Origin of the sequence: Sphingomonas jeddahensis (assembly GCF_001981525.1) — a bacterium.
GTDB lineage: Bacteria > Pseudomonadota > Alphaproteobacteria > Sphingomonadales > Sphingomonadaceae > Sphingomonas > Sphingomonas jeddahensis.
Genome location: NZ_MPSB01000005.1, coordinates 1 through 57671, shown reverse-complemented (window position 1 = coordinate 57671; position 57671 = coordinate 1). Strand labels below are relative to the sequence as shown.

The window sequence follows — 57671 nt, the reverse complement described above, 5'->3', positions numbered from 1 at the left end:
CGGCATAATCGTGTTCAAGCCGGTCGAGCGCAGCGCGCAGGTCACCAGCACCGACATGCGCGCGGATCGCGTCGAGCGTCAGCGGTGCCTCCGCGGCGAACAGAACGGCCTCCACCGCGCGCGCGTAATCATCAGGCGGATTCATGCCGGGGCGCGCAGGTAGAGCGGCGCAAACGGGGACTGCTGGCGCAGCTCCACCCTGCCCTGCCGCGCCAGCTCAAGCGCGGCAAGAAAGCTCGACGCCAGGGCCGAGCGGCGGAATGCACCGTCCGCCCCCTCAGGCAAAAACGTGTGGATCCTGGTCCAGTCGATCGCCGTGCCGAGCAGCGCCGAGATCCGGGCGATCGCCGCTTCCAATGTCATCACCTCACGATCATGAACCACGTGCATCACCGGCCGGTTACGCGCGCTGATCTGGCCGTAAGCCGCGATGAGGTCGTAGATCTCTGCCGACCAGCGCGCCTTGCGGGTGGTGCGAAGCCCTTCCGGCGAATCGCGCACGAAAACGTCACGGCCGAGCCGATCGCGCGCCATCAGCCGCGCACCCGCCTCACGCATCGCCGCCAGCCGCTCGAGCCGCAGCTGAAGGCGTAGTGCGAGTTCCTCGGGATCAGGCTCCACGTCCGGACCGCGCGGCAGCAGCAGCGCCGATTTGAGGTACGCCAGCCACGCCGCCATCACGAGGTAATCGGCGGCAAGCTCTAGCTGGAGCGTCCGCATTCGCTCGACATAGGCGAGATATTGCTCAACCAGCGCAAGGATCGAGATCTGTCGCAGATCGACCTTTTGCGAGCGCGCGAGGCTGAGCAACAGGTCGAGCGGCCCCTCCCACCCGTCGAGATCAAGCGTCAGCTGCTCGCCCGTCACGCCGCCCCGTCAGCCCTCTAGCGCGAGCAAGGCGTCGCGCTTGGCGATCAGCGCCGCAAAGTCGCCTTCCGCCGGTCCTGCGCTAGCCATGGCCCGGTCGAGCCGCTCGCGCGCACGCGGCGCGATCTCTGGAAGACGATCGGCGATGGCGACCATCTCGTCCATTCGCGCCCAGCAATCCAGCACCACGTCGCATCCCGCCGCGACTGCGTCCGCAGCCTTGTCCGCCGGCGTGCCCGACAGCGCCTTCATGTCGATGTCATCGGTCATCAGCAGCCCGTCGAAGCCGATCCGACGGCGGATCACCTCCTCGATCACAATTGGCGACATGGTCGCGGGGCGCTCACGATCCCACGCCTCGAACACGATATGGCTGGTCATGCCCATCGGCGCGTGGGCAAGCGCGCGGAACGGGGCGAGATCGTCCTCAAGCTCGGAGTCGCTGGCGGTCACCGTCGGCAGCAGATGATGCGAATCGACCAGGGCCCGCCCGTGGCCGGGCATGTGTTTGACGACGCCGACCACACCGCCTGTTGCCAAACCCTCCAGCGTCGCGCGTCCCATGGCAGCGACGCGCATCGGCTCGCTGCCAAAGGCGCGGATCGCGATCGCCTCGGTTGTCTCGGGGCGGATCACATCAAGGATCGGGTGGCAATCGACAGTGATGCCCACCTCGTTCAGCATGAGGCCGAGCGCCACGGCATTGGCCCGCGCCGCCTCGATCGCCGACATCGGCGCAATCTCGTAAAGACGATTGAAGTCGGGGCCCGCCGGAAAAGCCGGCCATTCCGGCGGCCCGAGCCGGGCGACACGTCCACCCTCCTGATCGACCAGGATCGCAAGGTCGCCGCGGCCTTCAAGGTCGCGCAATTCGTCGGTCAGCGCGCGGAGTTGCTGACGATCCACGCAGTTGCGCTTGAACAGAATGTAGCCAGCCGGCCGCGCCTCGGCGAAGAACGCACGCTCGTCGACTGTGAGGCTCGGGCCGGACAGGCCGAAGATCACGGGTTTCATGATGGCGTGTTAGCGGGTTTGGCGGGTGGTTTCATCCGGGAAGGTGGGGTTGGGCTACAACCTCACCCAACCCGCGCTGTGATCCCGGACTTGGTCCGGGATCCAACGATTCGTTGGCGCTGCCGCCAGTCAATAGAGCGAAGTGCTTGCGGAGCTATGGATCCCGGATCAAGTCCGGGATGACGAGCGCGTGGGGCTAGGTGGCGTCAGACGCCGCCTAACTCAGCTCGTCACGAAACACTTTTCGCCCGCCACCGTCAGCCGCCCGCACAGATCGCCCGCCGCGTCGGCGCTGCCGGCGTTCACCTTCAGCCGATACACCGTCCGCCCGTTCACCTCTGCGGACTGCACCGTCTTGCCCAGCGTCGCGACATAGCCGAAGCGCTTGGCGATGGCGCTCCAGGCCGCGTTCGCGCCGCTTTCGCTCGGAAACGCGCCAAGCTGCACCAGTGAACCGCCCGTGCCGGCACCCGGCACGGCCTTCTTCGGCACCGCCATCGGCGCCTTGGCAACGAGGCGCCCGCCCGATCCCGGCACTTCCGCCGAGGTGCGTGCGCTGCCGCTCGTCGGCCCTGCCGGCGCGGCGTCAGCACGACGCCCGCTGATCGGCGCCTCTGGCACTGCCTTCAGGTCGATCGCCGCGGTCGAGCTGGCGCCGGCGCTGGCGGCGATCGCCGAATCGCCTTCGCCTTCCACCTTCAGCCCGCCGGGATCGTCAGGCTTGATCTTGTAATCGCCTTCCTGCGCCGCGATCAGTTCGCCCTCGCCATCAGACGTGCGCTGCTGGAAGCTGAAGATCGCGAAGACCAGGCCGGCAAGCACCGCCAACCCGACGAGCACGAGCAGCAGCACGCGCAGCACGCCGGGGCCCTCGGGCTCGTCCGGCTCGACCGTTTCGAGCCAGGGAAGCCGGTCTTCGTCCCTGAGTTCGATTTCGTCGCTCGCCATGCCTTACATCTCCGAGACCGCCTCCACGCCCATGATGGAGAGTCCATTGCGGATAATTTGCCCGACGCCTTCCGCCAAGAAAAGACGCGCGGCGGTGAGGCCATGATCGTCCTGCAGCAGAAAACGCCGGTCGGGCCGATCGTTGCCGACATTCCATAGCGCGTGAAAAGCTGCCGCCAAGTCATAGAGATAAAAGGCGATCCGGTGCGGCTCGCGCGCTGCGGCGGCGGTCTCCACCACGCGCGGGAATTGTGCGGCGAGCTGCACCAGGGCGAGCTCCTCCGTATCAAGCCGGGACAGATCGGGCGCTCCCGTCTCAACACCCGCTTCCGCGGCGCGGCGCCGCAGCGAGGCAACGCGCGCATGCGCATATTGCACGTAGAAGACCGGATTGTCCTTCGAAGCCTCCACCACCTTGGCGAAGTCAAAATCCATCTGCGCGTCCGAGCGGCGGGTAAGCATGGTGAAGCGCACCACGTCCTTGCCGACCTCGCGCACCACATCGGCGAGCGTGACGAAGTTGCCGGCACGCTTGGACATCTTCACCGGCTCGCCGCCGCGCAGCAGGCGCACCATCTGGACGAGCTTCACGTCAAAGCGCGTCTTGCCTTCAGTCAGCGCGGCGACGGCGGCCTGGATGCGCTTCACCGTGCCGGCGTGGTCGGCGCCCCAGATGTCGATCAGTTCGTCGGCCGACTGCGCCTTCTGGAAGTGATAGGCGAGGTCGGCACCGAAATAGGTCCAGCTGCCGTTCGACTTCTTGATCGGGCGATCCTGATCGTCGCCGAACTTGCTGGAGCGGAACAGCGGCAGCTCGACCGGCTCCCAATCCTCGGGCGTCTCGCCCTTGGGCGCTTCGAGCGTGCCGTCATAGACGAGGTCGCGCGCGCGCAGCCACGCCTCGGCCGCCTCGGGCTTGCCCGCCGCCTGAAGCTCCGCCTCGGAGGCGAACAGGTCATGGTGGATGCCGAGCAGCCCGAGATCGTCCTTGATCAGCACCAGCATCGCCGCGACCGCGCGGGTCCGGAAGGTCGCCAGCCACTCGCTCTCCGGCGCGTCAACGTATCGGTTGCTGAATTCTGCAGCGAGCATGGCGCCAACCGGCACCAGATAGTCGCCGGGATACAGCCCTTCCGGGATCGCGCCGACATCCTCACCCAGCGCCTCGCGGTAGCGCAGGTGGACCGAGCGGGCGAGCACGTCGACCTGCCCGCCGGCGTCGTTGACATAATATTCGCGGATCACCTTGTTGCCGGCGAACTCAAGTAGGGCGGCAAGCGCGTCGCCCACCACTGCACCGCGGCAATGCCCCATGTGCATCGGTCCGGTCGGGTTGGCCGAGACATATTCGATGTTGACCGTTATCCCCTGCCCCCGCGCGGAACGGCCGTAATCCGCGCCACCGGCGCTGATCGCCGCCAGCTCGCCGCGCCAGCTGTCGTCGGTCAGCCGCAGGTTGATGAACCCTGGCCCGGCGACGTCCACCGCCGACACTTCGTCCAGCTGCTGCAGCTCGGCAGCGATCTTCTCGGCCAGCGCGCGCGGATTGGTCTTCGCGGCCTTGGCGAGCACCATTGCGGCATTGGTCGCCAAGTCGCCGTGCGACGTGTCGCGAGGGGGCTCCACCGTCACGGCGCGGCGATCGATGCCGGGCGTCAGCACCCCGGCGGTTTCGAGCGCATCGAGCGCCGCGTCCACATGCGCGGCAAAGCGGGAATAGAGCGTCATGACAACCAATCGTGTTCGTGAAGCCGCGCGCGATAGACGAATGCGCCGCGCGCGACAAATCGCCGTCTCCCGCTCCACGATTGCACGGCTTGCAATCGTGTTGCACGTTTTTGCGCTCGTTATGACGCGGCGCAGCATTTAATTGTGCATCTGCGAACAGATTAGGTTTTCAACCGAGGATTTCTCCGATGCGCACGCTGATCACCACCGCCGCCCTCCTCGCCTTCGTGGCGCCGCTCGCTGCACAGGCCGAAGGTGAGAAGACCTTCGAGCACGACAAGCAGACCTACGTGTACAAGACCAGCGAAGGCCGTGACGGCGCAACCGTGATCACCGGCCGCCGCGTCGGTGGCGACCGTTTCCGCCTGGTGCTGGACGGTGAGCGCGTTCGCGGCAACGTCGGCGGCACGCCGGTCGCTTTCCGCGCGCCGCAGGACGGTTCGGTCTCGGTGCTGACCGCCAACTGAGTTTCAGACGGGGTTCCCTCCCACTGAAAAGCGCAAGGCCGCTCGCATCGCCAGATGCGGGCGGCTTTTGTTTGTCAGGCCGGCTCACTGCGGCGATGAGCGAAGGTCGGCAAGCGCTGCGCCGAGATCGCCATCATGCTTTGCCAGCAACGCATTCGCCTGCGCCAGCGTCGCCCCTCGTGCGATCAGCGCTGCCTGGCGAATCTCGCCATTCGCAACGTCGAGCGCGGCTGCGCCGTTGCCCGCCACACCCGCGATCTCCTCCACCATTGCCTCAGCGCGAGCGCGCAGCTTCTGGTTGGAGACGCGCATGTTGACCATGCGCCCGCGATGCACCAACCCGCGCCGCAGCATGATGGTGGTGGACAGCAGGTTGAGCACCGCCTTCTGCGCGGTGCCCGCCTTCATCCGGGTCGACCCGGCGACAAGTTCGCTCCCCGTATCCGCGAGCAGCCCGTGCTCGGCCAAAGACAGCAGCGGCGCGCCGGGATTGTTCGCCACCCCGATCGTCAGCGCCCCCGCCGCGCGAGCCGCTTCAATCACCGCCAGCGTGTAAGGAGTCCGGCCACTCGCCGCCACACCGATCACCACGTCGCCCTGCGTGATTTCCGCAGCGGCGATAGACGCGCGGGCGGCATCGGGATCGTCCTCCGCCCCTTCCACGCTCTCGATCAGGGCGCCGTTGCCGCCTGCCATCAGGAACAGCAGGCGCTCGCGCGGCCAGTTATAGGTCGGGAATAGCTCCACCCCATCCTGCACCGCCACCCGGCCGGATGTCCCCGCCCCAGCATAGACCAGCCGCCCGGCCGTACCGAGCCGCCGCGCGGCCATGTCAGCGGCGGCGGCAATTGCGCCGACTTGGCTCTTGATCGCGGCGACCGCGGCAAGCTGTCCTTCCAGCATCGCCTCCACCGCTGCCGTTGATGGCCACCGATCGATATCGACGAAGCGCGGATCGACGGTTTCGGTGCTCATGGCCTCGGCTCCGTCAGTCGGCTGCCGGTGGCACGAAGCCGGCGAGGAACAAGGCGCCGTCCAGCGCATCGCCAAGCGACTCGCTCAGCTGCGCCACGGTGCGCGCGCGCAGCCACGGCCTGAGATGCGGCGCAAGCCCGCCGAGCAGCGCACAGGCCGGTGCGCCTCGCTCGAATATCGTCTCGATGAACCGCTCGACATGCCCCGCGGCATCCTCGACGATCGATCGCGCAATCGGATCATCGGCCTGCGCATATTGGATCACGATCGGCGCCAGCGCGGCATAATCGCCGGGCGCGGCGCGGTCCATCCAGGCAATCGCCTGCGGAATGGCGTGGCCGAACCGCGCCGCGATGGCGAGCGCCAGCGGCGTGCGTGTCGTCCGCCCGTCGAGCGCGCGCAGCGCGTGCCGCATGGCCGAAAGCCCCAGCGCGGCGCCGCTCCCCTCGTCCGAGATGGGGAAGCCATAACCGCCGATCGCAAAGTCCGTCCCGCCGACGCGCAGTTGGGCGATGCTGCCAGTGCCAAGGATCAGCGTCGCTCCGTCGCCGCCGCGATGCGCGCCGAGGTTGGCGATCGCGGCGTCAGTGGCGAAGTTCGCGGATGCGAGGCCAAGGTCCAGCCCGCGCAGCGCCTCTGCGCTGCCCGGCCGCGATAGGCCCGCGATTCCCATGCCCGCCACGATCTGTCCGCGCGCGTCCGGCGCAAGTCCGGCTTCCTCCAGCGCCTTACCGATCACATCGTCCAGCACCGAGCGCAGCCTGTCCATGCCAATGCGCGTATTGGCGGGCCCGGCATGGCCGGTGCCGATCACCAGCCCGGTGTCATCCACCAGCCGGGCGCGGCAATGGCTGCCGCCCGCGTCCACGCCGAGATACCAGGTCATCGTGCTGCCCAGTCTGGCTGCCTTCGCGCGACCATGCCCATATCCTTTCGCCGCGGCAGTATAACCCATAGTGATGACGAACGCGCATCATCGTTCCTCGGGATTGACGGCGCGCCAGCGGCGTTGAACCATCGCCGCCATGACCGATCACGCCGCGCCGGCGGCAATTGCCGAGCCACCCGCCTCCCCGAGCCGCGTCGATCGTCGCGGCATGGCGCTTTACGGCCTGCTCGGCTTCGCGGCCGGTCTGCCCTTCTATATGTTCTCCACCGTGCTCGCGCTTCGGCTCCAGGCCCATGGCGTGGCGCTGGCGGTGATCGGCTTTTTTGCCTGGGTGCAGCTGCTGCCGACGTTGAAGTTCGTCTGGGCACCGCTGCTCGATCGTTATGCCGTGCCGGGGTTCGCGCGCTTCTACGGCAAGCGGCGCGGGTGGATGATGCTGGCGCAGCTTGGCATCTTCGCCTCCATGGTCGCAATGGCGCTTACCGCCGAGGATGCGAGCCTGCCCGTCACCGCATTGTTCGCCGTCCTGCTCGCCTTCTGGACGACCACGCTGGAGGTCGCCGCCGACGCGTGGCGTATCGAGCTTTACCCGACGCAGGACGAACAAGGGCCGATCGTCGCCGCCAATCTGTGGGGCTATCGCAGCGCGATGGTCGCGGCGGGCAGCGGCGCGCTGCTGCTGGCCGATTGGAGCGGCTGGAGCATCGCCTATCTCGCGATCGCGGCGGCGGCGTTCCTCCCTTTCCCCATCCTTGCCGCGATGCGCGGGCATGAGGATCGCGATGCGCAGCGCCTGCCCGCGCTCGCTACCGGCACCGTCGCCAGCGTGTTCATTCTCCTCGTCGGCGCCGCCGCGACGGCCGCGATCGGCTGGCTCGTCCTGACGCTCGCCGCGGGCGCCGGGATCGATGCCGGTGCCAATGTCACCCCCTGGGTGCTCGGCATCTGCATGCTGCCGTTCCTCGCCATGGCGGCCGCCTTGCCGCGCATCCGCCGCGCCCCCGCCGACGCGCCGATCCGCCGATCCGCCGCGATCGGGCCTTATGTCGACTTCTTCTGGCGCTACGGCTTCGCGGCGCTGGTGCTGATGGCGTTCGTCTCGCTGTACCGGATGGGCGACGTGCTCGCGCTCAACCTGTCCAAGCCGATGATCAAGGATCTCGGCTATTCGCTGTCGCAGATCGGCCGCGCCGACAGTGTCGTCGCGCTGGTGGCGAGCATGGTAGGGGTCGGTCTTGCCGGCTGGCTGGTCACGCGCTGGGCGATGACATGGGCGCTGGCGCTCGGCGCGCTGGTCGCCGCAATCGGCAATTTCGGCTTCGTCTGGCTTGCCGGCCAACCGGTGGACGAGGGGCTGCTTTACGTCGCCACCGGCGCCGATCAGTTCGGCAATGGCTTCGCGGGCGCGGTGTTCGTCGTCTATCTCTCGCTGCTGGTGAACCCGCGCTATCCCGGCGCGCAATATGCCTTTCTCACCGGGTTCGCCTTTCTGCTGCCGCGCCTGTTGTCGGGCGCGGGCGGGACGATCGTCCGCGCGATCGGCTACGACGATTTCTTCCTTCTCTCGGGCGTGCTGAGCCTGGTGGCGATCGTCTTCCTCCCCGCGCTCGCCCGCATTCGTCCCCGAACGGAGGAACTCGAATGATCGATCATATCGTCGAGCGTGCCTTCGCCCCGGCCGCGGCCGCTGTCGCCACCGGCTGCATCCCCGCCGCGGCTCTGGGCATCATCACCGCGGCAGGCGCGCGCGCCATACGCCTCACCGGCCTCGCGCAGAAAGTACCGGTCGAGGAGCCGCTCACCCGCAACCACTGGTTCGATCTCGCGTCGGTCAGCAAGGTGATCGCCACCACCAGCTTCATCCTGCGCCTCGCCGACGAGGGCCGGCTCGATCTCGATCGCCCGCTCACCGACGCCATCCCGGACCTGCGGCAGTACGATGTCGCGAACGCCCCCGAGCGTCGCCTCACCTTCCGCGACTGCCTGGTCCACCGCACCTTCCTCCCCGCGGTGGAGCCGATCTACACCTATGGCGACGACCCCGCCCGTCTGCGCGCCTTCGTCCTTCAGCGCGAATGGCGCCACGGCCCATCCGTCTATTCGGACATCAACTTCATCCTCCTCGGCATCGCGATCGAGCGCCTGACCGGCGCGGGCCTCGATGCACAGTCGCTCGGCGAGGGGCTGAGCTGGGGCCCGCCCCCGGGCCCTGCCGTCGCCACCGAACACTGCCAATGGCGCGGCCGCGTGCTGAAGGGCGAGGTCCATGACGAGAATTGCTCCGCCATGGGTGGCCGCACGGGCCACGCCGGCCTGTTCGGCACGATCGACGGCGTGCTCGATTTCGCCCGCGGCCTGCTCGACGGCACCGGCGCCTCGCCTGCAATGCTCGATGCGATCCGCACGCCGGTGGAGGGCCACCGCACCGCCGGCTGGGAAATCCGCTATCCCGACTGGTCGGGCGGGCAGGCTTGTTCGCCCGGCACGATCGGCCACACCGGCTTCACCGGCACCGGCCTGTGGGTCGATTTCGAGCGCGGCCTCGCCTGGACATTGCTCACCAACCGCGTTCACCCGACCCGCCATTTCGACAGCGGCATCTTCACGCTGCGGCCGGAGACTGGGGACGCGGTGATCGCCGCATTCGACGCCAGCTGAACCGGCACCGGAACGTTTTCCCCCGCCAGCCTTTTGCCCGTGAAGCATCAGGAGGCGGCATGAACAGGGTCACGCAACTCGAAACGTTCGCGCGGATCGGCTATCTCGCGCGCGGCATCGTGTACATCATGCTCGGCTATCTCACGCTCGCGACCGGGCGGTCGGAGGGCACCTCCACCGTTCTCGACGATCTGCGCGGCCTGCCCGGCGGCGACGTGATCCTCGGCGTCACCGCGCTCGGCCTGTTCGGCTATGCGGTGTTCAAGCTCTACAGCGCCGCGCTCGATCTCGAAAGCGACGGCACCGATGCCAAGGGCGCTGGCAAGCGTATCGGCCATGCCGCCAGCGGCATCGTCCATCTTGTGCTTTGCTATCTTGCGGTGCGGATCATCATGGGTGACGGCAGCGGCGGCGGTAGCGGCGGCCCGGGCGAGACGGCGCGTTCGCTGCCCGGCGGCGCGGTGCTGCTCGTCATCGTCGGCATCGGCCTCGCGCTCGCCGCGATCGAACAAGCGATCCAGGCCGCCACCGCGAAGTTCATGGCGCTGCTCGCCGCCGGCACCCCGCCCTTCGCTGAAGCGGTCGGCCGGATCGGCTATGCTGCGCGTGCAGTGGTGTTCGCGATCCTCGCCTGGCAGGTGCTGCGCGCCGGCCTTGGCGACAATCAGGGCGAATTGAGCTTCGAAGCCGCGCTCGGCACGCTGCGCGACACTGGGTGGGGCTTCACCGCCGTCGCTGCGGGCCTGCTGGTCTTCGGCATCTTCAGCCTCATCATGGCTCGTTACCGCACGATCCGGAACGAGGACATGCTCCAGCGCGCCAAGGCCGGTGCGATGCGGCTGCGTTGAGCACGACCGGCCTCTCGTCCGCTTGCCACAGTCCAATCCGTTCGTGCTGAGCCTGTCGAAGCACGTGACCAAACCGCCCAGCGATGGAGCACGCCCTTCGACAAACTCGGGGCGAACGGAGGAGAGCGTGGCTAGTTCGCCGCCGCGACCGCCACCAGCGCCGCATCGATCGCCGCTGTCGCGCTGACGTCTCCGGGCATATCGTTGGCATAAGCCGCGAAGGTGAACGTCCGCCCGCTCGCCGCGGTGAAATATCCCGCCAGCGCATTGGCCGCATTGAGGCTCCCCGTCTTGGCAAACAGCCGACCCTGCAGCGCCGTGCCCTTGAAGCGGTTGCGCAACGTCCCGTCCGTGCCCGCCACCGGGAAGGTTTCCCGCCACGCCGTACCCCAGGGCTGTCCCGCACCCCAGCGCAGCAGCCTCACCGTCCCGCGCGGCGTCACGCGATTGTAGTTCGACATCCCTGATCCGTCGGCAAAATCATAATGCCACCGCGCCAGCCCCGCGCGATCGAGCACGCCCGCGACTGCCGCCTGCCCGTCCGCCACCGACCCGCTGCCCTCAACAAGCCCGACGCGCCGCAGAAGCAGCTCGGTATGCAGATTCTGGCTCACCTTGTTGGTATGCACCAGATCCTCAGCCAGCGCCGGCGGGGTCAGCCGCGCGAGCATCGGCACCGCCGGCGGGCGCGCGGCCGGCGCCGCCCCCCGCGCTTCCGGATCATCGCCCGGCATCAGCGCGCGGTGCCGTACGCCGACCTCGCCCGTCACCCGAACCCCCGCCGCGCGCAGCATCTCTGCCAGCCGCCACGCCGCGCGGTGCGCCGGATCGTCGATCCCGACCCGCAGTTCATAAGGCGCCGCATCCGCCGGGATCGTGCCGGTGAGCCGCAACACCTCGCTCCCCGGCGTGCGCGCATAGCCGATCGAGCGCTTGCCCCCAGCCGGGACCGTCACCACGCGATTGTCCACCCGGAAGTACCCGTCGCCCGCCACCGCAGGCGCCTCACCGACTCCGCCGGGCCGCACCGTCAGCGCCACCTCATTGTCGTCGATCGTCAGCGCCGAGATCGCCGTCCCGTATTTGCCGACCATGTTGTTCCAGCTCATGCCCGCCGGCCAGCGCTCGTCGGGAAACAGGGTGTCATCGCCGATCACGTCGCCCACCACGCGGGTCTCGCGCGCCACCGCCGCGGCCAGTTCAGCGAGGCAATCGCTGGCACAATCCGCCGCGCTCGACAGCCTTGCGTCACCCCCGCCGACCAGCACCACGTTGCGCCCTTCCAGCCGCACGCCTGCCCCGCCGGCGGCATCCGGCGCTGCCGTCTCAAGCAGCGCAAACGCTGCGGCCGTCGTATAGAGCTTGGTGTTCGACGCCGGGACGAATCGCTCGTCGGGGCGGATCGCCACCACCTCGCGGCCGGCATCGTCCACCACCACCAGCCCGATACGCGTCCCCTCCGCCGCGCGCGCGACCGCTTCGGCAACGGGCGCAGGCACCGCCGGTACATCGGCGGCGGCGGCAAGCAACGGCAGCAGGACCATTATCATTCCGCTTCGATCTCCTCGCGCAACACGGTCAGGAATTCGCTCGCCAGCGCCGAGGGCGGCCGGTCAAGCAGATGGATCGCATGCAGGTCGAACGCCAGTGAGGGCTTCAGCGGCCGCATGGCCAGCCCCGGTGCCAGCCACGCCTCGGCGGTGAAACTGTCCACCACGGCAATCCCCACACCGGCGCGCACCAAGGCCGCACCGATATAGAAGGTCCGCGCCGCCGCCACTTCGTCGAGCTCGATGCCGAGCCGGTCGAGCTCCTCCGACAAGAGCGTCCCCATCGGGCCGCTCCCGGCGAGCGAGATGAACGGCCGCCCCGCCAGGTCCGCCAGCTCCAGCCGCGCCGGCGCATCGGGCATCTCCGCCTCACGATATAGCGCCACCAGCTCGCCCTCGCCCAGCCAGGTCGAGCTCAGCGCCGCGCCGCGCGGCGGCTCGCTGGCGATGGCGATGTCCGCCTCGCGCTCATACAGCTTGCGCAGCAGATCGTCGTGGTGAACGGTCTGAAGATCGAAGTGCACGCCCGGACGCTTCTGCAGAAAGCGCGACACCGCCGCCGGCAGCACCCCCAGCGCCAGGCTCGGCAGCGCCGAGATACGCAGCTGCCCGCCTGAGCCCGAGCGCATGTTGCGCCCCGCCTCACGCAGCGCGCGCACCCGCTCCTGGATTTCGGCGACGTCGGCGAACAGGTTGTGCGCATCTTCGGTCGGGACCAGCCGCCCGCCAATGCGCTGGAACAGGTCGAAGCCGAGCAGCGTCTCGGCATGGCGCAACGTCTTCGACACCGATGGCTGCGACACGTTGAGCGCCCGCGCCGCGGCGGAGACAGAGCCGTTGACGTATACGGCGTGGAAGATCTCGATATGGCGCAGGTTCACGCGGCTGGTCCTAGCGCTTCCACCCAAGCCTCGTCACCCCGGCCTTGAGCCGAGGTCCCGCTGCCTGGCCCCGCCGCCGGAAGACGAAGCGGTAACCCGGATCAAGTCCGGGGTGACGGTAAGCAGGCATCATTCCACCGCGCGCCCACGAAATCGCGCCACATCCAGCGCCCCCTCCCCGCGCGCCACCAGCGTCGCCACCGTCAAATTCGCCGACGCCGACGGCACCGTGCGCGTCATGTCCAGCAACCGGTCGAACGGCAGCACCAGCCCGACCACCAGCGCGGTCTGCTCTGGCCCGACCCCCACCGCCGACAGCATCGCCGCCAGCATGAACAGCGACGCCGACGGCACCGGCGCCGTCCCGAATGCCGCCAGCGCGCCGGTAGCGAGCATCACCACCAGCATCTGCGCATCAGGCACGATCCCCAGCGCCTGCAACGCAAACTGCCCAAGCAGCCCCACGTACATCGCCGTCCCATCCTTGCCGATCGCCGCCCCCAGCGGCAGCACGGTCGAGGCGACCGGCCGCGCGACGCCCAGATTGTCCTGCGCCACCCGCAACGCCACCGGCAACGTCGCCGACGAAGAAGCGGTGGAGAAAGCGATCGCCAGCGCATCCACGATCCCGCGGAAGAACCGCATCACCGGCAGCCGTGCGACGAACCCGATCAGCCCGGCATGCACCAGCATCTGCGCCAGCGACGCTCCGATCACGCAGAGCGCCAGCCAGCCGACATGGACGAACACCGCCGCGCCATTCGCCGCCACCGCATTGGCGATCAGCGCGAACACGCCGAATGGCGTCACCTCCATCACCAGCCGCACGATATGCAGCAGCACCGCCGCCAGCCCCTGAAGCAGTGCGACCACAGGCTTGCCCGCTTCCCCCGCCAGCACGCTGCCGATCCCCAGCAGCAATGCGACAAAGATGATCGCCAGCATGTCACCCTTGCCCAGCGCCTCGACGATATTGGCCGGCACGATCGACAAGAGCTGATCCGCCGGGGACACGGCGGGCCCCAGCACATGCGGGGCCACCCCGGCGAGCGCGATGCCCGCCCCCGGCCGTACCAGCAATCCCACCACCATTCCGATGGACACCGCGATCAGCGTGGTCAGCGCGAACAGCCCGATCGTCCGCCCGCCGATCGGCCCCAGCCGCCGCGGATCGCCAAGCCCGGCGATCCCCGCGGCAATGGTGATCAACACTACCGGCACGACCAGCATCTTGATCAGCCGCACGAACAGGTCGCCGACGATCTTCACCGCGGGCGCCGCCTCCGGTGCGACAAGGCCGAGCAACGCGCCGAGCACCAGCCCGGCCACCACCCGCTTCCACAAGGCAATCGCAAACCACCCGCGCAGGATGGTCACGCCAGCGTTCCCCAAAACCCCGGCGCCGGCGGATGCATCCAGCCGCCCTCGTCACGCACGCCGCCAGCGCGATCTTCGGCCAGCCACAGCGGCCCGTCGAGATCGACGAACGACGCGCGCTCCGCCACCAGCATCGCCGGCGCGATCCCCAGCGACGAACTCACCATGCACCCCACCATCAGCCCAAACCCCATCCCCACGGCTGCATCCGCGAGCGCCAGGGCTTCGGTCAGCCCGCCGGTCTTGTCGAGCTTGATGTTGACGTAATCATATCGGCCGCGCAGCCGCGGCAGGTCCGCGCGCGTGTGCAACGCCTCGTCCGCGCAGATCGGGACGCGGCTAGCCAGCCCCTCCAGCCCCGCATCGTCTTCCGCCGGCACCGGCTGTTCGAGAAGGTCGACGCGGTAGGAAAGGAGCATGTCCTGCCACCGCGCCACGTCCTCGACCCGCCAGCTCTCATTGGCATCGACGATCATCCGCGGCCCCGGCGCGGCGGCGCGCACGGCGGCAAGCTGCGCGTCGCCTTCCTCACGGTTCACCTTCACCTTGAGCAGCGGCACGGCCGCATGGCGCGCTGCCACCGCCGCCATTGCGTCCGGCGTGTCGATGCCGATCGTGATCGCCGAGGCGAGCCGCTCGGGCACCGCGCGCATCGCCAGCGCCGCCACGCTGGTGTGAGCGATCCGCGCCTCCAGGTCCCACAATGCACAGTCGAGCGCATTGCGCGCCGCCCCCGCGGGCATCACAGCGGCAAGCTCCGCGCGGGATGCGCCGCCCTCGATCAGCGCACGCATCGCTTCGATCGCGGCGAGGGAGCCTTCCACCGTCTCGCCATAGCGCGGGTACGGCACGCCCTCACCGCGCCCGACGTGATCGCCCTGCCGCACCGTGACGGTGACGACATCGGCGATCGTCTTCACCCCCCGCGAGATGCGGAAGGGCGTGCTTAGCGGGAAGCCGTCATGGCGGGCGTCGAGGCTGCGGCGCATTCACCCTCCAGAAGGTTGTCGATGATGGGGTCGGCGCCGAAGCGGAACGGATCGGTGCACGGCAGGCCATGTTCCGCCGCGGTTACCTCGAGCAGCCGGCGCGCCTCATCCTCGCCAAGCTTGGCGGTGTTGAGCGCGATGCCGACGAAGCGCACCTCGGGGCTGGTCAGCCGCGCGACCCGCAGATTCGCCTCGATACACTCCGCCAGGCCCACCAGCGGATAATGCGGCAGGCCGCGCATGTGCGGGCGCGCGGGATCGTGGCACATCACCAGCGCCTTTGCCTGCGCGCCGTGCAGCAGCCCGGTGGAGACACCCGCGAATGCCGGGTGGAACAGCGATCCCTGCCCCTCGATCAGATCCCAGCCGTCATCGTCGCGCGCCGGCGTCAGCGCCTCGATCGCCCCCGCGATGAAGTCGGCCACCACTGCGTCGAGCGGCACGCCCTCCCCGGCGATCAGGATGCCGGTCTGCCCGGTGGCGCGGAAATCGGCCGCGACGCCGCGCGCCCGCAAGGCATCACGGAGTCCCAGCGTCGCGTACATCTTGCCGACCGAGCAATCGGTACCGACCGTCAGCAGCCGGTTGCCCGCGCGCTTCTTGCCATTGCCCACCGGTAGCCCCGGCGCGGGATCGCGCACATCGAACAATTGCACGCCGGCCGCCTTCGCGGCCTCCACCAGCCGCGGCTCGTCCTTCAGCCGTTGGTGCAGCCCGCAAGCGAGGTTCATGCCGCTCGCGATCGCCGCCAGCGCATCGTCCAGCATCCACTCGGGAAAGCGCCCGCCGGCATTGGCGATGCCAAGCACCAAAGTCTTCGCGCCAGCCGCGGCACCCGCAGCGGCATCCATCCGCGGCAGGTCGAAGCTGAACGCGCAATCGTCGTGCCGCCACTCGCCGACGCAATCCTCGCGCCGAAAGGTGGCGAGCCCGCGTGAGGTCTTGAGGCCGAACTCGTCGTCCGAATGACCGAGGTACAGCAAATAAGGGGCCGGTATCGTCATGATCACCATCGATAAGGGGGAGCCGCGCCGCGCCGCCAATCGTGCTCGCGCCGCTGCCTATAACGCCCGTCTATTGGCACCCAGCTGGCTTAGGCCGCAGCAAGGCGCGCCCCGCGGCCACGCCCGTTGTCGCTCCGTCCTTCAGCGCCAGGTTGCCGTTGACGAACAACGCGGTGACGCCCACGCTAGGCTCGCGCGGGCGAATATAGTCGGCGTGGGGCGCATAACCTTCGGGATCGAACACCACGACATCGGCGAAGGCCCCCGCCTTGAGATATCCGCGATCCTTGATCCGGTACATGTCCGCGGTCCGGCCGGTCGAGCGGCGGATGAACTCGCCCATCGTGATCACTGGCCGCTTGCGGACATAATCCTGATAAAGCTTCGGAAATGTCGCATATTGCCGCGGATGGCCGTTCGATCCGTCGGATGACGTGACGACCCACGGCTGCTTCATGATCAGGTCGACGTCGCCTCCCGCCATGTTGAAGCTGGCGACCGCCGCCCCGGCCGGATCGGTCCCTGCCTTGTTGGGCACGCGCAGGATGCGGATCGCCGCGTCGATCGGATCGAGCTTCCATGTCGCCGCCATCTGCGTCAGCGTCCTGCCGGTCCAAGGCTGCCCTTGCGCAATCAGCAGCAGCGATTCCGCCCCGCCGCGTCGCCGTAAATTCTCGCGCATCTCGCCCCGGATCTTCGCCATGGCCGCGGGATCGTCAAACCGCGCGATCATCGCCTTATAGCCGCCGTCCACAGCCCAGCCCGGCACCAGCGAAGCATCGACGCTCGAACCCGAGGCAAGCCACGGATATTGATCCGCCGTCACGTCCACACCCGACGCCCGAGCGTCCGCAATCGTTCGGATCAGGTCCGGCGCCTTGCCGTGCAGGTCCACGCCCAGCGCTTTCAGGTGCGCAAAGTGCACGGGAGCGCCCGCTTTTCGGCCGATCTCGATCGCCTCCTTGGTCGATGCAATCAGCCCGATGCTGTAGTTGGATTCGTCGCGCTGGTGGCTGTCGTACATGCCCCCGCGCTTCCCCGCCTCGGCAGCAACGGCGGCAACCTCATCGGTCTTGGCGAAGCTCTGCGGCGGATAGAACAGTCCCGCGGAAAGCCCGTAAGCCCCCTCGCACATCCCCTTGGCAACAAGGCGTTTTTCCTCCCCCAGCTCGGCCGCAGTTGGCGCTCTATCCGCCTTCCCCAGCACCCGCTGCCGCACCGCGCCGAAGCCGACGAACGGCACCACATTGGTCCCGATCCCACTCGCCTCCAGCTTGCGCGCGTCCGCGCCCACGTCGGGCGTGCCATAGCCGTCCACCCCGATAACGATGGTCGACACCCCCTGCGCCAGCCAAGGCAGGTTGAGTCGCACCCCGGCATCGTCCGACCGGATGTAGCTGTCAGGATGCGTATGCGCGTCGATGAACCCCGGCGCGACGATCTTGCCCTTGGCATCAACCACTTGCCGCGCCATGGTCCCGCGGGTCGGCCCGACATAGACGATCCGGTCGCCTGCGATCTCCACGTCGCCAACCACCGCCGATGCATCGGCGCCGGAGTAGATCGTTCCGCCGCGGATGATGACATCAGCCGCTGGCGGGCTGGCCGCACCGACCGCTAGCAGCGCAAGGACTGAAAACCGCCTCATCGCCGCAATCCTTTTGGCGTCAGCGTGACGCGCGACAGCGCCGCCGCATCCACGGCGGCCCGGCTGAATGTCATCGGCAACATGTCACCGTTGATCCACGGCGCATATTGGTCGCGGTAATGTGGGGAGCTCGGCTCGTTCGACTGCCCCGGCAAGTTGAGCATCACCGATCGATCCCAATCCCCAACATCGATCACCTGAAGGTAGCTCGCGCCGCCGCCGGTTCGCCAGCTCGGTCCATTGCCCAGCCAGCGCGCGTTGACGGTATAGCTGTCGCCACCCGAGCCTTCGCCCTCGATCGGCGGAAAAGCGGCGGCGATCGCCGGGATGCTCGATAGCGGATGCGCGATCCTCACCTGGTGCAGCGTGCCCCAGCGCCACGCCGCCGGATCGGGGCCCATCAGCCGCTGCGCTTCCGACCAGCCGCTGGCGAGCGCCGCGTCCACCATCGCCGGTCGGCTCGCCGCGCGCCGCAGCAGTTCGGAGGGCGCGATCTCATCGACCAGATCGCGCGCCTGCTCGGGCACGATCGCCTCCAGCATCCGCTTGCCGAGATCGCGCCACACGATCTCGTACAAGGCGGCCGCCCCGCTGCCGGCATCGAGCCGCGCGTTCCAGCCGCCCAGCATCCGCGCCGCCGCCGTCGCACCCGCCGACGGCTGCTTGGGCAACAGCGCCAGGAATTGCTTCGCCGGCGTCGACAGAACATCGTGCTGCAAGGCCACGCTGTCCGCGACGGTGTGCTTGGGCTGAGACGCCAGCACTTCTGCCACCCGCTCGTAGCGATAGGGATCACGGAAGGAGAAGGCCGGGATGCGATCGCGCGGCCAGCCCTCGGGCAGGTTGTTCTGGTTGGCGGAGGCGAACCAGCCCTTCTTGGGATTATACTCGCTCGGCAGCGCGCGGAAATCGCGATAGCCGTTCCAGTCGTACCGCCCGTCGCCCGGCACCGGCATCAGCCCGTCGCCCTTCTTCCGCTGCGGCACGAAGCCGATCACCTGCCAACCGTGATTGCCGTCGACGTCGGCGTAGTGGAAGTTGGTTGGCGAGGGGTGCAGCTTGAACGCTTCCTTCAGCCCGTTCCAGTCGCGCGCCAGGTTGATCGCGACCATCGAGAAGGATCCGAACCCGCCCGGCTGCATCCCGATCGAGCCGAGCACCGTCGCCCGCCGCTTGGCCGGATCGTGCGAAATCACCGGCCCCTGCACGGCATAGCGCAGCACCGCGCGGTGCGGCGCCCCATCCTTGACCGGGATCGACACCTCGTGCCGTTCGAACCGCTTCCATCCGCCGCCATGGCGATAGCGCTCGGGATCCGCCGGATCGAGTTCCAGTACGAACAAATCCTGCTGATCAATGTGGAAGTTCGTGCGGCCGAAGGCGAAGCGGTCGGTATGCCCCTGCATGATCCCGGCCAGGCCGGGCGCGCCGCCGCCGATCACGTCGAGCCCCGGCGCGGTCAGGTGCGCCACGTGCCGTGGGCCGAAGCCGCCGATCCCCAGGTGCGGATCGTTGGCCAGGATCGGCCGTCCCGTCGCGGTGCGGCTGCCCGCCACGGTCCAGGCGTTGGAGCCGGCCTGGGTGCGATCGAGCCGTTCGTCGGGTTCAAGCGTCGGCGTCCCCGGCCCGAACGGCAACCGTCCGATGTTCAACACACCAAGATCCGCCACCGATACCGCAGCGGCATCCAGCCCCTCTGGCACCGCAAGCCTCCAGGCCGGTCGCAACGGTGCCACCACCGCATCGAGCTCCAACAGCCCCAGCCCGGCCAACCGCGCCCGCCGAATCTCATCATCGACATTGCCGATGCCGCCGCCGCGCGCGAGCACCAGTTCGCGCACGTCCCAACGTAGCGGCATCACGCCCAGGATGCGGTATTCGAGCGGCAGCAACGACGGGTCACGCTCCACTTCGGCGATCCGCGCATTGATCCCGGCAACATAGGCCTCGACACACGCGCGCACCTCGCGCGGCACCCGCGCCAGCTCCGCCTCCAGATCACCACGATAGTGGAACAGCCGCGCCGTGGCGTCATGCTTCGCGAAGTCGGCGCCGAACACCTCCGCCATCCGGCCGAGTTCGCGACGGTGCGCAAGATCGATCTGGAACAGCCGGTCGCGAGCCACGACATAGCCCTGTCCGAAGAACGCATCTGCCTTCGTCTGCGCGCGGATGTGCGGCACGCCCCAGCGATCGTCGATGATTTCGATCGACGCGGATAAACCAGACACGCTGGCCATACGCGGGGCGGGTGCGGACTGACCGTCGCATGCGACCGAGAACAGCGATGTCGCCGCCGAGCCGAGGAGGAACAGGCGCCGGTTGAGCATCGCTTTCCTTTCGTGATCAAGCGGCACGAAGCTAACGCGGCGATCACTGCCGCGTCCATGGCAAGCAGGGCCCGCTGTATAGAATGCGGTTATGCCGCCGCGCGCTGGCCGCCCCATATGCGCGGTCTATGGATCAACAAACAAAGGTACGTCGATCGGCCCTTGACGCCTTAGCCGAGGTGCCGGAACCTCCACCACTGACAGCGATCTGCGACAACAGCATGACGCCTGCAGGTAGGTTCAGAAATTCCAGGTTTCGGGGGACGGCACATGCGTAGGGTTTTCTTGTCTCGGGCGATGATCGGCGGAACAGGTCTCGCCGCGCTCGCGGCCGGGCTGGCGGCACCCGCGATGGCTCAAACGCAGCCGTCCAGCACGGCAACGGCGCAGATCGGTGATCCGGCGCCCGGCACCGGTAACGAAACCGATGGTGCAGACGTGATCGTCACCGGCACCCGCATCGTGCGCGACGGCTTCCAGGCGCCGACGCCAATCACCGTGCTGACGCAGGAGGAAATCCAGAATTCCTCGCCGTCGAACAACATCGCGGACTTTGTTAACCAGATGCCCGCACTCGCCGGCTCGACGCGCCCGGGCAACTCACGCCTCAACCTGTCGAGCGGACAGGCCGGGATCAACGCGCTGAACCTGCGCAACCTGGGTGAAACGCGCACGCTGGTGCTGCTCGACGGCCGTCGCTCGGTCGCCTCCACCGTTACCGGCCTGGTTGACGTCAACACCATCCCGCAGGCGCTGGTGAAGAGCGTCGAGGTGGTCACCGGCGGCGCCTCGTCCGCCTATGGCTCCGACGCTGTCGCCGGTGTGGTCAACTTCGTGCTCGATAAAAAGTACACCGGGCTCAAGGTCGCGATCGACAGCGGCATCACCGACAAGGGCGACGGCGCCAATTACTCGTTCAGCGTTACGGGCGGTCTCGAATGGGGCAGCGAGGGCCGCGGCCACCTGTTGCTCAATGCCGAACTGGCGCATCGTGACGGCATTTTCCGGGTCGACCGCGACTGGAATGCGACCGGCTATGTCCGCATCCAGAATCCGAACTGGTCGGCGAACAGCACCGAGCCGCAGTATCTGATCCGGCGCCAGGTTGGTGCTGCAAACTCCACGCCGGGGGGCCTTATCACTGCGTCGGCCGGCACAAGGACGAACCAGCTGCGCGGCACCTATTTCGGATACCTCGGCGCGGTGAACCAATATCAGTACGGCCAGCTCACCTTCCCTTCGCCGACCGGCTCCGCAGCGCCCACGCTGACGCAGGGCGGCGACTGGCGGATCAACGATTCCGGCCGTCGCATCGGCCTGGATCCCGAGGACGATCGCCGCGGCGTCTTTGCGCGCGCCAGCTACGAGATCGCCGACGACATCGAAGTGTTCGCCGAAGGATCGTACAACTGGCAGGAAGTGCTCTTCAACGCCGGACCGAACCTCGCAACTGGTATCGGGTTCAACGCGAACGGATGCACCACCGTGCCGGTGCCCGTTAGCTGCAACGCCTTCCTCTACAACACGTTAGGCCCCGCCGCGCTCACCGGCGTTACCGGCGTCACCGTTGCGACGACGGCAGCAGACCTGCCGTTCCGTGCCGCCAACAACAAACGCGAGGTGCAGCGCTACGCGATCGGTGCAGAGGGCAGCGCCGAAGTGTTCGGCAAGGACGCCACCTGGAATATCTACGGCCAATATGGCCGCGCGGACCTGCGCGAGCAGTTGCGCGACATCATGAACATCACCCGCATGAACAATGCCACCGCTGCGGCCTTTGCCCCGGCTGGCAGCGGCTACGCGGCGGGGTCGATCCAGTGCCTCATCAACGTTGATGCCAGTCCGAACAACAATGATCCCAATTGCGTGCCGCTCAACCGTCTTGGCGTAGGCGTCGCCAACTCGGCGGCGATCAACTATGTCCTCGGTGATCCGTATCGCGACGAGGTAGTCGAACAATATAACGCCGGGCTCAACGTGTCGGTGACGCCGTTCCGTACCTGGGCGGGCGACGTCAGCGTTGCCGTCGGCGCAGAATATCGCGAGGAGAAAATTCGCGGCTTCGTGCCCGGCGAGTTCCAGCCGACGCCAACGACCAATGCGGCCGGCCTGCCAACCACGTCCAATGCCTGGTCGGTCGGCAATTACTTGCCCACCAACGGCAGCTACAATGTAAAGGAAGCCTATCTCGAGACGGTCGTCCCGCTCGGCTTCGGGCTGGAATTCAACGGCGCGGTTCGCGCGACGGATTATTCCACGGCGGGCTATGTCACCACGTGGAAGGCCGGCGCCACCTGGCAGCCGATCGACGACATCCGTTTCCGCGTGACTCGATCGCGCGACGTTCGCGCGCCGAACCTCAACGAACTGTATCAGGGTGGCTCGGCGAATAGTGATTCGGTCCGCAATCCCGCCTATACCGCGAACGGGGCCAACGGCCCCGCCACCTTCGGCTATTCGGGCTTTGTCACTGGCAACCCCAACCTCAGGGTGGAAAAATCAGACTCGTGGAACGCGGGCGTCGTACTGACTCCCCGCTTCGTGCCGGGCTTCGCGCTCTCGGTCGATTATTTCAACATCGACATCGAGGACGGGATCACGACGTTCAGTGCCCAGAACATCATGGATCTCTGCTTCCTGAACAACACGCAATTCTGCAACGCGATCTCGGACGATCCGAACCGCTCGGTGCCCGGCCAGCCGTACAAGCTGATCAGCAGCAAGCCGTTCAACGCGGCGGGGCAGAAGGTGAGCGGTGTGGACATCGACGCTTCCTACCGACTGCCGCTGGACCGTTTCTTCACGGACGCCTCCGGCGATTTCACCCTGCGCGGCGTTGCAACCCGCTACATCGAGAACGTGCTCGACAATGGCGTACCGCAAGCGGTGATCGCGGACTCGGTCGGCGTCAATGGCGGCCAGTACAGCACGCCGAAGTGGATCTACCGCTTCAGCGCCACGTACGACACGCCCGATTTTGCGATCACCGCCACCGGTCGCGGCATCAGTTCGGGCAAGTACGTCGCGACAGGTGTGGAATGCACCAGCGGTTGCCCGATCTCGACCGTCAACGCGCCGACCTATGACAACAATCGGGTCTCCGGCCTGTTCTATGCCGATCTCAACCTCACCCAGAAGGTCTCGTTCGGCGACGCGGACGCGCAGTTCTTCGTCAACGTAACGAACCTGTTCGATCGCTGGCCGCTGCTGCTGCCGGAGACCGGACTCGCCGCGAACAGCACCTATTCGGATCTGCTCGGCCGGCAGTTCCGCATTGGGCTTCGCATGCAGACGCGCTGAACCCGAACGTCCGCTGCCTTACTCCTCGTCGTCCCGAATTTGATCCGGGGTCCTGCTGTCTGTCCACCGTGGAGAAGGCAGCGGACCCCGGCTCAAGTCGGGGTGATGTTCATTTCCGGAGCGCCTCGCACCGCCCCACCAGCGCCGCCGCGCGCTCCTCCGTCATCGCCTCGAACGGCACCGCGCCCCACCCCGCCACCGCCTCCACGTCGAAGTCCCACCATCGCGATTGCGCCACCAGCGCCGCCACCGCCGGCGAGAACCGCATCCGCAACACCTTGGCCGGCACCCCGCCGACGATCGCAAAGGCTGGAACGTCGCGCGTCACCACCGCCCCCGCCGCAATCACCGCCCCATCGCCGATCGATTGGCAACCGCTGACGATTGTCACTCGATCGCCGATCCATACGTCGTTGCCGATCACCAGCGGATTGTCCTCGTCAAGCGCGATCGTATCGCGTTCGACCAGCCCCAGTCTGGCGTTGTAGAAGAACGGGTGCTGCGTCATTCGCTCGATCGGATGATCGCGCCGCCGCACGATCAATCCTTGGCCCACCGAGCACCAGCGTCCGACCCGCGTGCCAGGCGGCAACGCACCACGGCGCAGGATCGGGCCATAGGAATAGTCGCCGATCGTGACGCCGTGGCGCAATCGCAGCAACTCGCGCAATTGGCGCGAGCGCATGTCCCCGCCATCCCACCGACGCATCAAGCGCAGGAACCACTTGTGCGACCAGCCCCCGGGGTAGAGTCGCCGCAATACCTCCGCGCGCAGCGTTGCGAACACCGCCTCCCCCTTTTCGCTCATCAACCAGATGCTGACAGCCGTATCGTGCCGCCGCCCCGACGCCGCTCAAGGTTGATCCATTCCTGTGCCAACTCATGCCGATCCGGGGACATGACGGGGTAGAAAGGAGCAAACAACGGCTGGGGGCCATGCCGATCGTGTCGATCCCTTCCCTATCGTTTCTGGTAGCCGGGCTTGCCGCCGTGTTCTTCGGCGCGGGCTCCGCCGTGTCCCCACCTCCACTGGGGGCTGCGCGAGACATCTCAGTGGGCTCGACGCCGCAACTCATCGCTGCCCTGAAGCAGGCGCGCGGCGGGCAGCGCATCCTGCTCGCGCCCGGCATCTATCCGCCCTTCAGCGTGCGCGGCATCGCCCCCGCGGGGCGAGTGGAAATCGTCTCGCGCGATCCTAAACGCCGGGCGGTGATGACGGGCATGAACATGCGCGGCGGCGGAAATCTCGTATTCCGCAACCTCGTGTTCCAATCGGCGGGAACCGCGGTGCAGGAGGACTTCCTGTTCCAGGGCGTGCGCAACTTGGCATTCGTCGGGCTGATCGCCTCCGGCCGGCCGGGCAGGATCGGGTTGCAGACGGATAAGATTCTGCTGCTGCGCGAATGCACCGATGTTTCAGTGACGCGGTCCGACTTCACCAACGCGTTGATCGCCCTTTCGCTGCTCGACAGCCAAGGCGTGACCGTTACGTCCAATCATTTCCACGACTTGCGGATGGACGGCATCCGCGGTGGCGGCAATTCTTCGGTGCTGATCGCTTATAATTACATCACCGGCTTCAGCCCCCAGGGCGCCGATCATCCGGACGCGATCCAGTTCTGGACCAGCCGGCAAAAGAACGCCGCTCACGACATCACCATTCTGGGCAATGTCATCCTGCGCGGGCGAGGCAAAGCGATGCAGGGCATCTTCATCCGCGACGAGAATGGCTCGCTGCCGTATCGCAACGTGCGCATCGAGGATAATTTGGTCGCCGGCACGATGTTCAACGGCATCGCGGTGCTTTCGGAGTCGGAATCGCTGACGCTGAAGGGGAATGTCGTCTCCGCCTTTCCCGATCAGAAGAGCTGGATTCGCGTGGGCAGCAAGGCGGTGCTGGAGGGCAATAGCGCGCCAATCTATCTCGTCGGCAAGCAACGGGTACGCGCCTTGCCGAACAACCAAATCATGCCGGCGCGCGACGACGGGGGCGCCGCCGCTTTGAAACGCTGGGCGCGCGGGCGGGCGCTCGATCGCTACGCCCCCAGCCTGCGTCGCCATGTCGAGGGCGTTTGACATGGCCGGCGCTGCCGCAACGCTGCGGTCGAAGGCGGACGGGCCTGCTGTCTCGTCGGCGAAGTCGCTAGACGAGCCGCGCGTGCTGCTCATCAAGGCCAAGGGCGGCCTGGGCAATCGCATGCTTTCCGCCGTCACTGGTGTGATCCTGGCGCAGCTTGGCAATCGCACGCCCGTCATCGACTGGCGCGACGGAATGTACGTGCCGGAGGGGGTCAATCTTTATCCGCGGTTGTTTGCTGATCCCATCGGGCTGGATGCCGGATGCTTCGACCGGCATGAAGCGGTAACGCCGGCGATCTGGGCCGGGCGGCTGAATGAACAGCCTGTCAACATCATCGCACGGCATTTCCCGAAGCAGCATTCCAGCCCCTTCGTCTATCGACGCCTGTCGGTCCCGCTCTCCGGCTCGGATCCCGCGGCACCGGTGGGCGTTTTCTGGTCCTACCTGCCCAAATTGGCGCGGCTGCGCGGGCGGATGCGGGCAGATCGGCAGTTCGCAGGGCGCGATCTGGACTCGATTACGCGCGACACGCTGGACGAGTTTTTTACCCCGAACGATCGCATCCGCCGAGCGGTGGACGCACTGTTCGTCGGACGGCGACGGCCGGTGATCGGCGTCCATATCCGCTTCACCGATCGCAAGGTGCCGCTGCCGCGGATCGCGCGCGCGCTTGGCCGGCTGCGCGCGCGCCTGCCGGATAGCGATATCTTCCTGGCAACCGACAGTGCAACGGCGCAGGACCACATCACCAGCCGCTTCGATCGCGTGTTCACGATCGACAAGCATCTCGTCGCCGATGGGCAGGCGCTCCACTATGCCGGCACCACCATGGCCGATCCGCTACGAGAGGCGGAAAACGCGATGATCGACATGGTCGCGCTGGCGCGATGCGACTGGTTGATCCATTCGCGCCATTCCACCTTTTCGGTCGCCGCCAGCCTGATCGGCGGCATTCCCGCGAGGCGGCAGATCGACGTCGAGCGCTTCAACGCCAAGGTGGTCGTGAAGCGCTGGTTCCAGGCCTATGCCTGAGCGCGATCACCGCGCGATGCGCGGTCTCGTCCGTGGTGACTGACCGCATTGCCCTTGCCGGTGCCGGGCGGGGCGCGGTCGCCTCGCGGAGCGGCCGCTCCGTGCGACAGGCTCCGGTAGAGGCGCTGGCGGCGCTTCCCAAGGCTTCCGTAGCGCGCACGCCGGCGGCGGTAAAAGCAGCGATCGCAGCCTTTGTCGCGTCCCTGTTCCTGCCAACGATCTATACGCTCGGTTCGATCAACCTCTCGCCGACGTTGCTGTTGCTGATCCTAGGTTTTCCGCCGCTGCTCGGCATGTGGGCGGCCGGACGCGCCGGGCCGCGGATGGCGATCGATATGCTCGTCCTCGCCTTCGCCTTCTGGGCTGCGGGCACGCGCCTCACCCTGCTCGACTTCAATGAGGCGCTTGAGCCCGGCGGCGTGGTGCTGCTGCAAAGCGCCGGCGGCTATCTCGCCGGGCGGGTGCTGGTGCGCGATGCGGCCACGACCCGGCTTGCGTTCGGAGCGGCGATCGCCGGGATCGCGCTGATGATCCCGTTCCTGTTGTGGGAGTCGGTGACTGGCACCAAACCGCTGCTCGAGCTCGCCGGGCTGTTCGGCAAAACGCTGGCGCCAACGCAGATGGACCCGCGCTGGGGCTTTCGCCGCGCGCAGGGCATGTTCGAGCACCCCATCCTGCTCGGCATCTTCTGCGCGACTTTGGTGTCGGCAACGTTGTTCATGTTTCCCGGTGGGCGGATGCGGGCGATGCGCTGGCTCGGCGCGCCGCTCGTCGTGTTGGCGGCGATGACATCGTTCTCAACCGGCGCCTTGCTCAGCATGAACACGCAATTCGGACTGATCGCCTGGAATGCTGCGCTGCGCCGGGTGGCGAGCCGCTGGACGATCCTGATCTGGCTGGTGGTGGCGCTCTACGTCACGGCGGATCTGCTTTCCAATCGCACCCCGTTCCACCTGTTCGTGGACTATGCGACGTTCAATTCGCAAAGTTCTTACAACCGCATCCTGATCTGGCAATTCGGATCGGCTGCGGTGATGGAAAGCCCGCTGCTCGGCCACGGCACCGACGATTGGGAGCGGCCATCGTATATGAGCTCGAGCATGGACAATTTCTGGCTGGTGATCGCCTATCGTTATGGCTTGATCGGGTTCGGGCTGCTCGCGGCGGCCTTCGTGCTGACGATCATCCGGATCGGGCGGCATCATGGCGCGGATGCGGACATCAACGCGATGCGCCGCGGCGCAATCTTCGCGCTGGTCGCGACGATGATCGCGATCGTCAGCGTGCACCTTTGGAATAACAGCTACATTTGGCTGATGTTCATGCTGGGCGCGGTTGCCTGGATGACGGTGCCCGATCGCATGGCGCCGCCCGGCGGGGACAGCACCCACCCTTCCGAGGTCGCGCCGGAGAACAAAGGGCCGCGCCACGTCCGTCTGCGCCGGCTCGGCTTCTGATCGCTGCGGCATGACAGCAGGAGGCGGCGACGCATGGCGATGATCCGATCGGGCATGAGCGTCCTGATGGCCAATTGCGTCGACGTCGGCGCGGTGCTGGTGCGCAACGTCATTCTGGCGCGACTGCTGCCTGTGGAGCAATTCGGCCTGGCAGCGACGTTCGCGATCCTGATGACGATGATCGAGACGTTCCAGAACGTCGGCCTGAACCGGCTGGTGGTGCAAAACGCACGAGCGGACGACCCGCACTTCATCGCCGGGCTGCACGGGGCGCAAATCGCCGTCAGCCTGGGCGCAGCACTTCTGCTCGCGGCGCTGGCCTGTCCTTTCGCGAGCCTGATGAACACGCCTGCGCTTGCTCCCGCCTATCTGCTGATGGCGGCGATCCCGATCGTCAATGCGTTCAACAATCTGGAGACATTTCGCGTGCAGCGCGACGGGCACTTCGGGCCACAGGTCGTGCGGTCTTTGCTGTCGCAGCCGATCGGCGTCATCGCGATCCTGCCGGGCTTTTGGTGCTTCGGCGATCACCGCGCGGCGCTGGTCGCGATCGTCGCGCAGCAAGCAGCGGCAGCGGTGCTGACACATGTCGGGGCGGGCAGGCCGTATCACATTGCTTTCGACCGCGTGGTTTGGAGCCGAGTCATCCAATTCGGTTGGCCGCTGGTCGCCAACGGCCTGCTGATGTTCCTGATCTTCAACGCCGATCGGATGGTGGTGCTCAATCAATTCGGTCCGGCTGCGCTTGGCTGGTTCAGCGCGGCCGTCATGCTGACGTTGATGCCAGCCAACCTGGTCGCCAAGTCGCTCCAGACCGTCACCCTGCCCGCTCTTGCCCGCGCCCATGACGATCCGCGCGCTTTTCAAAGGATCTACCAGGCTGCCGTCAGTGCCGCGGCGTTGATCGGCGCCGCTATGGCAATGGGCATGCTGATGCTGGGGCCCCTCGTCCTTGCCGCCTTGTTCGGGGCAAAATTCGTTCCGGCGAGCGCCTTCCTTACCGCTTTGGCGTGCATGAACGCCCTTCGCCTGTTTCGCGCTGTTCCGGCGATCGCTGCCATGGCACGCGGCGACACGCGCAACCCGTTACACGCCAACATTGTCCGTGTGCTCGGTGTGCCGGCGGCGCTGGCCGCCGCTCTGGTCACCGATGCGATCGCGCCGATGATCCTCGCCGGCATCCTTGCGGAACTCGCCAGCGCCGCTCTGGCCGGCGCGCTGGCTCGTACACAGGCCAGTGGCAGCGGCGGTTACGAGCGTCGGATTCTCGGCCTGCTCACGCTCTGCCTCGCCAGCACTACGGCGGTCAGCTGGTATGGCGGCTATCTTTGGATTGTCCTGATCGTGTCGGCCGCCTTGCTTGTCCGGAAGGCTGCGGCCGTCCTCGATCCCCAGCGCGTAGCGGCGCGCTTTCCGCTCCGCTTAATTCATCGCCGATCCCGCCGCGCCTGATCGGCCCACAGATATAACCACGTCGGACCAGTCCACTTGCCGGTGCGCGCGACTGCGACCCATCACCCCTCCACGACGATCGGAAAGGCCGGATTATGCGTTGGATATCTTCCTTGTTCGCTCGGGCGGAGGAGGGGGTTGAGCAACCCGACCTAAATGCCGAGCCGTCGGGCATCGGTGAGTGGCAAGAGCCGACCCGCCGCGGTAACCCACTGCCGCGCTTCCGCGGCACTGCCGCCGATCAGTTGAGCGCTCATAGCCGGCTTCACGATCGCGAGCGGCTGCAATTGCGCAAGGCGTTCACTCCTGCCCGCCCGGTGATGGATCCGGCGATGTTCGCCGGCCGCGCCGACCTGTTGCAAACCATAATCCGCGCGATCGAGGATCAATATCTCCATGTCGTGCTGTTCGGCCCACGCGGCATCGGCAAGACGTCGACGCTCCACGTGCTGTGCGGGATCGCGCGGGAATCGCGCTATATCGTCCGCTATGTTTCCTGCGGGGAGCGGACCCGGTTCGACACCTTGTTCCGCGCCGTGCTGGCCGACATCCCGCTGCTGTTCCATCAAAAGTATGATCCAACCGCGACCGAGATCGAGGAAGGCCTGTCATTCGCCGACCTGCTCGACGATCAGCCGCTGAGCGTCGATCGGGCGAGCGACATTCTCGGCAAGGTGGCTGGCACGCGGCTGCTGATCGTGCTCGATGAGTTCGACCGCGCAAGCGACGCGGACTTTCGCCGATCGGTGGCCGAGCTGATCAAGAACCTGTCCGATCGCGGCAGCCCGGTGCAATTGGTGATCGCCGGGGTGGCGCAGAATCTAACCGAGCTGATCGAGCACGTGCCCTCTATCCGGCGCAACATCCTCGGCCTGCTGCTGCCCAACATGAGGCAGGATGAGATTGCGGAGCTGATCGGCAACGGCCAGCAGGCAAGCGGGATGACCTTTACCCCGAAGGCGCTACGGTTGGTCAGCCTGGCTGCGCTTGGCCTGCCTTATCTCGCCAGCCTGGTGGCGCAGCATGCGGGATTGGCGGCGCTGGACCGGGGCTCCACCACCATCGATCATTCGGATGTCGAGCGCGGAATGGGCCAGGTGCTCGATCACCTCAATCTGCGCATTCCGCCCGACATGCGATACCGCATGGAAAGCGCTATCGCCGGGGGGCATGAGCGCGTTCTCGGCCAGCTCGCACAAGTGGCGCTGGCCAACAGCTTCCGGCTTCCCCTGACGGAGATCGCGCGAGAGTTGGACGATGCGCCGGGCAGTTCCAGCGTACTGCGGGAACTTGAAGTGCGCTATCGTCTGGTCGCCCCGCTACCGGCAGACGCAGCGGGCGCTTATGGATTTATGGACGATGGCGTGCCGCTGTTCCTTTGGGTTCGGCTGATGCACGGACATGTTCGGGATGATGTAGGCGCAGCCTGAACGCCCCGACCGTTGAGCCTCGTGGCCTAGCGCTCGACCTCGGAGGCTCCAGCCAGCCAGAGCTTCAATAGCTCCATTGCAATTGCGTTCGGATCAGGTCGCCCTCGGCGCGGCCAAGCCGGCGCTCATCAGCTTCGCGGCGCTCCATCCGAGCATAAGCGAGCGTGAGTTCCAGCGCGTCCATGAACGGCCATTCCACACCAAGCTCCAGTTCGTCGGTTTCCAGTCGGGGAGCGTTGACCGCTCCCTTCCACCCGCCGCGATATCGTTGCCAGCGACCATAGGGCCGCAGCCGCCCAAGCGGGGTCTCGCCGGGATCATAGGTCAGCTGCACATACCCACCGCTCAGCGGTGCCTGCGCGATACGCTGGGCCACGGGGTCGAACTGAGGCCCCTGCCCCCAGACCCATTCGGCCTGAATGCCGAACGGCTGCGGATAAAGGATGGCATGCATGCCGAACCGCTCCTCACGATAACCGGTCCCGCTCACGCCGCCGCTGCGTAGCTCGGGCCGGAACCGATTGAGCATCGCCGATCCGCCGAGCTCCAGCACCTGGCCGCGAAACGCGCTGCCCAGGCCATCGAGCTCGAATGGCCAGGTGGCCATCGCCACCTTCATCAGGCCGCTGTTGCGTTCGACCCGGTTGATCCCTTGGCCGTTATAAAGCGCCAGGCCGAACGCGCCGTAATTGCCAAACAGCTTCTGACCACTGTCGGCAAGCCGATCCCAGACGCGCTGAACCTCCGGCGGCGTATAATAAGCGACCAGGCCAAGGTCGCGCTCGCCCGGCACGGCGCTGTTAATCGCATCGGACCGGTCGAGCGGGATCCGGTTCGACGAGGATTGCAGGTTCTCCCAACCGAGCGGCACCTTGGACTGGCCGAACCGGAGCCGGAAGCTCCGCTCCTTGTCGAGGAACAGATCGACATAAGCGTCGCGAAGCTGGCCGAAGCCCTGACGCGGCTCGCCGCTTGACTGATTGTTTACGGCGCTGGCGAAGTCGTGCTGAAGATAAAGCTCGATATTGTCGGTGACAGCGCCCTCGAGCACGAGGCGAACGCGGCGCAGCGAAAATCCCCCATTGTCGTTGACGGATGAATCATGAACCGATCGCAGGCGGGAGATGCCGGCCCCGGCGGTCGCATCGCCGTCCACCAAGGCATTGTAGCGTAGCTGCGTGTAGCCGCGGAGCTTGAGCCGTTCGAACCAGGGCTTAGGCGCCGGTGATTCGACATCGGCGGACGCGAGCGTGGCAGTAGGGGTGGGCTGGTCCGCGGGCGCGGCGGTGGTTTGAGCCACTGATGTCTCCGGCGGTGCGGGAGCCGTTGATGCCGTGCCGGCCGTCTCTGAAGCGGGTTGCGCGGCAAGCTGTCGTTCCTGCATCAAGGCCTTCACCTGCGCCTTCAGCTCGTCAATCTGGCGCTGGAGCTCGACCACGCTCTGCGCCTGGGCAGGCATGGCAAGCGATCCGAACATCGCAGCCACCATCACATTCAGGCGCTTCGCCGTCATAGCCGATCCCCTAGCCTTGCTGGGCTGCGCGAGTATGACAGTTTGGCGAAGCTTTGAAGAAAGAATGGTGTCAGAATTTCATCACGACAGCGAACAGGGGCTTAGCCACCCGCGCACTCGATCGGGTGACTGGCAGCCCGACCTTCGCACAGGCGATCCTTTGACTGGTCAGAAATCCGCAAGGAAGCTGCCAATCAGGCGTACGCGATCGCTCGACAGTTCGTCGATTGCAGTGCGCACACCTGACAGCAGCGTCACGTCACGGCGCGCGATGACGAGGCCGTAGCGCACGCTCATCGCAATATGGCGCGCATCGGTGCCGTCGCACAGCGCCGGCGTATCGACGATCGTGAACTCATAGGATCGCATGCAATCGTCGATGATCTGCTTGAACCATCGATTGGCGATCAGATCATGCGCCTTGGCGGGCGCGCCGCCGGCATAAAGGATCGACAGATTGGGGCGCACCTGACGCCGAACCTCGTCGATTCGGCGATCGGGGCCGGCGGCGAGCATCTGGGCGAGCCCGCCGGCCGGCGATGAAGGTCGGATGAAATCAAGCACGGCCGGGCGGTGCAAATTGGCATCGACCAACAAGGTGTTGATGCCGGCCTGCGCAAACGCCACCGCTAGGTTGACGGCAACGGTAGTGCATCCCGTCTCGCGATGCGGGGCGCACAAGGCGAGTCCGCGGCGCCCGTCTCGCACATGGCCGGCCATCAAGTGCGTCTGGAGCGAACGGTAGCTTGCCGCGGCGGCGTCCGCCGGGTCCGACAGGCAAGCGATCCGGCGCGAATAGACATAGTCGAACGCATCGCCGCGGCTGTCTGTTTCAGCCCTGGTCGCTACTGCCGCGCCGGGGAGGGCAGCTCCACAAGCAGGCGTGGAGCTTACGAGCCGGCTCGTTTCATCCGGTGGATTGAGGGTCGCCGACGCTTCCTCCACGATCGCCAAGTCCGCTTGTGGCCTCGCGTGCCCCGGCATGTTCTCCTGCTCGGGGACGCTCGCGATGTTAGCTCCGGCTGTCCGGGCATCCGAAGCCTCCACGGCGGCCGCGGGGAGACGCTCTTTCTCCACCGTTCCACTCATAGTGTCGCACCTCGCGCGGGGAGAAAGGGAAGCCAGCTGCGCGCCGCTCGCCGCGTACCCGCAACCGGTTCGAGCATGCCGATCAGCGGCAAGCCCTCGATCTGCAAATCCTCGGCGCCACGCACCCGGCGTGCGAGGATCTCCACCAGGACAGCGGCGATCGCGCCAACCACCGCGCCGCCGATCAGCCCGCCGAGCATCAGCAGCCAGCGTGATGGCGTAACCGGATCGAGCGGCGTGGCAGCGGCGCCCAGCTTGCCGAAGCCAGCGTCGGTCGATTGCGCCTGCAGTTCGAACTCGGCCGCACGCTGCATGGTTTTCGCGACCTGCTCGCGCAGCACGGTGATGTCGCCCGCCAATCGCCGGGCCTCGTCCACCAAGCCGCGCTGTGCCAGCACCTTGCGGGTCTGCACGCTGAACTCCGCGGCCTGCCCTCCGGCCGGCGCCGACGCGCGGGCGGCGGCGCGCGCGCTCGTCAGTTCGCGCCCCACCGCGGCGGCCAGCGCGGCGCGTTGCCGTTGCAGCGCGATGATCTCCGGGTGGTTCACCCCCATCGTCTGGCGAGCGGCGGCAAGCTGGGCATCGACCTGCGCCAGCTGTCCCGCCGAGGGCGCGGAAACGGGCGCGGCCGTCACCGCGGCGGGAGCGGCCGCGCTGCTCGCCAGCGCTTGCAGCTTGGACGACTCAGCATCCATGTTGTCGTCCTGAAGGACGATATTGTTGGCGCGCTCAAAGGCCGCCTTGCGCTGTTCGGCCTCGATCAGGCGCGTCTTCAGCACCGCGGCCTGGCGGCCGAACCATTCGGCATTCCGCGCGGCGTCGCGCCGCTTGCTATCGAGCGCTTCGGCGAGAAAAGCCTCGCGCACGGCGTCCGCGCCGCGGCGAGCGGTTTCCGGTACGGTGGCGCCATACACGATCTCAAGGATCGGGCTGTTGCGGATCAGCGTGGCATGCGTGTTGCGGGAGACGTCCGCCGCCAGCCATTCGCGAAAGCCGAGGCGGCTGCCGGCGCCTCGCGCTGCTTCGTATTTGGCGCGCAGGGCCGGTGATTGCGCCCAGCCGAACTGATCCGCCACGCGGCGCGTGACCCGCGGATCGCGGATCAGCTCCACCTGGGCGGCCAGAAAGGTTTCCAGTGTGCGCGCGGGCAGCGCCTGCCCCGTGACGGGGTCAGCCTTGAGCAGATCGACCACCACGCGCGAACGCGCCTCGTAACGCTTCGGGATCTGCTTGGAGGCAATCGCACCGGCGATCGCACCGATCAGCGCCAGCAGCGCAATCAACCAGGCGCGTACCTTGAGCATGCGGTAAATCTGCTTCGGACCCACCCGACCCTCCAGCTCAGAAGAAGCGTTCGCCGATGACAAGCACGTCATCGGGCCGAATCACATCGTCGAGACTGGCCTTGGCCTCCGTCCCCCCCCGCACCAGCTTCACCCTTTTGGCAGAGCCCAGTGCGGTCAACCCGCCGCCCCGCGCCAGCGCCATGCGCACCGTCATCTCTCCGCCGATCGGATAGCTGCCGGGCGCGTTGACCTGACCGTAGATGTAAAAGGCCGCTGCTGGTGCGACGAACACCTTGTCGCCCGATCCGACCTCCGGATCCTGCGCTGGCCCGGCAGTGGCGATGGTGCGCAATGATGCGGCGTGCGACGTGCCATCGGGGCGCGTCAGGGTGATCGAATCCGCCGCCTGGTTGCTGGCCCCGCCAGCCCGCGCAACGATCTCGGACAGGCGATAAGCGCGATCAATCGGCACCACACCGGGCTGGTTCACTTGCCCGAGCACCGTGACATAGCGGCTGGCGTAGCTTGCCACCGCAACGCTGACAGCCGGGTTTTCGAGATAACCGCCGCGGATCAGGCGGGATCGCAGGTCGTCGCGCAGATCAAGCACGGTGCGCCCGGCTGCCGGGACCGTGCCGACAAACGGCAGTTGCACGGTTCCGTCCTCCTGAATCTGCACTCGGGCGGTGAAGTCCGTCCGCCCGATCACGGCTGTCTCGATAACATCGCCATTACCAAGGGCGTAAGCTGCGCGCTGATCCGCCGGCGTCCCCTGGTCTTGGGGGATTGCAGGGGTCGGCGCGGTCTGGGCGAGCACCGACCCGCTCCCGACCAGCATCAAGGCCGCGATCGTCGCAGCCATCGGGTTCACAAGCGTGCGCATCCCAGCTTTGCCCCCTTCGCCACGACCGACCGGGATCTGCATATTCGCAAAGCGCAGAGTCAAACACGCGCTTCACCCGACCTGGTCATGGCCTGCTTCAGTTACGAGGACAGTCGTAACCTGACTTGTGCACACCTCAACCGCTTCGTTCCGTAGATTCGTCCATTTCGGACTAACTGTTTTCTAACCCCGATCATCCCGATGCTCTTGCCAGAATCAGGGCTATACTGACACAGATCATGCCACGAGTTCTTGTTTACCAGTTTGCGTAGTGCCTGCTTAACTTCCGCCAGCCATCAGCGCGCCGGAACAGAAGAGCACCAGAACCAGTCCCAGGGCGCTCAAGACGGGAACATCAAAAAAATGGCAATTATCAATGTGTCCACCGCGGCGGAGCTGATGGCGGCTGCCTTCCGCGCACGCGCAGGGGACACCATCGCGCTCGCCCCGGGCAGCTACGACAAGATCACATTGCGCGACATCACGTTCGAAGGCGGGGTGACGATTGCCTCCGCGGACCCCGGTCGCCCGGCGGAACTCACCGGATTGAAGGCCATAGCGGTTGAGAATATCACCTTCCGGGGGGTCGTTCTCGCCGACAAGGACGCCCGCACGCCTTATGACTTTGAGGTCAAGAATGCTGCAAACGTCACCTTCGACCAGATAACGGTCCGCGGGCAGGATGGTGACGGCGGCTATGCTTCCAACAGCTTCATGATCCGCTCCAGCCGCGATGTGGCGATCACCAATTCGGAGATCACGCACATGCGCTACGGCATCAACATGCTCGACAGCGTCGGCGTCACGGTGAAGGGCAATTACTTCCATGACATGCGCGCGGACGGCTTTCATGGCGGCGGGCTGTCAGACGTGCTGATCGCCGACAATTATTTCACCAACTTCAATCCGGCAAAAGGCGATCATCCCGACGCCATCCAGTTCTGGACCAGCAACCAGACGAGGAGCGCCGAGAACATCACCGTCACCGGCAATGTCATCCATCGCGGCGAAGGCGCAGCGATCCAGGGCATCTTCATGGGCGATGAAACCGATCGCTTGCCGTACAAGAATGTCACCATCGCGGACAATCTGGTCGTCGGGGGAATGTACAACGGCATTCATGTGGAGCGCGCGCATGGGTTGTCCGTCACCAACAACACCGTGGCCGGCTATCTCGATCAGCCGTCGTGGATCCGCATTGCGGCCCCGGGAAAAATCGAGGGCAACATTGCGCAGCTCTACATGATCAACGGCAAGACCGTTGCGGCGCCCAACGGCAATGCCACCACTCCGGCGATCTACGACCAGGGGCGCGCCTTTGTCGAAGATTGGCTGGCCGCCAATCCGGAATGGGTGAAGTTCGCCAAGCAATCACCGGTATTGTCCGATGCGGTCAACGATCTGATCGCACTTGCCGATCAGGCGCCGCCGCCGGTTCCGGTGACGACGATCACCGGGCACGACGGCGCCGATCGGCTGACCGCCGCCGCGATCGGCGACAGCATCCTGCTGGCCGGCCGCGGCAATGATCAGCTGACCGGCGGCAAGGGCCAGACGCGGATGGAGGGCGGCGCCGGCGACGACATCTATTTCGTCAATTCGGCGCATGACACTGTGATCGAACAGCGTGGGCAAGGCACGGACATCGTCTATGCCAGTATCGACTATACCCTGCCCGACCATGTCGAGACACTGCGTCTTGCCGGCAGCGACCTCACCGCAACGGGCAACGCGCTCAACAACCGGATGGTCGGCACTGCGGGGCGCGATCGGATCAGCGGCGGCGCCGGTGACGATTCCATCCAGGGAATGGATGGTAACGACACGCTGTACGGCGACGACGGGAATGACAATCTGAACGGAGGCGCGGGCGACGACCTGTTGTTCGGTGGTAGCGGCAAGGACGTGCTGATTGGCGCGGCAGGCCGCGACGAAATCTGGGGCGACGCTGGCAATGACACGATCGAGGGAGGTGCCGGCAACGATCGCATGGCGGGCGGTGACGGATCCGACCTGTTCCTGTTCCGCGGCGAGAGCATCGGCGACCGCGATGTCATCACCGATTTCTCGATGGCAGAGCGCGACAAGATCGGGCTGTCGCTGATCGACGCCGATGCGAACACCGCGCGTAATGATGCCTTTCGGTTCATCGGGACCGCGGCGTTCTCCGGCCACGCGGGGGAGCTCCGGGCCATTCATGGTGCAGATGGCATGCTCGTCAGCGCGGACGTCACGGGCGATGGCGTGGCGGATATCACCATCACTTTGACGGGGCTCGATTATCTGAACGCCGGCGCTTTCATCCTGTAACGTCGGCGCAAAAAAGGCGGTGCGCCGGTTCGCCGGGCACTGCCGCGCCCGGGCGTGATTCGCGCAACTTGTTCAGCAATCCGGCCGATCGTTACGCCTACGACCAATGGTTCACGAGAGCGGGGCAACCAAAGATTAACCGTGTTCCACAACTTCGCGGATAGCGTCCCGCTCTAGCTTTCCCCCTCGTGATGAAGCGCTTACCCCTCGCAATCGTCGCAGCGTTCGCCTGTGTTCTCGGCTCGCCCGCCGGGGCGCGAACGCTGCTCGACTATGTCGGCCAGTGCGTCCCGTTCGCGCGCGAGGCTTCCGGCATCCAGATCTATGGCGATGCCTGGACCTGGTGGGATCAGGCGGACGGCCGCTACTCGCGCGGCGAGCGCCCGCGAGTGGGCTCGGTCATCGCCTTTGCCAAACAGTCGCGCCTGCCGCTTGGCCATGTCGCGGTGGTGAGCCGGATCGTCGAGGATCGCGTACTGATGCTCACCCACGCCAATTGGTCGCGCCTTGATGGCCAACGCGGCCATGCCGAACAGGATGTCACCGTGTTCGACGTCAGCAAGGCGAACGACTGGAGCGAGGTAAAGGTCTGGTATCGTGATTCGAACGGCTTGGGCGGTACGATCTACAAGGTACACGGCTTCATCTACGCCCCCGGGCGCCCGCACGAAAACCTGACATCACGCAGCCCGGATTACGTCGGCGCGCTGATCGACGCTTATGTCCCGGGCGCTGGCAGCGTGCGCTAAGCACCCGCCAGGGGGACGAACGATGCCGCCCTCGCCCGCCGTCACTCTCCTCGATGCCGTCACCCTGAACTCGTTTCAGGGTCCACCCATCCACCCGCCAAGCCGTTGCCAATGGCACGGTGGATGGTGAAACAAGTTCAGCATGACGGCGGAAAGAATAACGCCAAACACGCGCAGATTACGCCGCCTATTACCGCATCCCACAGGACACAGTCATAGCCGCCGGTATCGAAAGTACCAGACCTCATGCCCCTGCCGACGGGCCTTGCGCTCGTAGCGCGTCTCGGGCCAGTCGGCGGGCCGCTCCAGGAAGTCCGCTGGCCGCTGCGCCAGCCACGCGAAGTCGGCGCGCTGGTTCATGATCATCATCGACCAATGGCAATAGGTCGGGTCGTCAGTGCCAAGCCGGAACTCGGCGCCCGGCTTCAGCTTGGTGGCGATCAGATCGAGCGGGCCGTGGTTCATCATCCGCCGCTTGGCATGGCGCGCCTTGCGCCAGGGATCGGGGTGAAGCAGGTACACCGTGTCGAGCGACTGATCCGGCAACCGCTCGACCACCTCCAGGGCGTCACCCATGTGGAGCCGCACATTGCCGAGCGCGCCATCGCGGATGTGGCCCAGCGCACCCACCACGCCGTTAAGGAACGGCTCGCAGCCGATAAAGCCGGTGTCCGGCATGGCGCTCGCTTGCCCGGCGAGATGCTCGCCAGCACCAAAGCCGATCTCCAGCCGAAGCGGGCGATCCTCGCCAAACAGCCGCATGGCATCAAGCGGGCCGTCCGCGGGCACGGCGACCTCTGGCAGCAATTCCTCGACAAGTGCCGCCTGCCCCTTGCGCAGCTTGTGGCCCTGGGCACGGCCATAAAGCCGGCGGATGGTAGCGGGATCGTTCATCCGGCGGCCCGATAGCGCCCCAGCGCGCGGGAGCAAAGCCGCCGCAGCATCGTTCAGCGCGAGCCATGGGAAAGAAAAAAGACAAGGCCAAGCGCGCCGCCAAGAAGGAGCATGCGTTGGTTGGCGACATCGCCCGTAGCGCCCGGCACAAGCCGGTCGCTCTCCTTGGCAAGGCCAGCGAGGTCGCGGATCAGCCGCCCTTGGTGGCGCTGTCGCTCGCTACCGTCGCAGTCGGCGTCGTACTTCGCCGCCGCGATATCGCGCGTACCGGCGCGCGCATGCTGCTGGCGCATGCGCTCGCGACCGCTGGCAAGACGGTGCTGAAGCGTGCGGTCGATCGCTCCCGGCCCGCACGGGCGCTCGCCGACGGCAAGCATGAGGCAAGCGCCGGGCGCGGCACGTCCGACACCGATTTCAATTCCTTTCCGTCCGGCCATACGGCAGGCGCGGTCAGCGTGGCTGAAGCGGTGGCGCATACCGCACCATTGCTTGCGATCCCGGCTCGCGGCAGCGCCGCAGCGGTGGCGGCGATCCAACTGCCCCGCGGTGCCCACTACCCCACCGATGTGGCAATGGGCGCAGCAATCGGCTGGCTGGCGGAGCGCGCCGCTGGCATGTTGGTGAATGCCGGCGAGCGGGCGATCGACCGGCGGCTGGCGAAGCGCGCCGACCCGGATGGACTGGCAGAGGCGCAAGCGCACCCCAGCTAGCGCCTGCTTTCCCGCCGGCTGCCCCCCTCACCCCGTTCGTATTGAGCTTGTCGACGTACGTGCCAAGACCATGCCCTTTGGGCTCGGAGCGAGCGGCGTGAATTGAACGAGAATAACGAAACCACTTGGCTTGCTGAGAGGGGCGCGCAATTCGCGCCGAACTCCGTCGTCTCCCGGACTTGATCCGGCATCCAAGGTCCCGCAAGCGCCACAGCTCAAAAGGTAGCAGCCGGTAGCCGCCTCCCCGCCGTCACCTCGGCCTTGTGCCGGGGTCCAGGCTTCCGCAAACTCAGCAACCGGCGATACGCGGCACCGGGGATGCCGGCACAAGGCCGGCATGACGAGGTGGATGGGGCGCGGATCACGCCACCCAAATCAATCAGGCCAGCGCGGCCTTCAGATCGTCCACCAGATCCAGCTTTTCCCACGGGAAGTAGTCGCCGTCCGCCGCGCGCCCGAAGTGCCCGTAAGCGGCGGAGCGCTCATAGATCGGCTTGTTCAGCCCCAGATGCGTGCGGATGCCACGCGGAGTCATGCCGCCCAGCTTCTCGATCCCGGCGATCGCCGCCTCGATCTTGTCGTCGCCCACCGTACCGGTGCCATGCGTATCGACATACAGCGACAGCGGCTTGGCGACGCCGATCGCATAAGCGAGCTGGATCGTGCACTTCTTCGCAAGGCCCGCGGCGACGATGTTCTTCGCCAGATAGCGGGTGATATAGGCTGCCGAGCGATCGACCTTGGTCGGGTCCTTGCCGCTGAATGCGCCGCCACCGTGCGGGGCCGCGCCGCCATAGGTGTCGACGATGATCTTGCGCCCCGTCAGGCCGGCGTCGCCGTCCGGCCCGCCGATCTCAAAGCTGCCGGTGGGGTTGATGTGATAGACGGTATCGGCGGACAGAAGCTCCGCCGGCAACACGTCGGCCACCACCTTCTTCACATAAGCGTGAAGCTCGGCTTCCTGCTCGCCCTGGTCATAGCCCTTGGCATGCTGCGTCGACACGACGATTGCGGTGCAGGCAACCGGCTTGCCGTTCTCGAAGCGCAGCGTCACCTGGCTCTTCGCGTCCGGCTCCAGGAACGGCGCGGTGCCGGCGTGGCGATCCTCGGCCATGCGCTGCAGAATGCGGTGGCTGTAATAAAGCGTCGCCGGCATCAGGTCCGGCGTGTCGTCGCAGGCGAAGCCGAACATGATGCCCTGGTCGCCGGCGCCTTCGTCCTTGTTGCCGCTGGCGTCCACGCCCTGCGCGATCTGCACCGACTGGCCGTGCAGGTTGTTCTCGAAACGGAAGGTCTGCCAGTGGAAGCCCTCCTGCTCGTAACCGATGCGCTTCACCGTGTTGCGCACGGTCGCTTCGATCTCTTCCTCGGCGCCCGACGCCCAGGCGCCGTTCTCGTATACGCCCTTGCAGCGGATCTCACCGGCAAGCACGACCAGCTGCGTGGTGGTCAGCGTCTCACATGCGATGCGCGCTTCCGGATCCTTCGACAGGAACAGATCGACGATTGCATCCGAAATCTGGTCCGCGACCTTGTCCGGATGACCTTCGGAGACCGACTCGCTGGTGAAAAGATAGGATTGGCGCATAATCACTCCGCCCGATTTCTGGTGAGATAAGGATATAAAGATAGCTTTATATGCCCCTATCGTCCGCGGCGGCGGAAGGCAATGGCCGCAGCGGCCAGCAGAACCGCGACGATCGCGGCCATCCAGTTCCCCACGCGCGAAAACAACGTCGGCGGCTTGGCGGCGGGCAGCGGCACCTCGATCGCACCGGCGGTCTCATGCGGCACGGTGGCGATCAGGCGGCCATCGGCGCCGATCACCGCCGAAATGCCGTTGGGGGTAGCGCGGATCACCGGCAGCCCCTCCTCGATCGCCCGCATCCGCGCCTGCGCCAGATGCTGCGGCGGGCCCCAGGCGCCGAACCACGCATCGTTGGACGGGTTGAACAAGACGCGGGGTCGCTTCGCGGGATCGATCACCTGGCCGGAGAAGATGATCTCGTAGCAAAGCTGGATACCGATATCGCCCATCCCGGGCACCTCGAGCGCCAATGGCCCAGGCCCTTCGGCGAAATCCATCGATCCCGGCACCAACCGATCGAGGCCCAGCGGCTTCAGCAGCCACGGCACCGGTAGATATTCGCCATAAGGCACCAAATGCGCCTTATCGTAGCGGCCCCGGATCTTCGCACGCGGATCCACCGCGAAAACCGAATTGGTCGCGGTCACCGCATTGCCGTTCTTGTCGAATTGCAGCGCCGTGCCGCCGGTCAGCAGCATGTCGCGCGGTCCCAGCAAGCGCGCCATCCGCCACCGGATCCAGAACGGATCGGCGGTGTAAGCATAGTCCGGATAGCCGTCCTCGAAGAAATCGCGCACGACACCCTCGGGCCACACGATCAGCCGCGGCGCCGCTCCTGGCTTACCCGACAGTTCGGACAGCTTGGCGAGCATCATCTCGCCATCGCTCTCCCCGCGCGCGTCCTGCGGCACGTTGGGCTGGACGACCCGTATGCGGGGCGCGTCGGTACGCACCGGCGTCTGGTCCGCGCGATAACTGAACCATTGCGCGCCGATCAGGCCCGCCAACACCAACGCCACGCCCCCGACCGCCACCGGCACGCCCCGCACCAGCAGCAACAGGCCCGCCAACAGCACGGTGAGGCCCGACAAGGCATAGGTTCCCACCCATGCCGCGATGCCCGCCACGGGCTGTACCGGCACCCAGATCACGCTCAGCGAATCCCAGGCGTAGCCTGTGAACATCACGCTGCGCAGCCACTCCGTAACGATCCACGCCGCTGCGAAGGCGAGCACATAACTCAGGTCCGCCTTGTTGCCCCGTACTCGCCACGCGGCACCCGCCGCGATCGCCGGATAGACTGCCAGATACAATGCCAGCGCGACCGGCGCCGCATAGCCGAGCACCGGCGGCATCTTGTCTTGAAAATCAAAAGCGTGCTGGAACCAATTGTTGTTGATCGTGAAGTGCCCGACACCGAACACCCACCCGCGCCACAGCGCCGCCTTCAGCGTCGGCGCGCGATGCACCAGCCGCATCCAGGCCGCGAAGCAGCCGACCGTCAGCCACCACAGCTGAAGCGGCGCAAATCCGCACGCTGCAATGGCGCCGAGAAGCAGCGCGCTTAAAAGCGGCCGACGGCCGAAAACCGATTGGAACGACACCTTCAACCTCATCGTCACCCCGGCCATGTCCCGGGGTCCAGCGGCCCGCAAAGGCAGACCGGGCCGCTCTTGCGGCACGCTGGATGCCGGGACAAGCCTGGCATGACGGAAATGGTGACGTCGCATGCCGGACGGTGTATCAGCCATCCATGACACTTCGCCCCTTCCATCTCGCCTTTCCCGTGCACGATCTTGCCTCGGCCCGCGCCTTCTACGGCGAGGTGCTCGGCTGCCGCGAAGGGCGCTCCAGCGATCGCTGGATCGACTTCGATCTCGCCGGCCACCAGATCGTCGCACACCTCGACGAGAACGCTCGCCCTGCCGGTACCAGCAACCCGGTGGACGGCCATGACGTGCCTGTCCCGCATTTCGGCGTGGTGCTGACCATGCCCGATTGGGAGGCACTGGCAGCACGGGTCGAGGCGGCCGGCGTCACCTTCGGCATTGCCCCACACATCCGCTTCAAGGGTCAGCCGGGCGAGCAGGCCACGATGTTTTTTCGAGATCCGTCCGGCAACGCCCTGGAGTTCAAGGCGTTCGCCGACGACGCGCAACTGTTCGCCACGGAGTTCACGGCATGACCGCCCCGATCGAAGTCGACATCCCGCACAAGCTGGGAACGGCGCAAGCCAAGGAGCGGATCGGCGGCAGCTTCGGCAAGCTGGCCGATTTCGTACCCGGCGGCGCGGTGACGGAGCACCGCTGGCAGGGCGACACGCTGCACTTCACGGTGGAGGGCCTGGGTCAGCGCGTCGCGGTCCACCTCGATGTCCACGACACCAACGTCCACGCCACGTTCGAGCTGCCGGCCTTTCTCGCGATGTTCTCCGACAAGATCCGCGACAAGCTGCAGCGCGAGGCACCGAAGCTGCTGGAGTGAGTTAGCCTCTTCTTCCCGTTCGTACTGAGCCTGTCGAAGTACGTGCCAAGCAGGACAAGCGCCTGTGGCACGCCCTTCGACAGGCTCAGGGCGAACGGGGGAAGGAACCGTCAAACTGCTGCGGCAGCGGGCAGTCCATATATCCTCTCCGGTCAGGGGGAGGACCCACATAGCGTTAGAACAACAAGGTCAGCGCGTAGAAAGCCGCGCCTACCGCAGCCGAGCAGGGAATGGTGATGATCCACGCGATCACCACACTACTCGCGGTACCCCAGCGGACCGCGGAGGTTCGCCGCGCCACGCCCGCGCCGATGATCGATCCGGTAATCGTATGCGTGGTCGATACCGGAATGCCCATCGCCGAGGCGGTGAACAGCACGATCGAACCGCCGGTCGAGGCCGCAAACCCCTGGTGCTGCGACAGCTTGGTGATCCGCGAGCCCATCGTCTCGATGATCTTCCACCCGCCCGACAGCGTGCCGAGGCCGATCGCGATATAGCAACTGATCGCCACCCAATGCGGCACCTCGAACTCGCCCGACAGATAGCCGGTCGAATAGAGCAGCACGGTGATGATCCCCATCGTCTTCTGTGCATCGTTCAGGCCATGGCTGAGCGAATAGGCCGCAGACGAGACGAGGTGCATCGTGCGGAAACTCTTCTCCGCCTGCCGCGCCGTCGACTTGCGCAGCGCCCAGCTGCTCGCCAGCATCACCAGCAACGACAGGATCATGCCCAAGGTAGGCGACACGACGATCGCCACCATCGTCTTGGTCAGCCCGCCGACCTGGATGCTGTTGATGCTGGCATGGGCGACGCCGGCGCCGACCAACCCGCCGACGAGCGCGTGGCTCGACGAGGAGGGGATACCCTTCTGCCAGGTGACGACGTTCCAGAACATCGCCCCGCCCAGCGCGCCGAAGATCACCGCGGGCGTGACAACCTCTTGATCGATCAGGCCCTTGCCGATCGTTTCCGCCACCGCGTGTAAGCTGGGGAAGGCAAGTGTCACGAAATACGCGGCAAAGTTGAAGAAGGCGGCGAACGCCACCGCCTGCACCGGCGACAGCAGCCGGGTCGCCACCACCGTGGCGATCGAATTGGCCGCATCGTGCAGCCCGTTGAGAAAATCGAACGCCAGCGCGACGATGATCAGGCCGACGAGCAGCGGAAAGGCGAGCTCATGCATGGCGGTCCGTATCGCTCAGGAGTGATCGATGACGATGCCGTCGATCTCGTTCGCCACGTCCTCGAACGCGTCGGAGATCTTTTCGAGATGCTTGTAGATCTCGCGGTCGACGACGAAGCGCATTGGATCACCGCCTTCATGATGATGCTTCTCGAACAGCCGCTTCAGCCCTTGCTCGTGCAAGCCGTCGACCTCGCCTTCCAAGCGAACGAGCCGTTCGGTCAGCGCGTGGAGCCGCGCCCCGTTCCGCGCCACGTCGCGCAGCAGCGGCATTGCCTCGGCAGAAACCCGCGCGGCATCCAGCATCAGCTTGGACATTTCGTGCATGTCGGGCGCGAAACTGCGAATTTCATAGAGGCTCACCGCAGTCACGGCCGCGTCCATCGCATCGATGGCATCGTCCATGCGATTGATCAGGTCGGTGATCGCGCTGCGATCGAACGGCGTCAGGAAGGTAACCCGCACCGTTTGCAGCACGGTGCGGGTGATATCGTCCGCCTGATGCTCCAAGTCCTTCATTTCGGCAATCAGTGCGTCGGGATTGGCCGCGCCAGCGAAGAGCCGGTTCACCGTCTCCGCTGCGCGCAGCGTCACGGCGGCATGCGCCTCGAACAGCTCAAAGAAATTGCCGCGCTTCGGGAGGAGGCGCTGGAACCAGGCGAACATCATGCAATCCTTATGATTAAACCGTTATCGCCCGAAACTTGCCGGAGCGGGCGACACGACGGCGGAGGTACCGCCGCGGATTTCCTGAACTTCCAGCGCGCGCTCGGCAACGCCATCGCGGCCGAAGCGGAACGCGCCGTCGATGCCGGCATAGCCCTCGCCCGAACGCAGCCGCGCTTCGGGGAATGGCGCCCCGGCCCGCCAATCGCGTGCGATACGTGCGGTCAGCAGCACGGCATCATAGCCAAGGCTGGAAAGGCGGTACGGCGCCGCGCCGAAGCGCGCGCGATACTTGGCGGCATATTGCCGGTACAAGGTGTTGGAAACACTGGCATACCATGCGCCATTCAGCGCCGGACGCGCGGCAATGCCGTTGTCGGTGTTCCACAATTCGGTGCCGATGATACGAGTGTTCGGGCTGGCGCGGCGCAGCAGCGGCACCGCGGTGGCAGCGGTGGCGCCCGAATCGGCAATCAGCACGCCATCGAACGGCGCATCCTTTGTCATCCGTGTCACGGCGGCGCCGATGCCGCCGGGGGTGCGATCATAGGTCTGAAGCGCCACGACCCGCCCACCGGCAGATTCCACCGCCCGCAGGAAGCTGGTGGAGGCCCGCGTACCGTACAGCGCATTAGGGACGAGGCCGCCGAAATTGGTGACACCGCGGCTGCGCGCGTAAGCGACGACGCGCTCGATCGATTGCGACGGGGTGTAACCCATCAGGTAAACGCCATTGCCCGCAACGCTGGTGTCGTTGGAGAAGGCAAGCACCGGCACGCCCGCGCGCCGCGCGATCGGCGTAACCGCGCGCACGTCTTCGGACAGAAGCGGGCCGAGAATCAGCTGTGCGCCATCCGCCACCGCGCGCTGTGCCGCGGCGGCGGCGCCAAGCGCGGTGTCATAATTGGTGATACGCACTTGTTCGTTGCGCGTATCGAGCAATGCGAGCTGAGTCGCATTGGCAAGGCTCTTGCCGACGCCAGCGTTGGATCCCGACAAAGGCACCAGCAACGCGACGCGATTGCGCGCGGCGTCGCGCGGAATGCCCGCCTGAACGCCGGTGTCTGGCCGCTGCACCGGCGGTGGTGCCTGGGTTGGGCGCGGCGGCGCTGGACCGCGCGGCACAACGGTGGAGCAAGCGGAAACGAGCAGCGCCGCGACGGCGACAAAACCCCGGGCGACGGATCTACGCGCGATCTCATTCGCCCGTTGCGGTACGGTTGCGGCCTCTGCCATGACACCCCTCGTGGAAAAGCTAAGCCCCGGCCTGTACATCGTCGCCACCCCGATCGGCAATCTCGGGGACTTGTCTCCACGTGCCGCCGACATCCTGTCGCGCGCCGACCTAGTCGCGGCAGAAGACACTCGTGTTACAGCCGTGTTGCTGCGTCATATCGGGACAAAGCGGCCGATGACGCCTTATCACGATCACAACGCCGATCACGTCCGCCCCCAGTTGATCGCGCGAATGGCGACGGAGGCAGTAGCCCTGGTGTCCGATGCGGGGACGCCGCTGATCTCTGACCCCGGCTATAAACTGGTGCGCGACGCCCGCGCGGCGGGGCACGCCGTGGTGACGATCCCGGGCCCCTGCGCTGCCGTGGCCGCGCTGACGCTTGCCGGCCTGCCGACCGATCGTTTCCTGTTCGCGGGCTTTCTGCCGTCCAAGGCAAAGGCGCGTGCTGAGACGATTGCGGAACTGGGCGCGATCCGCGCCACGCTCATCCTCTACGAAAGCGGCCCGCGTCTGGGGGCGACGTTGGCAGCACTTGCGGACCAACTCGGCGATCGCGAAGCGGCAGTGACTCGCGAAATCACCAAGAAGTTCGAGGAAGCGGTTACCGGCACACTGCCGGTCCTCGCCGCCCGCTATGCGGATGCACCGCCCAGGGGCGAGATCGTGATCGTCGTCGCTCCCCCGGGCGACGCGCCGCCGGCGAGCGAGGAAGACGGTGACGCTGCGCTGGCCGAGGCGCTGACCCGCCTGCCCGCCGCCAAGGCGGCCGGGGAAGTGGCGAAGCGGCTCGGCCTCGACCGAAAGGCGCTCTATGCGCGCGCGTTGGAGATGAAGCAGAACTGAGCGGCGGCCCCTCTCGCCCGTTCCGGCACTGCCGTCTTCCCGGCTCTGAGCCAGGATGACGACGACCTAGATTACTCCATTCCCGGATACATCTGGAATTCCGGAAGATCGCCTATCCCCTTTGCCCAGTTCAGCCGGTCCTTGACCATGATCTGTGCGCCGGGCGGCTGGCTTTCGGGATCATCGAGCGTGCCGGACTGTATGTCGATGATGCCGGGCAGGAACTCAGGGTTGCGGTAGAACAACCCCGTCCCGCAGGCACCGCAAAACTCACGCGTGCCATGTGCGGACGAGTGATAGGCGTTCGTGTCACCGGACACCGTGACCCGATCGGCCTGCCACGCGATCCAGCCGACCATCGGCGCGCCAGACCAGCGACGGCAATCCTCGCAATGGCATACCGCATGATGTTCGGGCGCCCCCTCCGCCGACCAGCTGACCGAACCGCAGTGACACTTGCCCGTGATGCTCATCGACTCTCTCCCGCCAATTGCCCGCGCAGGGCGTTTCGCCTTTGTTCTCATGGATTGCGCCGGTACGCAAGCGGCCCTACCTGACCTAGCGTGACCGATACCCAGCTTGCCGAGCCCCCGTATCTCAAGGGCCTGAACGAACCGCAGCGCGATGCGGTGTTAACGACCGATGGCCCCGTTCTCGTCCTCGCCGGCGCGGGCACGGGCAAGACGGCGGCGCTGACCGCGCGGCTCGCGCACCTGCTCTACACGCGCCGCGCCTATCCCAGCGAGATCCTGTCGGTCACCTTCACCAACAAGGCGGCGCGCGAGATGCGCGAGCGCGTCGGCCGTCTGGTCGGCGATGCGGTGGAAGGCATGCCGTGGCTCGGCACCTTTCACGCGATCGGCGCCAAGATGCTGCGTCGTCACGCCGAGCTGGTCGGGCTGCAGAACAATTTCACCATCCTCGACACCGACGACCAGCTACGCTTGCTCAAGCAGCTGATCGTCGCGGCGGACATCGATGAAAAGCGCTTTCCCGCGCGCAGCCTCGCCGGGTTGATCGACGAATGGAAGAACAAGGGCCTAACCCCGCGCGAGATCGATGCCGGCGAGAGCGAGCGCTTCGCCAACGGGCGCGGCGGCGAGTTGTACGAACAGTACCAGGCGCGCCTCAAGGCGGTGAACGCCTGCGACTTCGGCGACTTGCTGCTCCACGTCCTCACCATCCTGAAGAGCAATCGGGAGGTGCTGGAGCAATATCAGCAGCGCTTCCGCTACATCATGGTGGACGAATATCAGGACACCAATTCGGTCCAATACCTCTGGCTGCGGCTGCTGGCGCAGGAGCGGCGGAACATCTGCTGCGTGGGTGACGACGACCAGTCGATCTATTCCTGGCGCGGCGCGCAGGTCGAGAATATTCTCAAGTTCGAGAAGGATTTCCCCGGCGCGAAGGTGATCCGGCTGGAACAGAATTACCGCTCCACGCCGCACATTCTCGGCGCGGCGGGCGGGGTGATCGGCAACAATTCGGGCCGGCTCGGCAAGACATTGTGGACCGAACTCGACGTCGGCGAGAAGGTCCGCGTGATCGGCGTGTGGGACGGGCCGGAGGAAGCACGCCGCGTCGGTGACGAGATCGAAAGCTGCCAGCGGGCGGGCAAGAGCCTCGACGATTGCGCTATTCTCGTCCGCGCGCAGCACCAGACGCGCGAGTTCGAAGACCGCTTCATCGCGATCGGCATGCCATACCGGATCGTGGGCGGCTTCCGCTTCTACGAGCGACAGGAAATCCGCGACGCCCTGGCGTATTTGCGCATCGTCAACCAGCCGGCCGACGACCTCGCCTTTGAGCGGATCGTCAACACGCCCAAGCGCGGGCTGGGCGACAAGGCCATCGCCAAGCTGCACATGCTCGCGCGCGCCGAAGGCTTGCCGCTGAGCCTCGCCGCCGCGCGCATCCTCGACACCGACGAGCTGACCCCGCAAGCGCGCCGCGCGCTGGGCAATTTCGTCGGCGACATCGCCCGCTGGCGCGACATGGCGCGCGACCTCGCCCATCCCGAACTCGCGCGGCAGATCCTCGATGAATCAGGCTACACCGGCATGTGGCAGGCGGAGAAGTCGACCGAGGCCGCCGGCCGCCTGGAGAACCTTTCCGAACTCGTCCGCGCGATGGAGGAATATGAGAACCTCGGCGCGTTCCTCGAACACGTCAGCCTCGTCATGGACAACGAGGGCACGCGCGAGGACCCCAAGGTGACAATCATGACGATCCACGCCGCCAAGGGGCTGGAGTTCGACACCGTGTTCCTCGCCGGCTGGGAGGAAGGCATCTTCCCCTCGCAACGTGCGCTTGACGAGGGCGGCACCCGCAGCCTGGAGGAGGAACGCCGTCTCGCTTACGTCGCGATCACGCGCGCGCGGCGCAAAGCGGTGATCCTCCACGCCGCCAACCGCCGCATCTATGGCCAATGGACCTCGTCCATCCCCTCGCGCTTCGTCGCCGAACTGCCGGCCGATCACGTCGACAGCGAAACCACCATGTCCGGCGGCGAGAGCCTGTGGCGGGCCAATTGGTCCGAACGCGCCGATCCGTTTGCCGATGTCGGCCGCGGCACCGGCCGCGGGCCGGGCTGGCAGCGCGCCGCGGGCACGTTGGACGCCAAGCCCGGCGGCGGGTGGCAGAGCCGCACCTTTAATCGCGAGCCGACCCGCGTGGTGGAAAGCCGCGCACCCGCGGTCAGCCTCGGCAACAAAGGCCGCACCGACCTGTCGCTCGGCCAGCGCGTGTTCCACCAGAAGTTCGGCTACGGGACGATTGAGGAGATCGAAGGCAACAAGCTGGAGATCGAATTCGAAAAGGCCGGCCGCAAGCGCGTGATGGACAGCTTCGTCACCTTGCCGTGATGTTGCCGTAGATCACCGCGCGTCAGTTGTTCTCCCTCTCGCCCATTTGGGTAGAGGGACAGGAGAGTGCCGATCACAAGCGTCTCGCACGCAAGCAAAAAAAGAGGCGGCCATTTGGCCGCCTCTATCGATTCCTGCGATCACTCAGCCGGATGGATGCACATCGTGCGAGCCTCCCACCCGACCGAGGATACGTCACGCAGCGCCGGCGCCGCTCTTCTTCTTCTCGGCATAGACGCGGATCGGCTCCTTGCGGCCGTCGACCACGTCCTTGTCGATCATCACCTCGTCGACCGAATCCATGCCCGGCAGGTCGAACATCGTGTCGAGCAGGATGCCCTCGAGGATCGAGCGAAGGCCGCGCGCGCCGGTCTTGCGATCGATCGCCTTCTTCGCGACCGTCACCAGCGCGTCGTCGGTGAAGCCCAGCTTCACCTCCTCCATGTCGAACAGCTTCTGGTATTGCTTGACCAGCGCGTTCTTGGGCTCGCTCAGGATCTTCACCAGCGCCGGGATGTCAAGATCCTCGAGCGTCGCGATCACCGGCAGGCGGCCGACGAACTCGGGGATCAGGCCGAACTTGAGCAGATCCTCCGGCTCGGTCGAACGCAGCACCTCACCGGTGCGGCGCTCCTCCGGCGACGCGACATAAGCGCCGAAGCCGATCGACTTGCCCTGCAGGCGGTCGCCGATGATCTTCTCGAGGCCGCTGAATGCACCACCGCAGATGAACAGGATGTTGGTCGTGTCGACCTGCAGGAACTCCTGCTGCGGGTGCTTGCGCCCGCCCTGCGGCGGAACGGAAGCAGTGGTGCCTTCCATCAGCTTGAGCAGCGCCTGCTGCACGCCCTCGCCCGACACGTCGCGCGTGATCGACGGGTTCTCGGCCTTGCGGCTGATCTTGTCGATTTCGTCGATGTACACGATGCCCCGCTGCGCCCGCTCGACGTTATAGTCGGACGCCTGGAGCAGCTTGAGGATGATGTTCTCGACATCCTCGCCGACATAGCCGGCCTCGGTCAGCGTCGTCGCATCCGCCATGGTGAACGGCACGTCAAGAATGCGCGCCAACGTCTGCGCCAGCAGCGTCTTGCCGCAGCCGGTCGGCCCGACGAGGAGGATGTTCGACTTGGCGAGCTCGACGTCCGCGCCCTTGGCGCCGTGGTTAAGCCGCTTGTAGTGGTTGTGCACCGCGACCGAGAGCACGCGCTTGGCCTGCTTCTGACCAATGACGTAATCGTCGAGGACGTCGCAGATCTCCTGCGGAGTCGGCACGCCGCCGTCCTTCTTGGACACGAGCGCCGACTTGGTCTCCTCGCGGATGATGTCATTGCACAGCTCGACACACTCGTCGCAGATGAACACGGTCGGGCCGGCGATGAGCTTGCGGACCTCGTGCTGCGACTTGCCGCAGAAGGAGCAGTAAAGCGTGCTCTTCGAGTCACCGCCGCTTAGCTTGGTCATTCAATCACATCCTTTGCGCAGCGGGGCATGGTAACCCCGCCGCTCTCGATCCGGCAATGCCGGAAAAAGGCTAACGGAAATCAGGCCGCCGCCGCATCTTCGGCCGGTGCCGGCCGCTTGTCGAACACCTCGTCGATCAGGCCGAATTCCTTGGCCTCATCGCTGCTGAGGAACTTGTCGCGATCCATCGCCTTCTCGATCACCTCGATCGGCTGGCCGGTGTACTTGGCGTACAGCTCGTTCATGCGATGCCGGATACGCAGAATTTCCTTGGCCTGGATCTCGATGTCGCTGGCCATGCCCTGCGCGCCACCGGACGGCTGGTGAATCATGATGCGCGCATTGGTCAGCGCCACGCGCATCCCAGGCTCGCCCGCCGAGAGGAGGAAGCTGCCCATCGAGGCGGCCTGGCCGATGCACACCGTGCCGACGCGCGGGCGGATGTAGTGCATCGTGTCATGGATCGCCATGCCCGCCGTGACGACACCGCCCGGCGAGTTGATGTACATGAAGATGTCCTTTTTCGGGTTCTCCGATTCCAGGAACAGCAGCTGCGCGGTGATCAGGCTGGCCATGCCATCCTCGACCCCGCCGGTGACGAAGATGATCCGTTCGCGCAGCAGGCGGCTGAAGATGTCGAACGAACGCTCACCGCGGTTCGACTGTTCAATGACGATCGGAACCAGCCCGGCCTGCGTCTGCTGCATGCCGACACCGGCACGCGCCAGGGCCCCTGCGAAGTCGCCGGTCTCGAACGGATTGTGCATGAAAAACTCTCTCTTATGCCCTGTAGGGCACCTATGTCGCGCGCGGACGGCGGGACTTCAAGTCCCGCCGGTTCAGTCCCGAACGCCGAATGTGTAGGTCAGCGACAGGCCGCCCGACCATTGATCGCGCGCTCCATAGCGGCGCACCACAGGCGAGTCGGCGGCGTCATCAACCAGCCGGTCATACTTTCCATAGGCATAGACACCCCAGCGCGGCGTGAATTGCATGAGATAACCGGCATTCGCCCCCACCGCCTGAACGCCACCGGAAGGACGGAAGGCGGGCAGCCCGGACGTCGCCACCGACTCGACCGGCACCCCGAAATAGGCACGCTGATACTTGCCGTTGGAATAGGTGACGCGCGGCCCGATCGAGAACAGCCATTCGTCGCGGTCGCGGGCGACATAATCCAGCGCGGCCATGCCAATCAGGCCCTTGTGGCCGCCAATGCCCTGTCGCAGCTCGACCCGCGCCCGGACGGGGGCAGCGAACTGATATTGCGCGAACCCCCCCGCCTCTACGGTGAAGCCCACGCTGGGCACGCCGCGCACATCACGGGTGCGGCGCGCCCCTTCAAAGCCGATTGCCGGACCAAAGGAGAAGCCGCTGGCGTTGAGGAGCGGCAAACCCGCGCTCTCATCCGCCGCCTCGAACCGAAACGGTTCATTACCGCGCGCGCGGCTGAAATCGAGGAACGGCCGTACGACGACACCTTTCGCCCCCGGATAGCGCGGCACGAATTGCGGCCCAGCCGCGACTCGCGTGCGCCGTGGTTCGTCCTGCGCGGCAGCCCCCGTCGCCCAAGCCGAACCAAGGACAAGAAAGGCCGCAGTCCGGCCGGAGAGCGAAGTCGCCATATGTCTCAGCCTAGGTCAGTTGGTCAGGTGTGGCCAGCGCGATCAGCAAGCCACCGGTGCATGGTGCGCCAGATACGCCAACCGGCGCACCTCGCGCCGGCCGCGCACAACGGTATCGAGGATCAGCCCGGCGAAACCTGACAAAGCTGCCAGGATAGTCAGCCCGGTCACTAGGATGGCAGTGGGAAAGCGCGGCACCAGCCCGGTCTCGGCGTAGGTGACCGCCAGCGGGATCGCGAGCACGATCGCCAGCGCCAGCAGCGCCGCGCCGATCGCGCCGAAGAACCACAAGGGCCGTTCAATGCGATACAGCGTCACAATCGTACCGAGGATCCGCCAGCCGTCGCGATAAGTGCTCAGTTTCGACACCGATCCTTCGGGCCGCGCGAAATAGGGCGTTTCCACCTCGCCGACCGGCATCTTGAGTTCGAGTGCATGGACCGAAATCTCCGTCTCGATCTCGAAGCCGACTGAGAGCACCGGAAAGCTCTTCACGAACCGGCGCGAGAACACCCGATAACCGCTGAGAATATCGGTGAAACTGCGCCCGAACAATTGCGCCAGCATGCCGGTGAGCATGGCATTGCCCAACCGATGCCCGCGCCGATATGCCGCCGCCGCCTCCCCGACCCGGCAGCCGACCACCATGTCGAGCTGCTCGTCGAGCATGCGCTGCACCAGCGCGGGGGCCGATGCCGCGTCATAGGTCGCGTCGCCATCGGCCATGACATAGACGTCGGCATCCACGTCGGCGAACATCCGGCGCACCACCGCGCCCTTGCCCTGGATCCGCTCGGTACGCACGATGGCGCCGGCCGCGCGCGCCACCTCGACCGTGCCGTCACCCGAATTATTGTCGTAAACGTAAATGGTCGCACCGGGCAGCGCGGCGCGGAACCCGGCCACGGTCTGCGCAATCGCCGCCTCCTCATTGTAGCACGGCAGCAGGACGGCGATCACTGGTTCGTTGGTCACTGGTTTCCACACATCCGTTCGGGCCGAGCCTGTCGAAGCTCTGCCCCAGCCTTGGAAGAAAGTGCAGCCCTCCGACAAGCTCAGGGCGAACAGGTGTGAGGTAACTCGCCAGTCCTTAAGATCAGGAACTGCCCACCCAGAAACACGTCACCCCGGGCTTGGTCCGGGTCCCGCTTCTCCCTCGGCGGTGCGAAGGCAGCGGGACCCCGGCGCAAGGCCGGGGTGACGGATCATGTAAGCTGGCCGCCACTATCCCGTTCGGGCTGAGCCTCTCGAAGCCCTGTCCTTCCTCTCGAAGAAAGGGTGGCCCTTCGGCAAGCTCAGGGCGAACGGGATTGCGATGATCCGGAGTCGAAATCAGCCCTCGGTCTTGGGCGCTGCCTTCTTGGCCGATGCCTTCTTGGCCGGCTTGGCCTCCGCCTCGCCTTCGACGGCAGCCTCGTCGGCCCCAGCGGCCTTCTTCTTCGCCGCCGGCTTCTTCGCCGGAGCTTCAGCTTCCTCGCCGCCCTCGGCCGGAGCCTCAGCCGCCTTCTTCTTGGCGGCCGGCTTCTTCGCCGGCTTCACCTCAGCGTCGCCCTCTTCAGCGGCCGTTTCGTCAGCCGGCGAGTCGTCGGCTTTCTTCGTGGCCACCTTCTTCTGCTTGGGCTTGTGGTTGTCGTGATCGTGGTGGTGCGTGCCGGTCGCGAAACCGTCCTCGCTCTCGATCGCGGCTTCCAGTTCCTCGCGGGTGGTCTCGCGCTCGGTCACTTCGGCCTTGTCGAACAGGAAGTCGACAACCTTGTCCTCGTACAGCGGCGCGCGCAGCTGGGCAGCCGCCATCGGCTCCTGCTGGATGTACTGGATGAAGCGCTGCTGGTCCTCGCCGCGATACTGCTGCGCGGCCTGCGCGATCAGGCGGTTCATCTCCTGCTGCGTCACTTCGACGCCGTTCGCCTGGCCGATCTCGCTCAGCAGCAGGCCGAGGCGGACGCGGCGCTCGGCGATCTTGCGGTAATCGTCGCGCTCCTTCTCCATTTCCTCCATGGCGGCGGCTGGATCGGGCTCGTGGGTCGCTTCATGCTCCAGCTGCTGCCAGATCTGCGCGAACTCCGCCTCCACCATCGACGGCGGCACTTCGAAATCGTGGCCGGCGGCGAGCTGGTCGAGCAGCTTGCGCTTCATGTGCGTGCGGGTGAGATTGTTGAGCTCGCTCTCGACCTGGCCGCGAACCAGGCCGCGCAGCTGCTCGAGGCTCTCGAGACCAAGGTTCTTGGCCAGGTCCTCGTCGATCTTGGCTTCGCCAGCCGTCTTCACCGACTTGACGGTGAGGTCGAAGGTCGCGTCCTGCCCGGCCAGTTCCTTGGCCTGATATTCCTCCGGGAAGGTGACCTTGATCTGACGCTCGTCACCGGCCTTCACGCCGACAGTCTGCTCCTCGAAGCCTGGGATCAGGCGACCGGCGCCCAGCTCGACGGCCATGTCGGTGCCGGTGCCGCCCTCGAAGGCGACGCCGTCCATCGTCTTGCCGACGAAATCGACGGTGACCATGTCGCCCATCTTGGCTTGGTAGCCTTCCTCGGTGTCGTCCCACTTCTTGGTCTGATCGGCGAACTTCTGCAGCTGCTCGTCAATCACCTCGTCGGCGGCGGGCACGACCAGCTTCTCGAGCTTGAGCGAGTCGATCGCCGGCGCCGGCACCTGGGGCAGCACTTCCAGTTCGACCTTCAGCTCGGCGTCCTTGCCGGGCTCATAGCCGTCGGTCAGCGCCACGGAGGGCTGGATCGCGGGGCGCAACTGCTGCTCGGCGATCAGCGCCTGGATGCCTTCCTGGATCGAGGTGTTGAGCGCGTCCTGCATCAGCGCCGGGCCGTGCATCTTGCGCACGATGTTGGCGGGCACCTTGCCGGGGCGGAAGCCGGGCATGCGCACCTGCGGGGCAACCCGCTTCAGCTCCGCATCGACGCGGCTCTCGATCTCGGCCGCCGGGATGGTCAGCGTGTAGGCGCGCTTCAGGCCCTCGTTCAACGTCTCGACAGTCTGCATCTTCGTGCCTTCAAAGAATTTTGTGGATGGTGCCTATCCGCGGGCACGCCGCGGATAAACTGGTGCGGGCGAAGGGACTCGAACCCCCACATCTTGCGATACTGGAACCTAAATCCAGCGCGTCTACCAGTTCCGCCACGCCCGCATTAAGGCACCGTCGGTCGCGGGCCTCTATACCGCGCGCGAACGATCGGCAAGCGGCGCGAGCAACCCGCGGCAACGATCGCGCGTTGATCGGGCGAAGAGGACCTAAGACCATGGCCACCACGCCCCCGCCCGAAACGCCCGTTCAGCCGACCCAGCCGGCCCAGCCCACAGCGCCCCCGCCCGAGGTGACGCCCCCTGCGCCCGAC

At 66.2% G+C, this 57671-nt stretch carries 48 protein-coding genes and 1 tRNA gene (1 of these 49 running past the window's edge); 17 read left to right on the top strand and 32 right to left on the bottom strand.

What is annotated here, in order from left to right:
- The 5 genes from scpB to argS form a co-directional block, all read right to left on the bottom strand.
- A protein-coding gene (gene scpB / locus SPHI_RS07160; RefSeq protein WP_076744222.1) for an SMC-Scp complex subunit ScpB crosses the window boundary here: on the bottom strand, positions 1–145 show its start. It extends 431 nt beyond the left edge of the window; only the first 145 of its 576 coding nucleotides appear in the window; its start codon is at positions 143–145; the stop codon falls past the left edge of the window.
- Positions 142–867 (bottom strand): segregation and condensation protein A, encoded by a 726-nt coding sequence (locus tag SPHI_RS07155; RefSeq protein WP_076744221.1) that lies wholly within the window; start codon positions 865–867, stop codon positions 142–144. The genes scpB and SPHI_RS07155 overlap by 4 nt, the downstream gene beginning before the upstream one ends.
- A 9-nt stretch (positions 868–876) precedes the next feature.
- On the bottom strand, positions 877–1881 hold the full coding sequence (locus SPHI_RS07150) for a glycoside hydrolase family 3 N-terminal domain-containing protein (protein ID WP_076744220.1): 1005 nt from the start codon (positions 1879–1881) through the stop codon (positions 877–879).
- A 222-nt stretch (positions 1882–2103) separates the two neighbouring features.
- Positions 2104–2829, bottom strand: a complete 726-nt coding sequence (locus SPHI_RS07145; RefSeq protein ID WP_076744219.1) for an SPOR domain-containing protein — start codon at positions 2827–2829, stop codon at positions 2104–2106.
- A gap of 3 nt (positions 2830–2832) precedes the next feature.
- Complete coding sequence (gene argS / locus SPHI_RS07140; protein WP_076744218.1) at positions 2833–4557, bottom strand: arginine--tRNA ligase; 1725 nt, start codon at positions 4555–4557, stop codon at positions 2833–2835.
- 188 nt (positions 4558–4745) lie between these two features.
- Here argS and SPHI_RS07135 point away from each other — a divergent pair, with 188 nt between their 5' ends.
- Complete coding sequence (locus SPHI_RS07135; protein ID WP_076744217.1) at positions 4746–5024, top strand: hypothetical protein; 279 nt, start codon at positions 4746–4748, stop codon at positions 5022–5024.
- An 84-nt stretch (positions 5025–5108) separates the two neighbouring features.
- Here the strand turns inward: SPHI_RS07135 and SPHI_RS07130 are convergent, their stop codons facing one another.
- Entirely contained in the window at positions 5109–5999 is an 891-nt protein-coding gene (locus SPHI_RS07130) for an N-acetylmuramic acid 6-phosphate etherase (protein WP_076744216.1), read from the bottom strand.
- Between the two features lie 13 nt (positions 6000–6012).
- Positions 6013–6885, bottom strand: a complete 873-nt coding sequence (locus tag SPHI_RS07125) for a BadF/BadG/BcrA/BcrD ATPase family protein (RefSeq protein WP_076744380.1) — start codon at positions 6883–6885, stop codon at positions 6013–6015.
- A gap of 139 nt (positions 6886–7024) precedes the next feature.
- Between SPHI_RS07125 and SPHI_RS07120 the strand changes: the two genes are divergently transcribed.
- From SPHI_RS07120 to SPHI_RS07110, 3 genes are read left to right on the top strand one after another with little or no spacing between them, the layout of a single operon-like run.
- A complete protein-coding gene (locus SPHI_RS07120; protein WP_076744215.1) occupies positions 7025–8533 on the top strand; it encodes an MFS transporter in 1509 nt (502 codons plus the stop codon).
- Positions 8530–9546 (top strand): serine hydrolase domain-containing protein, encoded by a 1017-nt coding sequence (locus tag SPHI_RS07115; RefSeq protein WP_076744214.1) that lies wholly within the window; start codon positions 8530–8532, stop codon positions 9544–9546. Before SPHI_RS07120 ends, SPHI_RS07115 begins: the two co-directional genes overlap by 4 nt.
- A gap of 59 nt (positions 9547–9605) precedes the next feature.
- Positions 9606–10394 carry a DUF1206 domain-containing protein gene (locus tag SPHI_RS07110; RefSeq protein WP_076744213.1) on the top strand — a complete coding sequence of 263 codons (789 nt, stop codon included), beginning with the start codon at positions 9606–9608 and terminating at the stop codon, positions 10392–10394.
- A gap of 131 nt (positions 10395–10525) precedes the next feature.
- Here SPHI_RS07110 and dacB read toward each other — a convergent pair whose 3' ends face one another.
- The 7 genes from dacB to SPHI_RS07075 form a co-directional block, all read right to left on the bottom strand.
- A complete protein-coding gene (gene dacB / locus SPHI_RS07105) occupies positions 10526–11938 on the bottom strand; it encodes a D-alanyl-D-alanine carboxypeptidase/D-alanyl-D-alanine endopeptidase (protein WP_233130773.1) in 1413 nt (470 codons plus the stop codon).
- 2 nt (positions 11939–11940) lie between these two features.
- On the bottom strand, positions 11941–12825 hold the full coding sequence (locus tag SPHI_RS07100) for a LysR family transcriptional regulator (RefSeq protein WP_076744211.1): 885 nt from the start codon (positions 12823–12825) through the stop codon (positions 11941–11943).
- Between the two features lie 129 nt (positions 12826–12954).
- Positions 12955–14202, bottom strand: a complete 1248-nt coding sequence (locus SPHI_RS07095; RefSeq protein ID WP_076744210.1) for a dicarboxylate/amino acid:cation symporter — start codon at positions 14200–14202, stop codon at positions 12955–12957.
- Positions 14199–15191 carry an N-acetyl-D-Glu racemase DgcA gene (gene dgcA / locus SPHI_RS07090; protein WP_076744378.1) on the bottom strand — a complete coding sequence of 331 codons (993 nt, stop codon included), beginning with the start codon at positions 15189–15191 and terminating at the stop codon, positions 14199–14201. Before dgcA ends, SPHI_RS07095 begins: the two co-directional genes overlap by 4 nt.
- A complete protein-coding gene (dgcN, locus tag SPHI_RS07085; RefSeq protein ID WP_076744377.1) occupies positions 15149–16195 on the bottom strand; it encodes an N-acetyltransferase DgcN in 1047 nt (348 codons plus the stop codon). Before dgcN ends, dgcA begins: the two co-directional genes overlap by 43 nt.
- A gap of 70 nt (positions 16196–16265) precedes the next feature.
- Positions 16266–17843: an N-acyl-D-amino-acid deacylase family protein gene (locus tag SPHI_RS07080; protein WP_076744209.1), complete on the bottom strand. Its 1578-nt coding sequence runs from the start codon at positions 17841–17843 to the stop codon at positions 16266–16268.
- A complete protein-coding gene (locus SPHI_RS07075) occupies positions 17840–20173 on the bottom strand; it encodes a penicillin acylase family protein (RefSeq protein ID WP_076744208.1) in 2334 nt (777 codons plus the stop codon). The genes SPHI_RS07080 and SPHI_RS07075 overlap by 4 nt, the downstream gene beginning before the upstream one ends.
- A 270-nt stretch (positions 20174–20443) precedes the next feature.
- On the opposite strand from SPHI_RS07075, the gene SPHI_RS07070 reads away from it, so the two are divergent.
- Positions 20444–23473, top strand: a complete 3030-nt coding sequence (locus SPHI_RS07070) for a TonB-dependent receptor domain-containing protein (protein WP_233130771.1) — start codon at positions 20444–20446, stop codon at positions 23471–23473.
- A 109-nt stretch (positions 23474–23582) separates the two neighbouring features.
- On the opposite strand, the gene SPHI_RS15405 is transcribed toward SPHI_RS07070, so the two are convergent.
- Positions 23583–24281 (bottom strand): CatB-related O-acetyltransferase, encoded by a 699-nt coding sequence (locus tag SPHI_RS15405; protein ID WP_083719880.1) that lies wholly within the window; start codon positions 24279–24281, stop codon positions 23583–23585.
- 128 nt (positions 24282–24409) lie between these two features.
- On the opposite strand from SPHI_RS15405, the gene SPHI_RS07060 reads away from it, so the two are divergent.
- From SPHI_RS07060 to SPHI_RS07040, 5 genes are all read left to right on the top strand, one after another.
- Positions 24410–25549, top strand: a complete 1140-nt coding sequence (locus tag SPHI_RS07060; protein WP_076744206.1) for a right-handed parallel beta-helix repeat-containing protein — start codon at positions 24410–24412, stop codon at positions 25547–25549.
- A 1-nt stretch (position 25550) separates the two neighbouring features.
- Positions 25551–26585 (top strand): nodulation protein NodZ, encoded by a 1035-nt coding sequence (locus SPHI_RS07055; RefSeq protein WP_083719878.1) that lies wholly within the window; start codon positions 25551–25553, stop codon positions 26583–26585.
- A 101-nt stretch (positions 26586–26686) separates the two neighbouring features.
- The gene (locus SPHI_RS07050; RefSeq protein WP_076744205.1) at positions 26687–28042 is read left to right on the top strand and encodes an O-antigen ligase family protein; all 1356 of its coding nucleotides are present in this window, start codon (positions 26687–26689) and stop codon (positions 28040–28042) included.
- Between the two features lie 33 nt (positions 28043–28075).
- On the top strand, positions 28076–29494 hold the full coding sequence (locus SPHI_RS07045) for an oligosaccharide flippase family protein (RefSeq protein ID WP_076744204.1): 1419 nt from the start codon (positions 28076–28078) through the stop codon (positions 29492–29494).
- A 113-nt stretch (positions 29495–29607) separates the two neighbouring features.
- Complete coding sequence (locus tag SPHI_RS07040) at positions 29608–30924, top strand: AAA family ATPase (protein WP_076744203.1); 1317 nt, start codon at positions 29608–29610, stop codon at positions 30922–30924.
- A gap of 64 nt (positions 30925–30988) precedes the next feature.
- On the opposite strand, the gene SPHI_RS07035 is transcribed toward SPHI_RS07040, so the two are convergent.
- The 4 genes from SPHI_RS07035 to SPHI_RS07020 form a co-directional block, all read right to left on the bottom strand.
- Complete coding sequence (locus tag SPHI_RS07035; RefSeq protein ID WP_076744202.1) at positions 30989–32437, bottom strand: porin; 1449 nt, start codon at positions 32435–32437, stop codon at positions 30989–30991.
- Positions 32438–32605: 168 nt separating this feature from the next.
- Positions 32606–33421 (bottom strand): CpsD/CapB family tyrosine-protein kinase, encoded by an 816-nt coding sequence (locus SPHI_RS07030; protein WP_144036166.1) that lies wholly within the window; start codon positions 33419–33421, stop codon positions 32606–32608.
- A 101-nt stretch (positions 33422–33522) separates the two neighbouring features.
- Positions 33523–34830 carry a Wzz/FepE/Etk N-terminal domain-containing protein gene (locus SPHI_RS07025; RefSeq protein ID WP_158049645.1) on the bottom strand — a complete coding sequence of 436 codons (1308 nt, stop codon included), beginning with the start codon at positions 34828–34830 and terminating at the stop codon, positions 33523–33525.
- 37 nt (positions 34831–34867) lie between these two features.
- Positions 34868–35695 carry an SLBB domain-containing protein gene (locus SPHI_RS07020; RefSeq protein WP_158049643.1) on the bottom strand — a complete coding sequence of 276 codons (828 nt, stop codon included), beginning with the start codon at positions 35693–35695 and terminating at the stop codon, positions 34868–34870.
- Positions 35696–36058: 363 nt separating this feature from the next.
- On the opposite strand from SPHI_RS07020, the gene SPHI_RS07015 reads away from it, so the two are divergent.
- Together SPHI_RS07015 and SPHI_RS07010 are read left to right on the top strand one after the other, a co-directional pair.
- Positions 36059–38005, top strand: a complete 1947-nt coding sequence (locus tag SPHI_RS07015; protein ID WP_076744199.1) for a right-handed parallel beta-helix repeat-containing protein — start codon at positions 36059–36061, stop codon at positions 38003–38005.
- 191 nt (positions 38006–38196) lie between these two features.
- On the top strand, positions 38197–38754 hold the full coding sequence (locus SPHI_RS07010; RefSeq protein WP_076744198.1) for a CHAP domain-containing protein: 558 nt from the start codon (positions 38197–38199) through the stop codon (positions 38752–38754).
- Positions 38755–38967: 213 nt separating this feature from the next.
- Here the strand turns inward: SPHI_RS07010 and trmB are convergent, their stop codons facing one another.
- A complete protein-coding gene (trmB, locus tag SPHI_RS07005) occupies positions 38968–39648 on the bottom strand; it encodes a tRNA (guanine(46)-N(7))-methyltransferase TrmB (protein ID WP_076744197.1) in 681 nt (226 codons plus the stop codon).
- A 65-nt stretch (positions 39649–39713) separates the two neighbouring features.
- Here trmB and SPHI_RS07000 point away from each other — a divergent pair, with 65 nt between their 5' ends.
- Positions 39714–40358 carry a phosphatase PAP2 family protein gene (locus SPHI_RS07000; RefSeq protein WP_076744196.1) on the top strand — a complete coding sequence of 215 codons (645 nt, stop codon included), beginning with the start codon at positions 39714–39716 and terminating at the stop codon, positions 40356–40358.
- A 379-nt stretch (positions 40359–40737) separates the two neighbouring features.
- Here SPHI_RS07000 and metK read toward each other — a convergent pair whose 3' ends face one another.
- The gene (gene metK, locus SPHI_RS06995; protein ID WP_076744195.1) at positions 40738–41946 is read right to left on the bottom strand and encodes a methionine adenosyltransferase; all 1209 of its coding nucleotides are present in this window, start codon (positions 41944–41946) and stop codon (positions 40738–40740) included.
- A gap of 56 nt (positions 41947–42002) precedes the next feature.
- Positions 42003–43577 (bottom strand): apolipoprotein N-acyltransferase, encoded by a 1575-nt coding sequence (lnt, locus tag SPHI_RS06990; protein ID WP_233130769.1) that lies wholly within the window; start codon positions 43575–43577, stop codon positions 42003–42005.
- Positions 43578–43699: 122 nt separating this feature from the next.
- Here lnt and SPHI_RS06985 point away from each other — a divergent pair, with 122 nt between their 5' ends.
- Both SPHI_RS06985 and SPHI_RS06980 read left to right on the top strand, forming a co-directional pair.
- Positions 43700–44131 carry a VOC family protein gene (locus tag SPHI_RS06985; protein ID WP_076744372.1) on the top strand — a complete coding sequence of 144 codons (432 nt, stop codon included), beginning with the start codon at positions 43700–43702 and terminating at the stop codon, positions 44129–44131.
- The gene (locus SPHI_RS06980) at positions 44128–44430 is read left to right on the top strand and encodes a polyhydroxyalkanoic acid system family protein (protein WP_076744194.1); all 303 of its coding nucleotides are present in this window, start codon (positions 44128–44130) and stop codon (positions 44428–44430) included. The genes SPHI_RS06985 and SPHI_RS06980 overlap by 4 nt, the downstream gene beginning before the upstream one ends.
- 175 nt (positions 44431–44605) lie before the next feature.
- On the opposite strand, the gene SPHI_RS06975 is transcribed toward SPHI_RS06980, so the two are convergent.
- From SPHI_RS06975 to SPHI_RS06965, 3 genes are read right to left on the bottom strand one after another with little or no spacing between them, the layout of a single operon-like run.
- A complete protein-coding gene (locus SPHI_RS06975; RefSeq protein ID WP_076744193.1) occupies positions 44606–45619 on the bottom strand; it encodes an inorganic phosphate transporter in 1014 nt (337 codons plus the stop codon).
- 15 nt (positions 45620–45634) lie between these two features.
- Complete coding sequence (locus SPHI_RS06970) at positions 45635–46285, bottom strand: DUF47 domain-containing protein (RefSeq protein WP_076744371.1); 651 nt, start codon at positions 46283–46285, stop codon at positions 45635–45637.
- A 24-nt stretch (positions 46286–46309) separates the two neighbouring features.
- Positions 46310–47521, bottom strand: coding sequence for a penicillin-binding protein activator (locus SPHI_RS06965; protein WP_076744192.1), 1212 nt, complete (start codon positions 47519–47521; stop codon positions 46310–46312).
- Here SPHI_RS06965 and rsmI point away from each other — a divergent pair.
- Positions 47520–48365 carry a 16S rRNA (cytidine(1402)-2'-O)-methyltransferase gene (gene rsmI, locus SPHI_RS06960; protein ID WP_076744191.1) on the top strand — a complete coding sequence of 282 codons (846 nt, stop codon included), beginning with the start codon at positions 47520–47522 and terminating at the stop codon, positions 48363–48365. The genes SPHI_RS06965 and rsmI overlap by 2 nt on opposite strands.
- A 71-nt stretch (positions 48366–48436) precedes the next feature.
- On the opposite strand, the gene SPHI_RS06955 is transcribed toward rsmI, so the two are convergent.
- On the bottom strand, positions 48437–48838 hold the full coding sequence (locus tag SPHI_RS06955; RefSeq protein WP_076744190.1) for a GFA family protein: 402 nt from the start codon (positions 48836–48838) through the stop codon (positions 48437–48439).
- Between the two features lie 90 nt (positions 48839–48928).
- On the opposite strand from SPHI_RS06955, the gene SPHI_RS06950 reads away from it, so the two are divergent.
- A complete protein-coding gene (locus SPHI_RS06950; protein ID WP_076744189.1) occupies positions 48929–51232 on the top strand; it encodes an ATP-dependent helicase in 2304 nt (767 codons plus the stop codon).
- A 195-nt stretch (positions 51233–51427) separates the two neighbouring features.
- Here the strand turns inward: SPHI_RS06950 and clpX are convergent, their stop codons facing one another.
- The 6 genes from clpX to SPHI_RS06920 form a co-directional block, all read right to left on the bottom strand.
- Entirely contained in the window at positions 51428–52696 is a 1269-nt protein-coding gene (gene clpX, locus SPHI_RS06945; protein WP_076744188.1) for an ATP-dependent Clp protease ATP-binding subunit ClpX, read from the bottom strand.
- 80 nt (positions 52697–52776) lie between these two features.
- Positions 52777–53463 carry an ATP-dependent Clp protease proteolytic subunit gene (locus SPHI_RS06940; protein ID WP_076744187.1) on the bottom strand — a complete coding sequence of 229 codons (687 nt, stop codon included), beginning with the start codon at positions 53461–53463 and terminating at the stop codon, positions 52777–52779.
- A gap of 72 nt (positions 53464–53535) precedes the next feature.
- Positions 53536–54321: a MipA/OmpV family protein gene (locus SPHI_RS06935; RefSeq protein WP_076744186.1), complete on the bottom strand. Its 786-nt coding sequence runs from the start codon at positions 54319–54321 to the stop codon at positions 53536–53538.
- Positions 54322–54363: 42 nt separating this feature from the next.
- On the bottom strand, positions 54364–55296 hold the full coding sequence (locus SPHI_RS06930; RefSeq protein ID WP_076744185.1) for a glycosyltransferase family 2 protein: 933 nt from the start codon (positions 55294–55296) through the stop codon (positions 54364–54366).
- A gap of 357 nt (positions 55297–55653) precedes the next feature.
- Entirely contained in the window at positions 55654–57318 is a 1665-nt protein-coding gene (gene tig / locus SPHI_RS06925) for a trigger factor (RefSeq protein ID WP_076744184.1), read from the bottom strand.
- Between the two features lie 60 nt (positions 57319–57378).
- Positions 57379–57463: transfer RNA gene (locus SPHI_RS06920), tRNA-Leu, on the bottom strand.
- Between the last annotated feature and the right edge of the window lie 208 nt (positions 57464–57671).

Excerpts from the sequence above, each read along its gene's own strand:
- SPHI_RS06940 (WP_076744187.1), bottom strand. The coding sequence starts at position 53,463 with ATGCACAATCCGTTCGAGACCGGCGACTTCGCAGGGGCCCTGGCGCGT.
- argS (WP_076744218.1), bottom strand. The coding sequence starts at position 4,557 with ATGACGCTCTATTCCCGCTTTGCCGCGCATGTGGACGCGGCGCTCGAT.
- dacB (WP_233130773.1), bottom strand. The coding sequence starts at position 11,938 with ATGGTCCTGCTGCCGTTGCTTGCCGCCGCCGCCGATGTACCGGCGGTG.
- SPHI_RS07070 (WP_233130771.1), top strand. The coding sequence starts at position 20,444 with ATGCGTAGGGTTTTCTTGTCTCGGGCGATGATCGGCGGAACAGGTCTC.
- SPHI_RS06970 (WP_076744371.1), bottom strand. The coding sequence starts at position 46,285 with ATGTTCGCCTGGTTCCAGCGCCTCCTCCCGAAGCGCGGCAATTTCTTT.
- SPHI_RS07115 (WP_076744214.1), top strand. The coding sequence starts at position 8,530 with ATGATCGATCATATCGTCGAGCGTGCCTTCGCCCCGGCCGCGGCCGCT.
- SPHI_RS07015 (WP_076744199.1), top strand. The coding sequence starts at position 36,059 with ATGGCAATTATCAATGTGTCCACCGCGGCGGAGCTGATGGCGGCTGCC.
- SPHI_RS07045 (WP_076744204.1), top strand. The coding sequence starts at position 28,076 with ATGGCGATGATCCGATCGGGCATGAGCGTCCTGATGGCCAATTGCGTC.
- SPHI_RS07030 (WP_144036166.1), bottom strand. The coding sequence starts at position 33,421 with ATGCCGGGGCACGCGAGGCCACAAGCGGACTTGGCGATCGTGGAGGAA.
- clpX (WP_076744188.1), bottom strand. The coding sequence starts at position 52,696 with ATGACCAAGCTAAGCGGCGGTGACTCGAAGAGCACGCTTTACTGCTCC.
- SPHI_RS07120 (WP_076744215.1), top strand. The coding sequence starts at position 7,025 with ATGACCGATCACGCCGCGCCGGCGGCAATTGCCGAGCCACCCGCCTCC.
- SPHI_RS15405 (WP_083719880.1), bottom strand. The coding sequence starts at position 24,281 with ATGAGCGAAAAGGGGGAGGCGGTGTTCGCAACGCTGCGCGCGGAGGTA.
- SPHI_RS06965 (WP_076744192.1), bottom strand. The coding sequence starts at position 47,521 with ATGGCAGAGGCCGCAACCGTACCGCAACGGGCGAATGAGATCGCGCGT.
- SPHI_RS06935 (WP_076744186.1), bottom strand. The coding sequence starts at position 54,321 with ATGGCGACTTCGCTCTCCGGCCGGACTGCGGCCTTTCTTGTCCTTGGT.
- SPHI_RS06980 (WP_076744194.1), top strand. The coding sequence starts at position 44,128 with ATGACCGCCCCGATCGAAGTCGACATCCCGCACAAGCTGGGAACGGCG.
- rsmI (WP_076744191.1), top strand. The coding sequence starts at position 47,520 with ATGACACCCCTCGTGGAAAAGCTAAGCCCCGGCCTGTACATCGTCGCC.
- metK (WP_076744195.1), bottom strand. The coding sequence starts at position 41,946 with ATGCGCCAATCCTATCTTTTCACCAGCGAGTCGGTCTCCGAAGGTCAT.
- SPHI_RS06975 (WP_076744193.1), bottom strand. The coding sequence starts at position 45,619 with ATGCATGAGCTCGCCTTTCCGCTGCTCGTCGGCCTGATCATCGTCGCG.
- SPHI_RS07025 (WP_158049645.1), bottom strand. The coding sequence starts at position 34,830 with ATGCTCAAGGTACGCGCCTGGTTGATTGCGCTGCTGGCGCTGATCGGT.
- SPHI_RS07075 (WP_076744208.1), bottom strand. The coding sequence starts at position 20,173 with ATGCTCAACCGGCGCCTGTTCCTCCTCGGCTCGGCGGCGACATCGCTG.
- SPHI_RS07060 (WP_076744206.1), top strand. The coding sequence starts at position 24,410 with ATGCCGATCGTGTCGATCCCTTCCCTATCGTTTCTGGTAGCCGGGCTT.
- SPHI_RS07080 (WP_076744209.1), bottom strand. The coding sequence starts at position 17,843 with ATGAGGCGGTTTTCAGTCCTTGCGCTGCTAGCGGTCGGTGCGGCCAGC.
- SPHI_RS07135 (WP_076744217.1), top strand. The coding sequence starts at position 4,746 with ATGCGCACGCTGATCACCACCGCCGCCCTCCTCGCCTTCGTGGCGCCG.
- trmB (WP_076744197.1), bottom strand. The coding sequence starts at position 39,648 with ATGAACGATCCCGCTACCATCCGCCGGCTTTATGGCCGTGCCCAGGGC.
- SPHI_RS06955 (WP_076744190.1), bottom strand. The coding sequence starts at position 48,838 with ATGAGCATCACGGGCAAGTGTCACTGCGGTTCGGTCAGCTGGTCGGCG.
- SPHI_RS07150 (WP_076744220.1), bottom strand. The coding sequence starts at position 1,881 with ATGAAACCCGTGATCTTCGGCCTGTCCGGCCCGAGCCTCACAGTCGAC.
- SPHI_RS06985 (WP_076744372.1), top strand. The coding sequence starts at position 43,700 with ATGACACTTCGCCCCTTCCATCTCGCCTTTCCCGTGCACGATCTTGCC.
- SPHI_RS07035 (WP_076744202.1), bottom strand. The coding sequence starts at position 32,437 with ATGACGGCGAAGCGCCTGAATGTGATGGTGGCTGCGATGTTCGGATCG.
- SPHI_RS07125 (WP_076744380.1), bottom strand. The coding sequence starts at position 6,885 with ATGACCTGGTATCTCGGCGTGGACGCGGGCGGCAGCCATTGCCGCGCC.
- tig (WP_076744184.1), bottom strand. The coding sequence starts at position 57,318 with ATGCAGACTGTCGAGACGTTGAACGAGGGCCTGAAGCGCGCCTACACG.
- SPHI_RS07145 (WP_076744219.1), bottom strand. The coding sequence starts at position 2,829 with ATGGCGAGCGACGAAATCGAACTCAGGGACGAAGACCGGCTTCCCTGG.
- SPHI_RS07130 (WP_076744216.1), bottom strand. The coding sequence starts at position 5,999 with ATGAGCACCGAAACCGTCGATCCGCGCTTCGTCGATATCGATCGGTGG.
- SPHI_RS07020 (WP_158049643.1), bottom strand. The coding sequence starts at position 35,695 with ATGCGCACGCTTGTGAACCCGATGGCTGCGACGATCGCGGCCTTGATG.
- lnt (WP_233130769.1), bottom strand. The coding sequence starts at position 43,577 with ATGGCCGGGGTGACGATGAGGTTGAAGGTGTCGTTCCAATCGGTTTTC.
- SPHI_RS07000 (WP_076744196.1), top strand. The coding sequence starts at position 39,714 with ATGGGAAAGAAAAAAGACAAGGCCAAGCGCGCCGCCAAGAAGGAGCAT.
- dgcN (WP_076744377.1), bottom strand. The coding sequence starts at position 16,195 with ATGACGATACCGGCCCCTTATTTGCTGTACCTCGGTCATTCGGACGAC.
- SPHI_RS07055 (WP_083719878.1), top strand. The coding sequence starts at position 25,551 with ATGGCCGGCGCTGCCGCAACGCTGCGGTCGAAGGCGGACGGGCCTGCT.
- SPHI_RS07110 (WP_076744213.1), top strand. The coding sequence starts at position 9,606 with ATGAACAGGGTCACGCAACTCGAAACGTTCGCGCGGATCGGCTATCTC.
- SPHI_RS07010 (WP_076744198.1), top strand. The coding sequence starts at position 38,197 with ATGAAGCGCTTACCCCTCGCAATCGTCGCAGCGTTCGCCTGTGTTCTC.
- dgcA (WP_076744378.1), bottom strand. The coding sequence starts at position 15,191 with ATGCGCCGCAGCCTCGACGCCCGCCATGACGGCTTCCCGCTAAGCACG.